The sequence below is a fragment of the Limosilactobacillus urinaemulieris genome (assembly GCF_932750685.1).
GTDB lineage: Bacteria > Bacillota > Bacilli > Lactobacillales > Lactobacillaceae > Limosilactobacillus > Limosilactobacillus urinaemulieris.
Window position 1 is genome coordinate 1 of the sequence record NZ_CAKOBX010000001.1, and the last position, 57671, is coordinate 57671.

Annotated in this window: 58 protein-coding genes, 1 rRNA gene and 1 other annotated feature (1 of these 60 running past the window's edge); of the genes, 3 read left to right on the forward strand and 56 right to left on the reverse strand. The window is 39.7% G+C overall.

Translation table 11 applies throughout. The features are described from left to right. Positions 1 to 300 (reverse strand): 16S ribosomal RNA (locus tag MR181_RS00005); the annotation flags it as partial. A 508-nt stretch (positions 301 to 808) separates the two neighbouring features. Here MR181_RS00005 and MR181_RS00010 point away from each other — a divergent pair. Beyond that, complete coding sequence (locus tag MR181_RS00010) at positions 809 to 1450, forward strand: VTT domain-containing protein (RefSeq protein WP_242333956.1); 642 nt, start codon at positions 809 to 811, stop codon at positions 1448 to 1450. Here MR181_RS00010 and MR181_RS00015 read toward each other — a convergent pair. The 17 genes from MR181_RS00015 to MR181_RS00095 all read right to left on the reverse strand — a co-directional run bounded on the left by MR181_RS00015 (position 1424) and on the right by MR181_RS00095 (position 14040). Next, positions 1424 to 2050, reverse strand: a complete 627-nt coding sequence (locus tag MR181_RS00015; protein ID WP_242333513.1) for a TIGR01906 family membrane protein — start codon at positions 2048 to 2050, stop codon at positions 1424 to 1426. The two genes, MR181_RS00010 and MR181_RS00015, sit on opposite strands and share 27 nt — an antisense overlap. Further along, on the reverse strand, positions 2047 to 2826 hold the full coding sequence (locus MR181_RS00020) for a TIGR01457 family HAD-type hydrolase (RefSeq protein ID WP_242333516.1): 780 nt from the start codon (positions 2824 to 2826) through the stop codon (positions 2047 to 2049). Before MR181_RS00020 ends, MR181_RS00015 begins: the two co-directional genes overlap by 4 nt. Then, positions 2816 to 3367: a YutD family protein gene (locus tag MR181_RS00025; RefSeq protein WP_191911296.1), complete on the reverse strand. Its 552-nt coding sequence runs from the start codon at positions 3365 to 3367 to the stop codon at positions 2816 to 2818. The genes MR181_RS00020 and MR181_RS00025 overlap by 11 nt, the downstream gene beginning before the upstream one ends. 57 nt (positions 3368 to 3424) lie before the next feature. Next, positions 3425 to 4036 (reverse strand): metallophosphoesterase, encoded by a 612-nt coding sequence (locus tag MR181_RS00030; protein ID WP_191911297.1) that lies wholly within the window; start codon positions 4034 to 4036, stop codon positions 3425 to 3427. A gap of 85 nt (positions 4037 to 4121) precedes the next feature. Beyond that, entirely contained in the window at positions 4122 to 5321 is a 1200-nt protein-coding gene (locus MR181_RS00035) for an acetate/propionate family kinase (protein ID WP_242333519.1), read from the reverse strand. 15 nt (positions 5322 to 5336) lie between these two features. Next, entirely contained in the window at positions 5337 to 6350 is a 1014-nt protein-coding gene (locus tag MR181_RS00040) for a class I SAM-dependent methyltransferase (protein WP_340139454.1), read from the reverse strand. Positions 6351 to 6639: 289 nt separating this feature from the next. After that, complete coding sequence (locus tag MR181_RS00045; RefSeq protein WP_242333522.1) at positions 6640 to 7110, reverse strand: prepilin-type N-terminal cleavage/methylation domain-containing protein; 471 nt, start codon at positions 7108 to 7110, stop codon at positions 6640 to 6642. Further along, a complete protein-coding gene (locus MR181_RS00050; protein WP_191911300.1) occupies positions 7107 to 7397 on the reverse strand; it encodes a type II secretion system protein in 291 nt (96 codons plus the stop codon). The genes MR181_RS00045 and MR181_RS00050 overlap by 4 nt, the downstream gene beginning before the upstream one ends. After that, positions 7384 to 7815, reverse strand: coding sequence for a type II secretion system protein (locus MR181_RS00055; protein ID WP_191911301.1), 432 nt, complete (start codon positions 7813 to 7815; stop codon positions 7384 to 7386). The genes MR181_RS00050 and MR181_RS00055 overlap by 14 nt, the downstream gene beginning before the upstream one ends. Next, positions 7812 to 8114, reverse strand: coding sequence for a competence type IV pilus major pilin ComGC (gene comGC, locus MR181_RS00060; protein ID WP_003717752.1), 303 nt, complete (start codon positions 8112 to 8114; stop codon positions 7812 to 7814). Before comGC ends, MR181_RS00055 begins: the two co-directional genes overlap by 4 nt. Further along, positions 8114 to 9124, reverse strand: a complete 1011-nt coding sequence (comGB, locus tag MR181_RS00065; protein ID WP_277956472.1) for a competence type IV pilus assembly protein ComGB — start codon at positions 9122 to 9124, stop codon at positions 8114 to 8116. The genes comGC and comGB overlap by 1 nt, the downstream gene beginning before the upstream one ends. Further along, positions 9102 to 10079, reverse strand: a complete 978-nt coding sequence (gene comGA, locus MR181_RS00070; RefSeq protein ID WP_242333528.1) for a competence type IV pilus ATPase ComGA — start codon at positions 10077 to 10079, stop codon at positions 9102 to 9104. The genes comGB and comGA overlap by 23 nt, the downstream gene beginning before the upstream one ends. Before the next feature lie 179 nt (positions 10080 to 10258). After that, on the reverse strand, positions 10259 to 10996 hold the full coding sequence (locus MR181_RS00075) for a YebC/PmpR family DNA-binding transcriptional regulator (protein WP_191337258.1): 738 nt from the start codon (positions 10994 to 10996) through the stop codon (positions 10259 to 10261). 72 nt (positions 10997 to 11068) lie between these two features. Beyond that, positions 11069 to 11905: a hypothetical protein gene (locus MR181_RS00080; protein WP_242333531.1), complete on the reverse strand. Its 837-nt coding sequence runs from the start codon at positions 11903 to 11905 to the stop codon at positions 11069 to 11071. 7 nt (positions 11906 to 11912) lie between these two features. Further along, a complete protein-coding gene (ccpA, locus tag MR181_RS00085; protein WP_191910832.1) occupies positions 11913 to 12920 on the reverse strand; it encodes a catabolite control protein A in 1008 nt (335 codons plus the stop codon). A gap of 233 nt (positions 12921 to 13153) precedes the next feature. Beyond that, entirely contained in the window at positions 13154 to 13609 is a 456-nt protein-coding gene (locus MR181_RS00090; RefSeq protein WP_191910833.1) for a hypothetical protein, read from the reverse strand. Continuing rightward, on the reverse strand, positions 13609 to 14040 hold the full coding sequence (locus MR181_RS00095) for a DUF948 domain-containing protein (protein WP_191910834.1): 432 nt from the start codon (positions 14038 to 14040) through the stop codon (positions 13609 to 13611). Before MR181_RS00095 ends, MR181_RS00090 begins: the two co-directional genes overlap by 1 nt. Positions 14041 to 14170: 130 nt before the next feature. Here MR181_RS00095 and MR181_RS00100 point away from each other — a divergent pair, with 130 nt between their 5' ends. Beyond that, entirely contained in the window at positions 14171 to 15040 is an 870-nt protein-coding gene (locus MR181_RS00100) for a mechanosensitive ion channel family protein (RefSeq protein WP_191910835.1), read from the forward strand. Positions 15041 to 15139: 99 nt separating this feature from the next. On the opposite strand, the gene cbpB is transcribed toward MR181_RS00100, so the two are convergent. From cbpB to murI, 4 genes are read right to left on the reverse strand one after another with little or no spacing between them, the layout of a single operon-like run. Then, entirely contained in the window at positions 15140 to 15607 is a 468-nt protein-coding gene (gene cbpB / locus MR181_RS00105; RefSeq protein ID WP_242333534.1) for a cyclic-di-AMP-binding protein CbpB, read from the reverse strand. A 31-nt stretch (positions 15608 to 15638) separates the two neighbouring features. Continuing rightward, a complete protein-coding gene (locus tag MR181_RS00110) occupies positions 15639 to 16160 on the reverse strand; it encodes a metallophosphoesterase (RefSeq protein WP_242333537.1) in 522 nt (173 codons plus the stop codon). Continuing rightward, positions 16160 to 16756, reverse strand: a complete 597-nt coding sequence (locus MR181_RS00115) for an XTP/dITP diphosphatase (RefSeq protein ID WP_242333540.1) — start codon at positions 16754 to 16756, stop codon at positions 16160 to 16162. Before MR181_RS00115 ends, MR181_RS00110 begins: the two co-directional genes overlap by 1 nt. Then, positions 16756 to 17556 carry a glutamate racemase gene (murI, locus tag MR181_RS00120; protein ID WP_242333544.1) on the reverse strand — a complete coding sequence of 267 codons (801 nt, stop codon included), beginning with the start codon at positions 17554 to 17556 and terminating at the stop codon, positions 16756 to 16758. The genes MR181_RS00115 and murI overlap by 1 nt, the downstream gene beginning before the upstream one ends. 143 nt (positions 17557 to 17699) lie before the next feature. On the opposite strand from murI, the gene MR181_RS00125 reads away from it, so the two are divergent. Further along, positions 17700 to 18212 carry a DUF2507 domain-containing protein gene (locus MR181_RS00125; RefSeq protein ID WP_242333547.1) on the forward strand — a complete coding sequence of 171 codons (513 nt, stop codon included), beginning with the start codon at positions 17700 to 17702 and terminating at the stop codon, positions 18210 to 18212. A gap of 150 nt (positions 18213 to 18362) precedes the next feature. On the opposite strand, the gene trxA is transcribed toward MR181_RS00125, so the two are convergent. The 34 genes from trxA to cydC all read right to left on the reverse strand — a co-directional run. After that, positions 18363 to 18680 (reverse strand): thioredoxin, encoded by a 318-nt coding sequence (gene trxA, locus MR181_RS00130; RefSeq protein ID WP_242333550.1) that lies wholly within the window; start codon positions 18678 to 18680, stop codon positions 18363 to 18365. 85 nt (positions 18681 to 18765) lie between these two features. Continuing rightward, positions 18766 to 21144, reverse strand: coding sequence for an endonuclease MutS2 (locus tag MR181_RS00135; RefSeq protein ID WP_242333553.1), 2379 nt, complete (start codon positions 21142 to 21144; stop codon positions 18766 to 18768). A gap of 13 nt (positions 21145 to 21157) precedes the next feature. Next, on the reverse strand, positions 21158 to 21685 hold the full coding sequence (locus MR181_RS00140) for a CvpA family protein (protein WP_242333555.1): 528 nt from the start codon (positions 21683 to 21685) through the stop codon (positions 21158 to 21160). A 198-nt stretch (positions 21686 to 21883) separates the two neighbouring features. Next, positions 21884 to 22183: a DUF1292 domain-containing protein gene (locus MR181_RS00145; protein ID WP_003717735.1), complete on the reverse strand. Its 300-nt coding sequence runs from the start codon at positions 22181 to 22183 to the stop codon at positions 21884 to 21886. 11 nt (positions 22184 to 22194) lie between these two features. Then, a complete protein-coding gene (ruvX, locus tag MR181_RS00150; RefSeq protein ID WP_242333558.1) occupies positions 22195 to 22638 on the reverse strand; it encodes a Holliday junction resolvase RuvX in 444 nt (147 codons plus the stop codon). Then, positions 22635 to 22880 carry an IreB family regulatory phosphoprotein gene (locus tag MR181_RS00155; RefSeq protein ID WP_102169422.1) on the reverse strand — a complete coding sequence of 82 codons (246 nt, stop codon included), beginning with the start codon at positions 22878 to 22880 and terminating at the stop codon, positions 22635 to 22637. Before MR181_RS00155 ends, ruvX begins: the two co-directional genes overlap by 4 nt. A 210-nt stretch (positions 22881 to 23090) precedes the next feature. After that, the gene (alaS, locus tag MR181_RS00160) at positions 23091 to 25745 is read right to left on the reverse strand and encodes an alanine--tRNA ligase (RefSeq protein WP_242333562.1); all 2655 of its coding nucleotides are present in this window, start codon (positions 25743 to 25745) and stop codon (positions 23091 to 23093) included. A gap of 258 nt (positions 25746 to 26003) precedes the next feature. Continuing rightward, positions 26004 to 27380, reverse strand: coding sequence for a DEAD/DEAH box helicase (locus MR181_RS00165; protein ID WP_191910845.1), 1377 nt, complete (start codon positions 27378 to 27380; stop codon positions 26004 to 26006). 16 nt (positions 27381 to 27396) lie between these two features. Then, the gene (locus tag MR181_RS00170) at positions 27397 to 28350 is read right to left on the reverse strand and encodes a DHH family phosphoesterase (protein ID WP_242333565.1); all 954 of its coding nucleotides are present in this window, start codon (positions 28348 to 28350) and stop codon (positions 27397 to 27399) included. Between the two features lie 247 nt (positions 28351 to 28597). Beyond that, positions 28598 to 29503 (reverse strand): phosphogluconate dehydrogenase (NAD(+)-dependent, decarboxylating), encoded by a 906-nt coding sequence (gnd, locus tag MR181_RS00175; RefSeq protein ID WP_191911715.1) that lies wholly within the window; start codon positions 29501 to 29503, stop codon positions 28598 to 28600. A 154-nt stretch (positions 29504 to 29657) separates the two neighbouring features. Then, positions 29658 to 30098, reverse strand: a complete 441-nt coding sequence (yajC, locus tag MR181_RS00180) for a preprotein translocase subunit YajC (protein ID WP_242333959.1) — start codon at positions 30096 to 30098, stop codon at positions 29658 to 29660. Between the two features lie 110 nt (positions 30099 to 30208). Beyond that, entirely contained in the window at positions 30209 to 31237 is a 1029-nt protein-coding gene (locus tag MR181_RS00185) for a tRNA-guanine transglycosylase (protein WP_242333568.1), read from the reverse strand. A 7-nt stretch (positions 31238 to 31244) separates the two neighbouring features. Next, entirely contained in the window at positions 31245 to 32261 is a 1017-nt protein-coding gene (gene ruvB / locus MR181_RS00190) for a Holliday junction branch migration DNA helicase RuvB (protein ID WP_242333571.1), read from the reverse strand. Positions 32262 to 32280: 19 nt separating this feature from the next. After that, positions 32281 to 32883, reverse strand: a complete 603-nt coding sequence (gene ruvA, locus MR181_RS00195) for a Holliday junction branch migration protein RuvA (protein WP_242333574.1) — start codon at positions 32881 to 32883, stop codon at positions 32281 to 32283. A 17-nt stretch (positions 32884 to 32900) separates the two neighbouring features. Then, positions 32901 to 34904, reverse strand: a complete 2004-nt coding sequence (gene mutL / locus MR181_RS00200; RefSeq protein WP_242333576.1) for a DNA mismatch repair endonuclease MutL — start codon at positions 34902 to 34904, stop codon at positions 32901 to 32903. 10 nt (positions 34905 to 34914) lie between these two features. After that, positions 34915 to 37548: a DNA mismatch repair protein MutS gene (mutS, locus tag MR181_RS00205; RefSeq protein WP_242333579.1), complete on the reverse strand. Its 2634-nt coding sequence runs from the start codon at positions 37546 to 37548 to the stop codon at positions 34915 to 34917. A gap of 184 nt (positions 37549 to 37732) precedes the next feature. Continuing rightward, positions 37733 to 39292 carry a ribonuclease Y gene (gene rny, locus MR181_RS00210; RefSeq protein WP_242333582.1) on the reverse strand — a complete coding sequence of 520 codons (1560 nt, stop codon included), beginning with the start codon at positions 39290 to 39292 and terminating at the stop codon, positions 37733 to 37735. Positions 39293 to 39495: 203 nt separating this feature from the next. Then, entirely contained in the window at positions 39496 to 40578 is a 1083-nt protein-coding gene (recA, locus tag MR181_RS00215; protein ID WP_191911721.1) for a recombinase RecA, read from the reverse strand. A gap of 88 nt (positions 40579 to 40666) precedes the next feature. Continuing rightward, positions 40667 to 41908: a competence/damage-inducible protein A gene (locus tag MR181_RS00220; RefSeq protein ID WP_242333585.1), complete on the reverse strand. Its 1242-nt coding sequence runs from the start codon at positions 41906 to 41908 to the stop codon at positions 40667 to 40669. A 195-nt stretch (positions 41909 to 42103) separates the two neighbouring features. Next, on the reverse strand, positions 42104 to 43462 hold the full coding sequence (locus tag MR181_RS00225; protein ID WP_242333588.1) for an MFS transporter: 1359 nt from the start codon (positions 43460 to 43462) through the stop codon (positions 42104 to 42106). Between the two features lie 178 nt (positions 43463 to 43640). Continuing rightward, positions 43641 to 44228, reverse strand: coding sequence for a CDP-diacylglycerol--glycerol-3-phosphate 3-phosphatidyltransferase (gene pgsA, locus MR181_RS00230; RefSeq protein WP_191911724.1), 588 nt, complete (start codon positions 44226 to 44228; stop codon positions 43641 to 43643). Positions 44229 to 44249: 21 nt separating this feature from the next. Continuing rightward, the gene (locus MR181_RS00235; protein WP_242333591.1) at positions 44250 to 45311 is read right to left on the reverse strand and encodes a helix-turn-helix domain-containing protein; all 1062 of its coding nucleotides are present in this window, start codon (positions 45309 to 45311) and stop codon (positions 44250 to 44252) included. 84 nt (positions 45312 to 45395) lie between these two features. Then, positions 45396 to 46694, reverse strand: coding sequence for an EF-P 5-aminopentanol modification-associated protein YfmH (yfmH, locus tag MR181_RS00240; protein ID WP_191911726.1), 1299 nt, complete (start codon positions 46692 to 46694; stop codon positions 45396 to 45398). A 6-nt stretch (positions 46695 to 46700) separates the two neighbouring features. Then, positions 46701 to 47954, reverse strand: coding sequence for an EF-P 5-aminopentanol modification-associated protein YfmF (gene yfmF, locus MR181_RS00245; RefSeq protein ID WP_242333593.1), 1254 nt, complete (start codon positions 47952 to 47954; stop codon positions 46701 to 46703). A gap of 192 nt (positions 47955 to 48146) precedes the next feature. Further along, a complete protein-coding gene (locus MR181_RS00250) occupies positions 48147 to 48989 on the reverse strand; it encodes an amino acid ABC transporter substrate-binding protein (protein WP_191911728.1) in 843 nt (280 codons plus the stop codon). An 18-nt stretch (positions 48990 to 49007) separates the two neighbouring features. Further along, positions 49008 to 49655, reverse strand: a complete 648-nt coding sequence (locus MR181_RS00255) for an amino acid ABC transporter ATP-binding protein (protein WP_191911729.1) — start codon at positions 49653 to 49655, stop codon at positions 49008 to 49010. 13 nt (positions 49656 to 49668) lie between these two features. Next, on the reverse strand, positions 49669 to 50316 hold the full coding sequence (locus MR181_RS00260) for an amino acid ABC transporter permease (protein ID WP_191911730.1): 648 nt from the start codon (positions 50314 to 50316) through the stop codon (positions 49669 to 49671). Between the two features lie 176 nt (positions 50317 to 50492). Then, positions 50493 to 50724: a binding site (T-box leader), on the reverse strand. 47 nt (positions 50725 to 50771) lie between these two features. Next, positions 50772 to 51308 (reverse strand): rod shape-determining protein MreD, encoded by a 537-nt coding sequence (mreD, locus tag MR181_RS00265; protein WP_191911731.1) that lies wholly within the window; start codon positions 51306 to 51308, stop codon positions 50772 to 50774. Positions 51309 to 51321: 13 nt separating this feature from the next. Further along, the gene (gene mreC / locus MR181_RS00270) at positions 51322 to 52170 is read right to left on the reverse strand and encodes a rod shape-determining protein MreC (RefSeq protein WP_191911732.1); all 849 of its coding nucleotides are present in this window, start codon (positions 52168 to 52170) and stop codon (positions 51322 to 51324) included. An 87-nt stretch (positions 52171 to 52257) separates the two neighbouring features. Next, positions 52258 to 53262, reverse strand: a complete 1005-nt coding sequence (locus MR181_RS00275) for a rod shape-determining protein (RefSeq protein ID WP_148444673.1) — start codon at positions 53260 to 53262, stop codon at positions 52258 to 52260. Positions 53263 to 53405: 143 nt separating this feature from the next. After that, on the reverse strand, positions 53406 to 54044 hold the full coding sequence (locus tag MR181_RS00280; protein ID WP_242333597.1) for a JAB domain-containing protein: 639 nt from the start codon (positions 54042 to 54044) through the stop codon (positions 53406 to 53408). 64 nt (positions 54045 to 54108) lie between these two features. After that, positions 54109 to 55419 carry a bifunctional folylpolyglutamate synthase/dihydrofolate synthase gene (locus MR181_RS00285; protein WP_242333600.1) on the reverse strand — a complete coding sequence of 437 codons (1311 nt, stop codon included), beginning with the start codon at positions 55417 to 55419 and terminating at the stop codon, positions 54109 to 54111. A gap of 201 nt (positions 55420 to 55620) precedes the next feature. Next, complete coding sequence (locus MR181_RS00290) at positions 55621 to 56838, reverse strand: NAD(P)/FAD-dependent oxidoreductase (RefSeq protein WP_191911736.1); 1218 nt, start codon at positions 56836 to 56838, stop codon at positions 55621 to 55623. A 62-nt stretch (positions 56839 to 56900) separates the two neighbouring features. Then, a protein-coding gene (gene cydC / locus MR181_RS00295) for a thiol reductant ABC exporter subunit CydC (protein WP_242333604.1) crosses the window boundary here: on the reverse strand, positions 56901 to 57671 show its 3' portion. 969 nt of this gene lie beyond the right edge of the window; only the last 771 of its 1740 coding nucleotides appear in the window; its start codon lies beyond the right edge, outside the window — the gene reads right to left on this strand; its stop codon occupies positions 56901 to 56903.

A 57671-nucleotide genomic window follows, 5' to 3' on the forward strand; every position in this document is an offset into this window, starting at 1 on the left:
GCCGTTACCTTACCAACTAGCTAATGCACCGCGGGCCCATCCTGAAGTGATAGCCGAAACCATCTTTGAAACGAAAACCATGTGGTTTTCGTTGTTATGCGGTATTAGCACCTGTTTCCAGATGTTATCCCCCGCTTCAGGGCAGGTTGCCCACGTGTTACTCACCCGTCCGCCGCTCACTGGGAATCCAACGTCAATTCAGTGCAAGCACGTCATATCAGTTGGGCCAGTGCGCTCGACTTGCATGTATTAGGCACACCGCCGGCGTTCATCCTGAGCCAGGATCAAACTCTCATATAAAATATAAGAACTTGAATAGCTCTAATTCAAATTAATTAAGCGAATTGACTTCGCAAATGTTTTGCTTCAAATCATTATGATTGAAGACCCTACACATTTGATTCGTCGAAACTTTGTTCAGTTTTCAAAGGTCTACCTTAGTCAGTGATAAGCGCTGACTAACAAATTTATTATATCAGATGCTGTCTTGAATGTCAACAACTATTTTTAACATTTTAATTAGCTGTTAATCTTTTTAACAAGCAGCTTTTATAATATATCATGTTGTCTCGTTTAAGTCAACAACTAATTTCAATCAATATTTGATAGAAATCATTGCCTCACAGACAACGTTAATTACTATACCTTGTTCTTAATACTATGTCAACAGAAATTCTAAAAAATGTTTTACTATCCCGTTTTAGTCATTATTAAGCTTTGGCAAAGCCTTTAAATTGCACTTCACAAAGTTAACGACGGTTGATAAACTTACTAGGTATTGTGAATTTTTAAAAGGAGCTAGTCAATGATTTCAACATTAATTGATTTTGTTTTACATATTGATACTCACCTTATTCAGATCGTAAATAATTTTGGTGATTCTACCTACCTGATTCTCTTTGCGATCATCTTTATTGAAACTGGTGCAGTGATTCTTCCATTTCTCCCTGGTGACTCACTACTATTTGCAGCAACTGCTCTAGCAGCTAACGCACAATATCACCTTAATATTTGGATATTTGTTTTTGTTTTCCTTGTTGCTTGTCTTCTTGGTGATTCACTAAACTTCTACATTGGTCACCGAATTGGTAAAGGACTGTCTAACCATTCATTGTTTGGGAAGTTAATCGATAAAGATAGTCTTACGAAAGCTGAACAGTTCTTTGAAAAGCACGGAGCTCCGGCAATTATTCTTGCCCGCTATATGCCAATAATTAGAACATTTGCTCCATTTGCAGCAGCTGGTTCTGGATTCCCTTATCGGAAATTTATTCGTTACAGCATCATTGGCTGTCTTTCATGGGTAACTGTTTGCTGTGCAGCTGGTTACTTTTTTGGCAATCTTCCATTCGTTCAGGAACACTTCTCGGTAATTATTATTGCCATCATTGTTGTTACACTAATACCAGCAGTGGTCAGCTACCTAAAATCTAAATTTACCGCTAAATAATTTTTGCCGATTATAAAATCGCAAACACCTAAGAAGCACAATAGTAATTGCCAACCAAATGCCAAATAGTTTCAAAAAGAAAATTGGCGGCATCCCAATAATGATTGGGTCAGTCTCCGGATTAAAGATCCACTTATTATCACTAAATAATAAGTGATGGAACAAAATAAACGTTCTTTCAAAGTCAATTGCCGTTAACCCGCTAATTATTAATAATCCAAGACATAGATAATCAATAAGCGAAACCAACATTATCAGCTGGCTTCGCTTTTTTTCATGTTTGATTTTGCTAATAACTATTCCCCAACTAGCAAGGCATAGTCCTTCATTAACTATCAAGAAGCACCGTACCATTGAAAAATGCTCGATTGCATTATTACTAATTGGTAAATAACGAAAGGTTAATTGATTAACTATTGGGAACTGGAGGTAGGTTAACAGACGACGATAATCACTTATAATTTCTCCCCAGGTTATCCCGTTAACGGTAAACGGATGCAATAAACTAATCGAAATGTTTGTCGTAATAATTACTGCAATAGAAGCCGCTGCAAGAAAGTATACTAAAACCTCCAGGAGGCTCTTAAAGCCTATTTTCATCGCTCGACCTGCCAATCATCCAAACTATCAACCTGATGAGTCGGTTGAATGACTTTCTTACTGACTTCTGATTTTGTAGATAATCCTGAATATACTAACAAACTATCAATTCCAAAATTAATTGCCGCTTTAATATCCGTATTGTAGTTATCGCCAACCATCACAACCTGCTCTTTATTAAGGCCACTTTTTTTCAGTGCCATCGCCATTATAATTTTTTCCGGTTTACCAATCATGATTGGTTGCTTCTGGGTTGCATATTCTACTAATTTCACTAAGGAACCTGCCCCAGGAACCATCCCTCGCTGATTTGGCAAATTACTATCCGAGTTGGTTCCAACAAACGTTGCTCCTGCCCGAATTAGTAAAACGGCAGTTGCCAGCTTGTCATAGGTTACCTTTGAGTCTAATCCCACAACTACATAGTCTGGTGATACATCCGTAATAGTAAAGTGACGATTAATGAGTGCATTTCGTAGGCCACTTTCACCAACTACGTAAACCCGACGTTTCTCTCCCGCAATTTGATCTAAATAATCAGCAGTCGCGAGAGCAGATGTATAAACGTTATTGCTGTTCACATGAATGCCGTGGTTAGTGGTTAAGTTATCAGCGACGAATTCTGGTGACCTCGTACTGTTATTGGTTACAAATAGAATTTGCTTCCCTGCCTCTTGAAGACGCTTAATAAATCTTGCCGCAGCCGGGATTCTCTTAGTCCCTTTATACATTGTCCCATCAAGATCGATAAAATATCCCTGATAATTATTTTTCATTTTGATTCCTCTTTACCCGTTGATGGATAATAAATTTTTGTTGGTGATTGCCCACTTTAACCCGTTTTGCTGATTGGTGACGACGCTTCCGTGGCTCTGGTTGATTAAGTTTCCGGCGTCGCTCCCTAATTGCCGGAGAATGTTCTCTTCGATGCCGCCGATTACGCCGTTTAGGCAGACGAACATCACAGTTCCGAACGATAAAGTATGGACAGCCAAAATTACAATCTTCGTACAAGTAGTCTTCAATCGTCTCAACCCCCTGCTCAGGTCGAAATAACGGGTTATCTGGATCATAAAAGCCCTTCAAGCGTAACTGATCGTACCCCCAATCACCAACAATATAGTCATACTTATTTAGAATATTACTAAAACGATTAGCTAATTGCTCGCCATCAAATCCTTCACGATAATTTTTCAATAATTTATATTGATGACCATTGAGGAGAAAATCATTTTCAGATTGTTCCTCGTAATGATATAAATCGACCCGTTGCTCTTCACGTTGATCGATATACTCCTGAATTTTTGCGCGATTCATTTTTTCACCTCACTTCATTCTAAACTTAAAATTACTAATTATCATAATACCACGTTCTTAACGACGCTTGGCAAAGTCATCAGTCTTGCCATTAATCAGCTTTTCAATTTGACTAAAGCTAAGCGGTGCGCCAAATGGTACCTTTTCTGGCAATAAATAATCAAATTCTGGTGAATCAATCCCAACATTAATGTTTTCCTTCGCTGGAACTGCATAATGATGAATATGACCATGAAGATTAATAATTTGTGGTGCTATTCCCAACATCAATGGGTAATGGGTCAGATAGTATTGGCGATGATCGTATTTCAATAATACGCCAACATCATGAAAAGCGAACTTGGGCTTCCCGTTAAAAGAGTAGTTGTTTTTAGCCAGGAATTTAAATAATCCTCTGCTATCATGATTTCCCTTGATTAATACCAAATGACCATTTAACGAGTCAAGAATTTGAAAAACCTTTTCATATGCTTTGACCTGAGGCTTAGCAAAATAAACCGCAATATCGCCAAGGTGATAAACAATATCGTTCTCACCAACTCGTTCATTCCAGTTTTTAATAATCGATTGATCCATTTGATCAACCGTCAGAAAAGGTCGTGGTGCGAAATCATCAATTCCTAATAAATGCTCATCTAAGAAGTGAGTATCAGCCGTAACAAATTGCATTCTCTTCACCCCTTATTCAAATTTAAATAAAAATAAACCGATAGTCGGGGTAACAGCTTCCCAAACTATCGGTTTTTATAATAAATTACTTGCTTTGCTTCTTCAAGCGTTCAATATCACGGACAATCATTAATTCTTCGTTAGTTGGAATTAGTAACGTCTTAATCTTGGCGTCCGGCGTCGAAAGATCCCGTTCAACACCATGACAATTATTCTTTTCCTGATCAATCTTGATTCCGAAGTATGCAAGCTTATCAGTAACCATCTTCCGAATTGGAACACTATTTTCACCAACACCGGCAGTGAAGACAATAGCATCTGCTCCACCCATTTCTGCAATGTAGGCACCGACATAACGAACAATCCGGTTTACATAAATATCAATGGTCAATTGAGCACGCTTATCACCCTTATCAGCTGCAGCAAGAATATCACGCATATCTGGAGAAATACCGGAAATTCCTTTAACCCCAGATTCATGGTTCAAAATATCAATCATTTCTGGTGCGGTCTTCCCCAACTTTTCTTGCATAAATTCAACCAAGGAAGGATCCACATCACCTGAACGGGTTGCCATTGTAATTCCCGCTAACGGTGAAAAGCCCATAGAAGTATCGTATGACTTGCCATCCTTAACAGCAGTAATTGAAGCACCTGCACCAATATGCATCGTAATCAACTTCAGATCCTCAAGTGGCTTGCCAAGCATTTCAGCAGCCCGTCCAGCAACGTAACGGTGACTAGTACCGTGAGCACCATACTTCCGTGCCCCATACTTTTCGTACCATTCATAAGGAACACTATAAAGAGCATTCTTCTTTGGCATATTTACGTGGAATGAAGTATCAAATACGGCAACTGCAAATGCATTTGGCAGTACCTTGCGAAATTCTTTAATTCCCACTAATTCAGCAGGATCATGTAATGGAGCATACTCAGCTAAGCTATCAATCTTGGCAATTACATCATCAGTGATTACTGCAGAATCTTTGAAGTATTCACCACCGGCAACAACCCGGTGACCAACAGCAGTAATCTCATCATAACTCTTAACAATCTTGAGACTGATCAATTGATCCAATAGATACTTGACAGCGGTACCGTGATCGGCAAAGGCTCGTTCTTCTTCATGCTTTTGACCATCACCATACTTAATTTTAGCATGTCCCATCTTTTCACCAATTCGTTCAATTGTTCCTTCAGAAACAACATTCTCACTTGGCATATCAAATAGCTTAAACTTTAGCGTTGAACTTCCGGCATTAACTGCAATTGTCTTTGACATATGATAACGTCCCCTTTATTTTTTAATATTTGTTGCAACCCAATCATTAATTTCCTGCATAAAACGAGCAAAGTTTTTTTGATCCTTAAATGACGGAAATTCACCAAGGAGAACTTTAGCGGCTTGTTTACCGTTTCCTCCATGACGCTGCAATAGTAAAATCGCCTTTTGTGCAGCTGGGTTAGCAAATAATTCACCTGGCAAATTGACGAATCCTTGAAGATAGGCAACTGAATGAATCCACTTAACAAATCCCTCCGTTTCCTTCGTTTGAAATAAACTACTTGGAACAAGAAAAACGCCAAAACTACCTGGTTTTAAATAATTCATCGATTGTTCAATTAACAGGTGGTGGATATACGAATGCCCATCTTTTGCACGTGTTTGATAGTCCTTAGTATTATTATCAAGCGGGTAATAACCTATTGGCAAATCACTAACTGCTAAATCACACTGTGGAATATCCAAGGCACCAACAGAATCTTGATGGAATAAATCCACATTAGCATGCTGCAACGCAACATTCACACTAGCAACACTAAGCATCGAATCATCATTGTCAATCCCAAAGCCTTTAATGTTATCATGTTCGTCTTTATCAAGCTGGTTAATGACAGTCGTTAATAAATTAGCTGTCCCAACTGCGGGATCAAAAATTGTTTCAAGCCTTGTGTTTTGAGTTACCTTTTCAATCAAGAATGCCATCAAAAGGCCAATCGTGTCTGGCGTCATTTGGTGGTTTGCTTGGATTGCATCTTTTCGAATAACTTTCAAAAAGCTTAACTGAATTAATTGACGAATTGCCTCTGCTTTAACATTTTTAAGATCTAGTTGCTGGTAGATCTTTTTCAGTTTCTCTTGAGTCTCTTTATCAGGAACGCCATCCTCTACCCGAACAGTATTGTCATCAATAATATTCTCCGCATTCTCTAGCATTGCGTCTAAATAGGAACAATTTAATGCAGACTGTAAAAGCATCGTTCCTTGATCAAATAACTTAAATAATTTTTGAACTGATTGCTGTGACAGTGCAGGTCACCTCCATTACATTACAATCATCTTTAAGTTTAACGATTCTGTCTATTAAATTCAAGGTAACGCTTTACTAACGAACATTATTTAACTATTTAACCTAAAATAGGCCTATTTGTTCCTGAAATTGTGAACTTTTTCCTTTGTATAATCATCTGCTCTACTTAAGTTTTCTCTAATTTGATACTGTAGTTTTAACATTAATTCACGATTAACTGTTAATTGCTGTTTTTGATACTGAAATTCAAACACTACCACTCCAGTTGAAAACATCAATAAAATTAGACTAATTAATATTGCATAACCCGCCCTCATTTTGACGGTTTGTTTTTTCATAGAATTTCACTACTCCTAATATTGTTTGTCCATTTTTGCGTTGTGCTTTTACTGCAACTCGTGAACCAGCTAACTCACTAAACATTACTGACCCCGGTTTTATATCATCGAAAAGGAGTAAATAGCCACCATGGTTTTCACGACTCAGGTATAACCGATCTGTTGCGTGTAATTCATAAGTTAATCCAGAATACCGGCTTGTTAACCATAATTTTTGTCGTTCAACTCGAGTAAGCATAAATTGATGATCAGCAGATTCCAACTCAGTTAAGCAAACATACCAGTCAAGAGGCTGAGCACTCGACTTAACAGTAGTCGATTTAATAACCCTTATCTGAAGTGAGACCAGGGTAGTAATCAGCGCCATAATAATCAATGCAATTAAGCATTCTAATAGAGTAAAGCCCTTTTCCCTTATCATTTTCTGACCTCTAGAATTGTTTGATCACCAAGAGATACTATTACCTTCTTTTCAGAAGCAACCGCACTAAGCTCATCACGTCTTATATAAGCCGGCCGGTGAGTTGTTATTAATTCATCAGTAGCCTCCTTCGCAATTCTATATGCTGCTAAATTAATGCATTGTTTTTTAGATTGGTACACCAGACACTGATGACAAATTAAGGTAAACGTAATCCCTAAGGAAACAATCATTAACGCAATTAAACTGTCTGCTAAGATAAATGCATGCTGCCTATTTTTCCTCAATCCGATACCCTCCCCAAGCCAACTGGATTCGCATTAAGTATGTCCGTCCATTAATTGATGATTGAAACTCCTGCGTTCGTGGCTTAGTATAGCCATTTTCGTGCATTTTAAAGTCAGCAAATTTTCTAACAAGGATGGTTTCCGGTATATCTAGCTTATCTTTAACCAGCTTTCGTTGTTCGCGCCAATCAAATTCTATTTGATAATTTACAGGGTCAAAAGTCACCATCGTTTCAGTATGTTTTGTTTTTGAGCGAACCTGAGCCGCTTGCCATGATTGACGAAAATCATTCCAAAATTCGTGTTCCGCTACAACTTGTCGACTACGCATTAAGTTAGGGAAAGAAAAGGTGATAATTACAACGGTTAATATCAAAACAATAATTGTTTCAAGCATGGTAAAAGCTTCTTTTTTCACCGCTTAATAACCTTTCCGTCCACAATTACAATGTGTTGCTCGTGAGCTTTCTTTACTTGGGCAGCTGTTAAGTATCTGGCATCTCTTAATTCTTCTAAACTGACATTCTCATTGCCCCCATCATTTGCGTACTCATCAACTTGGGTTTGCACAACTGAAACCATTGCATCGCGGTGAATCCTTTTTGCGCTTTTTCGCTGGGCCGTTAAATTAGGTAAAACGATCAAAATTAACAAACTAATAATAAAAAGGACAATTGACATTTCTAATAACGTAAATGCTTCTCGCTTTCGTAACATTAAATCACTCCCTGCATCGAATGATAGATCGGTAACAATAGTCGTAAATAAAGGCCAATAATGATTAACGCAATCACGCTAAAAATAATTGGCTGGATAAGTGCTAATAATCGCTCAATTCGGCTTGTTAAACGAGTAAACAAAATATTAGCTAAAGCCGTTAAATCACTACCTAGATCTGATAAAGTCGATCCTTTCGCCACAATTATTTTAAGTTCTTCTGGTAAGAATCGTGCACGCTTAAACGGTTCCGTTAATCCATGTCCCTGATTAACTGCAGTTTCCGTAAGATTTCCTAGTATTGATAAGAAGTTTTGCTCGGAACTTTCGCTAACAATTACACAAATTTCTTTAATCGTTAATCCATGACGAATCATCATTGCAAGATTAGTAACCACATAGTAGCTATAAAACAGTTGGTAGCATTTACCAATTACCGGTAATGAACATAATGTATTAATCCTTTGTAACTGGTCTAGTTTTAGCCACCGTAGTCCTACTAAGAAGCTTCCAGCTAATATTCCTCCGCTAAGGTAAGCAATTATTTCTAACAAATAATAATTAGCTCTGCTTTGTGGATTCCCTGTTCCCCATTGAGAGAGCTCGGGAAAAACAAATATTTTTAACGTCACCATTAAACTAACCAATAATCCCAATAAAATTAATGGGTATTGCAATAATGTCATTAACTTTTGTCGCTGCTTTTCTTGATGGAGCATTAACTTACCGATTTCCTGCAAACATTCTTCTAAACTTCCATGCTGTTCTGCAAAAAGTAACTGGTAATATAAATTTGTCTTTATATACGGTTTTAAGCACTCTGCAAACGCTTTTCCATCTTGCATTGCCAAACTAATTTCCTGAAAAAGGAATTGGTGTCTTTTTAAAATTACTCCAGAAAATTCAATCGCATGACGCAGGGAAAAACCGCTTTTTAATAAGTCAGCAACTAACAACAGCCACTCTGCTTGAGCATGAAAGTTAAATTTACCCGTTTTTGAGTTTCTCATAATTTGCCACTGTAATGCTCTCTTCTTCCCGTAATTTTTTAAGCTGTTGGCGCCAAGCACTGCTCATCCCCCGCATTCTTTGTTCTTCAATTACTGTTGATAATTCTTTTCCACTCAAGACATCAAATAAAACTGCATCTCCATCACGGAGAGGCAACAATCTCTGGTAACAAATTCCCGTTAATCCTTGGTGAAGGTAATATTTTTCAACTCCTAATTGTTGCATTCTAGCAACTACCCCATAAGCATTTGCCGCATGGACCGTTGCTAAGACGAGGTGTCCACTAAGTGCCGCTTGAATCGCTAATTTTGCCGTTTCCGGATCACGAATTTCACCAATAATAAAGTTATCCGGACGGTGCCGTAAACCAACCTTTAGCAACTCTCGATACCCCATTGCCGCCTTTTCATTGACCTGTAACTGCAAAAATGCTGCTTCCTCAATTTCTACGGGATCTTCAATCGTCATCACAAGCTCTTTCTTTGCAAGCTCCTTAGCTAACCGATACATTGTCGTTGTTTTCCCTGATCCCATTGGTCCTGCAAATAATATTAAGCCACGTGATTGGGTTAGTTTAGTGATCATGTTCCACTGCTCCGGTCGATTTATTCGATAATTAATATCTTTTAACGGATAAATAAAACGAATAACCATTGATTCTTGCGCTTGATAATTTCCGACGGTCGATAGACGCAGATCAATTGTTTCATTACAACTAACCTGCCATTTAAGTGCACCAATTTGAGGACGGCGATGTTCACTCATAATCATATTGCCGCGATATTTAAAGTAGGCTATCATCTGTTGTCCCTCAGCCGTCGTTAATTCTGCAATCACCCTTTTCTTACCTTGGACGCAAGTTAGAATCCGGTAGTGGTCCTGGTAAGGAAGAATGAAAAGATCAGAACTCCGGTTTTTAATCGCATTATTCACTAGTCTTTGAAATTTTTCCATTTGGTCACCTCCAATATAAAAGAACGGAATTTAATTCAAATTCTATTTTTTTAAAGAAAAAACGATCAAGATTGCTTCTTTCTCAATCTTGATCGTCGACTTTCACTTTCCAACTCATATTAAGTTAAAAATTATTTAAACTAATAAAGAGATTGGAAATACCAATCTCTTTATTATTACTATTCAGCATCTTCTGGTAGCTGACCGGCTTCATAGATATCCGCAACATCATCGTTAGCAGTCAACTCGTCAATAAGATGGTTATATTGCTTAACCTTATCTTCTGGAACTGCAGTCCGGTTTTGTGGAATCATGGTTACTTCAGCAGTATCCAGTTCGTAACCCTTTTCTTGTAAAGCATCACGAACACTAGTCATATTACTTGGATCAGTGAAGATTTGGAACTTTTCGTCGGTTGCCTTCATGTCATCTGCACCTGCATCAAGTGCATCCATTAACATATCATCTTCACTCTTATCAAGACCATCACGAAGGACTTCAATTAATCCTTTCCGGTCAAACATGTATGAAACTGAACCGCTAGCACCAAGCGAACCTCCCGCATGGGTAAATGCTGAACGTACCGCAGCAGCAGTCCGGTTCTTGTTATCAGTCAAAGCAGATACCATTACAGCAACACCACCTGGGGCGTAACCTTCATAGGTAACTTCTTCAAACTTTGCGCCACCGATACCAGAAGCCTTAGCAATTGCCCGATCAATGTTCTTCTTTGGCATGTTAGCGGCGTGTGCCTTATCAATTACCAAACGTAATTGAGCATTGTTCGCTGGATCAGGGTCACCTGCTTTAGCTGCTTGGTATAAGTCACGTGAAATCTTTTGGAAAATCTTACCACGCTTAGCATCTTGGGCGTTTTTCCGTCCCTGAATGTTATGCCATTTTGAATGTCCTGACATTACTGACTCCTCTTTTCTTAATTAATGTGATAAACAGGTAGATTTTAGCAGATCTCCTTCTGAAATTCAAGGTCACCGTCTTTTTAAGACTCCCCTAACTATTCGCCAACCAAATAAAACAATCGTGAATATTAGGAGGATTAACCAAGAACTGATTGCTTGGGAATGGAAATCCGTCCCTAACTGAGCTGTAAAGGAGCTAAAATCCGGATAGTTACTTCCAATCTGATTGACAATTTCTCCCAGACCAAGGATTAAAACATAAGTAATTAGTGAACTCCACAAGCCAACCCACGAAAATGATCGAATAAAGTACTTCCTTAAAACTGCAACTAGGATCATTAATCCTAAACCAATTGCGGAGATTAAGGCAATTACATGATCAACCGTTTTGGCAATTGAGATCATACTAGTAAATTGCTTAACCTGTGAAGTATTTAACTGACTATTAATCGCACTTGCAACTTCACCGCTAACACCAGAAGTCATTGAATTAGTAACCCCAGCAGATATTCCATACCTTGCAGCCATTTGTGAAGCTGAATTATCAACATTATTTATTACCGGTTGCAAGTTAAGGTTAATTTCTTTCCCAGAATAAACCTGATCAACAGCTTGAGTAACCAGTTTATTCGCCTCTTTATCAGATAAAGCTGTAGTTGATATTCCATACTGCGATAGGTTACTATTAACAGTTTCCATTAACGTTGACGATAAGTTCGAGCGAGAAATTTCGTGGTTAATGAATCGTGCATTCAGGAATGTTTGGTTTAAAATTAACGCGATCATTAATAAAACAACTAAAATTGTTCCCCAAACAATCACTAGCGGATGACGATGTGGCTGTTCCAAACCATTGTTTAGCGTTTTTGGTTGCTGTTTACGACGAATTGCACTTCGCGTTTCCACGATCTTATTAACCCCGTCGTGTGGATTGTCGTTCAATAATTCCGTGATCAAGAATTACATCGTCAGTGTCGCTAACCTCGCCATCCATCATCTTCGTTAAGAGTCGCATTGAAATTGCACCAATGTCGTAAAGGGGTTGTGTGATTGAGGTTAAGGTTGGCCGAGTAATCTTGGCATATGTTGTATCGTTCGAAGTAACAATTTCAAAGTCATCGGGAACATTAACACCATTATCAGTCAAGCCATTTAGGAGGCCAGCAGCTAGATCGTCATCACTAACGTAAGCAGCCTTAATCCCCTGTTCCATTAAGTGATCAGCTTGTTGATAGGCGCGATTATAATCACCATTTGTCTCGATCACGTATTTAGACTCAAATGGAATTCCATGTTCTGCCAATGCCTCTTTATATCCAGCTAACCGGTACTTAGAGTTAATTGAATAGTCAAGAGAACTAACAACAAAAGCAACTCGATCATCATTATGATCTAACAAGTAATTTGTTGCCTCCTTAGCAGCACTCTGATAGTCAATCCGAACTGTTGCAAGCTTATCATCGTTAACAATAGAGCCAGCAACAACTACCGGAGTATTGGAAGCTGCAAATTCTTGCTGTAACTCAGCTGACATATCATGACCCATAAAGATAATCCCATCAACTTGTTTTGCAAGTAGACCACGAGCAACCTTTAAAATCTTATCATCATTAAAGTCTGAATTAGTCAAGATAATATTGTACTTGTACATGGTTGCAATATCATCAATTCCTAAGGCAAGTTCGGCAAAGTATGGGTTAGTAACACTAGGAATGATTACCCCAACCGTTGTTGTCTTCTTTGAAGCTAATCCACGAGCAACCGCATTAGGCCGATAGTTTAACTTTTTAATAACATCAAGAACTTTTTGACGAGTTTCCGGTTTAACATTTGGGTTCCCATTTACTACCCGTGAAACGGTAGCCATTGAGACTCGTGCTTCTCGCGCTACAGTATAAATGGTAACTGCTTGTTTCTCCATATTGATAGCCCTTTCTTTACTGTTTTTATTTGTTTTCATATTTTTTCATAACCACATTAATATAGCAGATCAATATTCTTTTGGCAAACGTTATCATAAAAAAATTTAACTTTCAATTAGTTAATGATGCAGGATTATCAGATCTAAAAAGGCCAATAACATCACTTTTTGATATTATCAGTCTTAATCGTTTTTATTGTTGATTGATTCTTCGTTAAATTAAAAGTCACTGATTAGTCCTTATCAGTTTTACTTTCTTCAGCTGAATCACTCTTAGAATCTTGATTATCCGGTTTAGCTGATGCATTAGTTTGGTTTGTGGCATCAATGATGATATCAGGATCGCTGTTTTTAGCAAGTTGCTGCCGAATTTCTGCCGTTTCCTTATCGAAGTCATCATTAGTAAAGTGATCAACTACGTGATTTGCCTTACTTTTAACCTTATCTGCTGTCTTACTAAAACGACTACCTAAGTCATCTAACTTTTCACTTGCATCATGTTCGGCTAGCTTTTCATCAATAATGTCAAGAGCATTTAATGCATAGTCAGTGGAAGCATCAGCAACTTCATTTACATATGAATTAACATTTTTCTTAATATTATTTTTTTGCTTATCAGATAGACACTTCCATACAACATAAGTAGCGGCACCACCAAGGATGGTTCCTAACAATAAATTCTTACTCATTATTCATCCATCTCCTTTGCCTTTTTTGTTTGTCGGTGCTGACGTATTTTTCGCCATGCGCTCATGACAACAGCTTGTGTTGCCAATTTGGTAAATCCAGAAAATTTACTTTGGCGTTCTTCATGACGTTCAACAAAGTTATTAACCGCTTCGTTGACATTCGAAACACTCTGACCAACATCAGCAACTGCTTTAACTGCCGGATCAAGCTCAACAGATTTCTTATTCAAATCTTCCAACAAACTATTAGTATTTCCCAGCAGCTTTTCGGTTTCTTTGCTTAAAGTATCAACATCATCTGATAAGACTTTAACTGATTCATTAGTCTCCTTAAGAACCTTACTTACTCGACTAAGTGAAATACAAGCAAAAACAACCAAAATAACGAATGCAATTGCTGCAATAAGACCAGCTAATTCACCAATTGTCATTATTTATCCCCTTCCTATCAAGAAATCTCGATAATTCTACCCACATTAGTAGAATAGCATACCTAACTCCCATTCGACAATTGATCCAATGGCTTGTACAATAAAATAAGTATTTTTAAGGAGGAAAATAATGAATTCGGTGCTTAACAAGCAAGTCCAACAGGTTACTAAAGTTTTTACTGACTTATCATGGCATGAAATTTCACAACATTTTTTTAGTCGATTACTCTTAATCGTAGTTACTCTTTTACTCTTCTGCGTCCTTCTCTGGTTAGGACGGTTAATTATCGATCACTTATTCGTTGAATCAAACCACGTTAAATTTCTCCAATCAAGTAACCGGGTTGCTACTATCCATGCCCTTACCTTAAACATCTATCGCTATACGTGTTATTTTTTTCTACTCTACGCCATTCTATCAGAAATTGGTGTTCCAGTCGGGACATTAATTGCTGGAGCTGGGATCTTTAGTATTGCTTTAGGACTAGGTGCCCAAGGTTTTGTCAGTGATATGGTTACTGGCTTTTTCATCCTTTTAGAACAGCAGCTAGACGTCGGTGATGTTGTAAAGGTTGATTCAATCAAGGGAACAGTCACCGCACTTGGGCTCAGGACAACCCAAATTACAAGTAGTGATGGAACACTTAACTACATTCCCAATCGGAATATTACAACTGTGCAAAATTTTTCACGGAATAACATGGTCGCTAACGTTGATATTCGTATCTCTGCCAAGGCACCATTAGAAAAAATCGCTGAAATTATTAGTGCAGAAAATAAAAAGTTGGTGGCCACCATCCCTGAGCTCCGTTCTACACCAGTAATTGTTGGCCCCGTTAATGTCGGTGGTCAACTAGTCTTTCGTGTTACAATTACCACGCAAAATGGCGTTCAGGATAAAATTGCTAGCCGCTTCCTTTCAGACTACTTAAAGGCATTACGAAAAGATAAAATTCCGCTAGGCTGGGATAATGAGTCTAGTCCAAGTCAAAATAGTTAAAAAATTAAGTAACAGTAACGATGCAATACAAAACAAGCTTCAAAGGTCCGGATTTACCAACCTTTTGAAGCTTGTTTTCTCTTTTCATCCCGAATATTACTATTTTTTCGGTATAACTTTATAGTCTTTCCCGAATTCATGCAAAGTATAACTAACTGCTTTTAGTAATTCTCGCCGTGTCACAATCCCACAAAACTGGTCCTGACGATCGACAACCGCCAAGAATGACTGATCAATCATTAAACGAAGATTCTCTTCGACATCAAACGGATCCTGAATTACAGGCGTATTGGTTTGCATCACATCAGCAACCGTTAGTTCATTCAACTTATTAACGTTAATTTGCTCCGTTTCCAACAGCCGATCAGTAATCATTGCTAAAGAAAGCTGCCCACGATAATGATTTTCATTATCAACAACGATAATTTTAGCATACCGATCTTTCGTCAATACTAAGAATGCATGATCAAGACTGTTGTTAACATTCACCGTTGCTACTAAACTAGCAGGAATCATAAATTTTTTGCGGCGCTGAAGCAGTAATTTTTGGAGATGTTCTTCAATCATTAATTAGTCCACCCTTCATTTTTAATTAATTTTAAGAGCGATTAAATTCAAAATGTAGTTCAGAAATTGGTGAACAATTCCGGTTATAGTAATCAACAATAAATTGCTTCTTTGTAATCTCTACAAGTGCAAATGTTCCCCCAATTCGTGAGTATTCACCACGGGGAAGACTAATGCTCCCAGGATTGATAAAAAGGATCCCTGCATCCATTGAGACTGCTAATTGGTGAGTATGACCATAACAAACTACTTGCGCACCAAGTGATTGGGCTTTAAGCATTAATGGTGTTAATGAATAATTAACCTGATCATGATCACCATGAACAACTAGGAATTTAGTGTCCTCAACCGTCAAAGTTAGCTGCGGAGGGTAATTTAAGCCCCAATCATTATTTCCCTTAACCGCCTGAAAATGAGTCATCTCGACAGAATCATTTGGCAATTCTGAATCACCACAATGGATCAAAACATCGACCTGCGTAGCGAACTCATCCTGAATCTCCTTCAAGATTTTTTGGTCGCCATGATTATCGCTAACAATTAATGCCTTCATTATTTATTCCACCATTCTGCAAAATGTTGAAGAAATTCTTCTAGTGCTTGCCCACGATGACTAATTGAATTTTTTTGTTCAGCAGTTAATTCTGCCATCGAGCAGTCAAATTTTTCGACATAGAATAATGGATCATACCCAAAGCCATTTTTGCCACGAGGACTTGTTAATATTCGCCCATCAACTCGACCATTAGCAACTAACTTAGCACCATCTGGTTTTAAAGCAACAATCGTAGTATGGAAATGAGCTGTCCGCTTCATAGTAGGTACTCCTGCTAATTCACAAAGCAACTTTTTATTATTTGCTTGATCATCATGATCACCAGCATAACGTGCTGAATGAACTCCTGGAGCACCATTCAGCGCATCAACCACTAATCCGGAATCATCTGCCATTACAGGAACGTTCAACTTTGCCATTACGGTTTGTGCCTTAATTGTGGCATTTTCTAAAAAGGTTGCCCCATTCTCATTGATCTTAATCGGTACCGAAAAATCAGCCAGTGTCTTCACATCAATATTATAGGGAGCAAACATTTCACGATATTCACGTGCTTTCCCTTGGTTTTTAGTTGCGATTACTAGAGAATCCATTAATTTGCTCCTTCTAAATCCAAATTATTACAACTATCATAATGACCATGTAACCACTTATCTGCACCAGCAATTAAATCATTGCGGTCACCAGTAGAATAGAGCTGATAACTAGCGGGATGCTGTGCTAATAGGTGTTCAGTGGTCAATAATTTTTTGACTTGGTTAACCGTTTCTAGTGCTGGATCGATTAACTTTACTTTGTTCCCCATCTTTTGCCTAATCTCATTGGCAAGAAACGGGAAATGAGTACACCCTAAGATTAACGCATCCACTGGTTCCTGATCAAAGGATGCTAATTGTTGATCTACTATTTGCTGTGCTTCTCTGGTTCCAGTCTTACCATGCTCAACAATCGCTACTAACGGTTGGGTTGCCTTACTAATCACTTTAACTTGAGAATCAAGCTTTTGTAATTCACGCACATAGGCACCATCCTTAGTAGTCGACTCAGTTGCGATAACGCCAATTCGTCTTGAATTACTTTCAATTGCAGCGGTCGCCCCAGGGTTAATTACACCAATAACTGGAATTGGCAGTTCCTTTTGGACGGTTGATAAAGCAGCTGCCGTAGCGGTATTACAGGCAATTACCATTAATTTTACCGGCTGTGCTGCTAAAAAACGGCCAATTCTTAAAACTAGTTGGCGGACAAGTTCTTGTGATTTAGTACCGTAAGGGAAATGCCCCTCATCCCCAACAAAAATAACAGATTCATTGGGAAGTTCTCGTTGAATGACCCGGACAACGGAAAGCCCCCCTAAGCCTGAATCCATTACCCCGATTGGTCGATTATCCATTTTATGCACCTCATTCTTTAGAAATCCTTGAAACTATATTATTTAATTTTCTCAAATCTTTTGCAAGTTTTCGAGTAAAATCACCGTCTTTTCCTTAATTATTCAGTATAATAGTATTGATTCTTCAAAAGGAGTATTAATCAATGAGCCAAAAGTTATATGATTCACTGCTAAATAGTCACAGGGGACTAATGAACGGAAGTCTTCGCGATGTTATTCTCCCCGCAATTCTTGGTAAAGAAACCGATGAAATGCTTTACTGGATTGGAAAAGATGTCGCCAGACAATTTCCCGTTGGCTCGCTTGAGGATCTGCAACTAATCACCAGACAATTGGGATTCGGTGAACTATCACTGCAAAAGAAAACCACTACTAGTCAACAATGGAAACTAAGCGGTCCCATTGTTCAAGAACGGATCAAGCAAAATGGCGAACAAACATCCTTTGGTCTTGAAATTGGATTCATCGCCCAAGAAATTGAGTTTCAACTAATGACCGTTGCTGAAGCTGAACTTAGTGAGCGAAAAAAGGACTGTATCTTCATCGAGGTTAAAAATGATCCGCAAAATAAAGCTGATAGTGAACAAACGGAGTTAATAACGTTCCTTGATCTTCATAACCGTCGATCCGCAAATGACAAGAAGCAGGATAATTAAGAGCTAACAAAAAACCGGCTGAGAAAAAGCAAAATGTTTTTCTCAGCCGGTTTTCGTTAGCTATGTCCCCTGATTTACTAAACCTCACCATAAAGGTTCGAATAGCCCAGTTTAGATCGTAACCAGCGACTTCTTTAATCAATGCTTAGCTTAAGCATTCTCATATTGTTCAAGCAATTGCTTCAATTGTTCCTTTGAGTGATAACCCACTACTTTATCCACTACCTTACCATCCTTCTTAATCAGTAAGGTTGGGATACTCATGATTTGAAACTCTTGAGGTACCTGACGGTTTTGGTCAACATCCATCTTTGTAAAGTGAACATTTGGCATTTCTTCTGATAAGTTTTCAATTACTGGTGACTGCATCCGACAAGGGCCACACCAAGTTGCCCAAAAATCAGTTAAACTTACACCAGTAGAAGTATCTTGTTCAAAGGTTTGATCCGTTGTTACTTTAACAGTCATATTAAATTCCTCCTCGATTGATTTACCCATAGTGTATCAAAGTCTGCCAATCTTGTCAGATAATATGCTTACTTTTTAGAAGTATTTATAAATTAACGATTGTTGCTCCATCACCGCCGTTATTTGGTGCTGCATAATCAAACGATTTTACTCGCGGATTAGACCGAAGATATTCCTGGGTTCCCTTTCGTAAAGCACCAGTTCCCTTACCGTGAATGATTGTTACACTCGAAAGGTTATTCAGTAATGCGTGATCGATAAAGGCGGATAATTCGCTCATTGCCTGCTCATAACGATGACCGCGAAGATCTAACCGCGCACTAGTTTGTCGAGTTTGGGTTGTTCTAACTCCAGAACTGACCTTTTCCTTTGCACGTTCTTCTTTTCGTAACTGCTTATGACTGATTTTTTCAAGATCATTCTCATCAATTTCCATCCGGAGAATTCCAATTTGAACTTCCCACTTATGCTTACCACGTTTCGACAGTAATTCTCCCTGTTGACCATAGGATTTAACAAGAACCGCATCCCCAACGTGAAGGTCGTGCTTCTCTTTTGCCCTGCGTAAAACTGTATTCCTCTTCAAACGCGGATCTTCACGGTGGAGGGCATTCAACGCTCCTTGTGCATCAATTAATTCATTTTCCTTAACGTTTCCGCCTTGACTAATTTCTAACTGACGCAGGTGATGAATAATCCTGTCAGCCTTCTTCTTAGCCATTGACACTTCATGGTTAGCTTCATTCCGTGCTTTCGCCAATAGCGAATCTCGTTGTTCATTAAACCGATCTAACTTATTTGTTAAATCAGCTTGCTTTTCGCGGTTAGCAACTAATAATTTCTCTAACCGTTCCTTTTCTTCACGAGCAGCTTTCCGTTGTTCAACTAACTCCCCAATCATTTGGTTAAGATCCTGACTGTCCTCACTCACTAGGGACTTAGATTCCTCAATAACGATCTGATTAATTCCTAGCCGCTGAGCAATTTCAATTCCGTTTGAACGCCCAGGAATTCCTAAAAGAAGGTGATAGGTTGGCTTAAGAGTTTCCTGATCAAATTCCATACTAGCATTAACCGTTCCTGGACGATCATAGCCATAAACCTTTAACTCTGGATAGTGAGTAGTGATCACCACGGTACTGCCCTTACTTGCAATGTAGTCAAGAATTGACATTGCGAGAGCGGCACCTTCTTTAGGATCAGTTCCGGCACCTAATTCATCAAGAAGAACTAAGCTTCGACTAGTAATTCTTTCAAGTATTGATTTCACATTCTCCATATGACCGGAAAAAGTACTCAGATTTTGTTCAAGCGATTGCTCATCACCGATATCTGCATAAATATTATCAAAGACCGCAATCGTACTTCCTTCCTGAGCTGGAATAAATAACCCCGCCTGCCCCATCATTTGAATTAAGCCAAAAGTTTTAAGGGTAATCGTCTTCCCACCAGTGTTTGGTCCGGTAATCACAATTGACTGGTATTCGTCCCCAATTTTAATATCATTAGCAACAACCTTTTGTGGATCAATTAAGGGATGCCGCGCCTGACGAATAATCACCTTATTATCAGTACTGAGTAATGGCAAACTATCCTTATGATCGCGGGCAAAACGAGCTTTAGCATTGATAAAGTCGAGGTGTCCCAAAATCTTTGCATTCGCAGCAATTTCGCTTCGGTATGGGGAAATAAGAGCTGATAACTCTGCTAACACTTCTAAAATAGCCTGTTTTTCCTCTATTTGAGCCTGACGCAGACGGTTATTGTACTCAACAACTGCAGCCGGTTCAATATACAATGTTTGTCCACTAGCACTCTGGTCATGAACAACACCGCCAAACTTGTTCCTGTAACGTGCTAATACCGGGACAACATATCGATCATTACGGACAGTTACAATCGCATCACTCAAGTACTTGGCATTTTTTCCCTGAGTAAATCGCTCCATCCGCTGATGAATCTCTGCTTCAGTCTTGCTAATTAATTGCCGAATTCCATGAAGTTTGGTTGAGGCTTCGTCTGTAACCCGACCATCAGGATCGATTGATTGAATTAACCGTTTAGTAATTGTTGGAATTGTTATTAGTTGTTGAACAGATTCATTAATTACTCGTAATTCAATTTTTTGCTGTTCCTTAAATTCAGTAAAAAAGTTTTTGACACTCATACTAGTCTGAAGAACCTTAGTAATTTGCGCAAGCTCGGTTCCGTTTAAATTAGCATTGATTCGTAATCGTTTTAACTGAGGCTGAATATTCTTTAATTTTGGAATAGGAATGCCCCCTGTTAACCGTAAAATATCAGCGCCATCGGTTGTTTCATCTAACCAATATTGAATTTGATCATGGTCAGCTGATGGTGTTAATGTTGATAACTCGCGTTTACCAGCAGCTGAGACCAGATAACGTCCTAGTTCATGCTTAACCTGATCAAATTCCATTGTTGAAATTGTTTTTTGATCCACTTTTCTTTCCTTTCTAACCTAAAAAATTAATAAGCGTCTGCGTCAAAAATGGTGTCTCCTTAATTATTAGTTGAGCAATTTCCGAATTAGCTAACTGAACTTGCCACCAACCAACAGGACACAATTGGAAGACCATTAGTAAGACAAAGATAATTACATAACAAATAATAAAATCTAATATTGCACCAATCCAGCGATCAATGGTTCCTAAAATCGGTAATTTTGCGAACCATTTTAGCCGTCGTAACAAGAGACGAATAACTATCATCAAAATAACAAAGCAGCTAGTAAAAGCGATTCCCCGATAAAAGAATTGGCTCAGGTTTAAACTCGCAAGGGCTTCTCCCGAAATTGTCGTTCCATGATTAATTTCAGGAAAAAAGTTCGTCAACCAGTCCCCAATTACTGGTGCTAAAAATTTAGCACCAAAGTAACTAATAACGAATGTTAGTCCCGTAATAATCATTGATAATAAGCCATTCCGATAGCCACGAATAACGCTAACTATTAGTAGTAATAAAATAATTGTTGAAAGAACCAATCGTCAATCCCCCATCAAAAGCAAAAAGAGCCCAAGCACTATATGATACCTCTTCTATTCCAGAGATAAAAAACGAAGCCATGAACAGTGACTGTCACGCTTCTACTTCTTCCTCTCTTAGCAAGGTCAATGTTTAGTATATTTAAGATCGAAAAAAGACTAGGTTACTACCCAGCCTTTTATAGAATACAGTTAGCTTTAAGCCTTAAAGTTTCCATCATTATCCAAGAAGGTATTTAAAACTTCTTCAACCATATCCCATTCTTTATCATCTTCAATCGGTACCAAGTCTTCACCATCACCATCTTGGTTATCAGCAATAATATAGGCTTGAATATCTACTGAATCGTCATTTTCTTGTTCAGCTGGATAAATAAAAATATATGATTTTCCCCAATCATCTGAATCAAACGTAAATAACTCTTTAAAAAGCTGTTCATTACCGTTCTCATCAACTAGGGTGATCATTTGGTCATCTGTATTTTGTTGCTTACTCATTAATTTTTACCTCATTTCAATACTTGGACAAGTTTGCCGTGACGATCTAAGTAACTTTGCAAAATAAAGGTGGCAGCGACCTCATCAATTACCTTCTTCTGCTTAGCCCGCGAAATATCAGCCTCTTCAACCAACATCCGGTGAGCTTCTACAGTTGTTAACCGTTCATCCTGAAAATCAACCGGAATCGACGGGAAGCGCTTCTTAAGCAATTCGCCATAATAATGTGATGCCTCGACACGGGGGCCCTCCGTATTATTCATATTTTTCGGCAATCCAACAACAAATCCTGCAATTTGCTTTTGCTTAACGATTTCAGCAACCCGATCAATTCCGAAGATTTCTTCATCCTCATTAATAGGGATAATTTCAACTGCCTGAGCGGTCCAGCCGAGAGGATCGCTAACCGCAATTCCAACAGTTTTTGAACCAACATCTAATCCTAATAACCTCATTTGGTTTCCCCATTGTTTTTAAGATATGACCGCACTAACTCCTCAATAATTTCATCACGTTCATGCTGACGAATAAGGTTCCGCGCATCATTTAACCGTGGAATATAAGCCGGATCACCTGAAAGAAGGTACCCAACAATTTGGTTAATGGGATTATACCCCTTTTCTTCTAGTGCTTCATAAACAGTTTTTAATGTTTGTTTGATATCTTCTTGACCATTTTGACCAAAATCAAAAAACATCGTCTTATCATTATTCCCTGACACACTTGTCACCTCCAGTGACTATTCATAGTTCAATTTTACTATAATCATTGGTAAATCACAATTCACTCGCTTGAAAAATAAAGGGAGCAACCACCCAAAGTCATAAATGACTTCTTAATGGTCGCTCTCTTCTAAAGTTAACCACCGTTCATTAACAAGGAATTAGTGAAGGCTTCAGTTATTTATTTAATTATTCAAGTAATCAGCTGCTTGCTTAAGAGCATCTTGGATTCCTTCTGGCTTCTTCCCACCTGCTTGTGCAAGGTTTGGTCGTCCACCACCGCCCCCGTTAATGGCAGGAGCAATTGCCTTAATTAAATCACCGGCCTTTAAGCCATCCTTAACCTTGTCATCACTAACAGCAACTAATAAATTAGCTTTACCATCATTAGCGGTTCCCAAAACAAGAACGTCTGACAGGCTCTTTGCTCGCCAACTATCAGCTAATTGACGAAGTTGACCCATCCCTGCTACCTGAACTTCAGCAGCAATTAAACTACCATTAGCCGTCTTCTGAACATTTTCAAAGACATTGTTAGCTTGTTGGGCAGCAATTTTAGCTTGAAGTGCAGTGCTTTGCTTTTGTGATTCCTTAAGGTCACTTTGTAAAGCTTCAACTTGGTGAGGAACTTCCTTAATTTGGGCAACCTTCAAATCAGTAGCCACTTTATTAAGAAGATCATCCCGATCTTGAAGGAAGTTAAAGGCATCACTTGAAGTTACCGCCTCAATTCGCCGTACTCCAGCACCAACTCCTCCTTCAGAAACGATCTTAAAAAGACCAAGTTCGTTTGTATTCTTAACGTGGTCACCACCACAGAATTCAGTGTTGTAATCACCAATCTTAACAACCCGAACCTTATCGCCATACTTATCAGAGAAGAGGGCGATCGCTCCCATTTCCTTAGCGGAATCAATATCGGTTTCAACAGTCTTAACCGGAATTTCCTTCCAAATTTGTTCATTAACCATTTGTTCAACTGCCTTTAAATCCTTAGCAGTAACTTGGCCAAAGTGGTTAAAGTCAAAACGAAGGTAATGCTCTTCAACTAGTGAACCGGCTTGTTGAGTATGACCACCAAGAACATTCCGCAATGCTTGATCAAGCAGGTGCGTAGCAGTATGGTTCTTTTCAATCTTTAAATGACGAATCCGGTCAACAACTAATTTGTAACGGGCACCCTTTTTCAATGAGGCATTTAATTCAACGCGGTGAAGATTTTGTTGGTTAGGAGCATGTTGAACATCAACAACCCGACCAACCTTCTTTCCGTAATTATCAATAATGTCACCAGTATCAGCAACTTGGCCACCCATCTCAGCATAGAACGGGGTTACATCAAAGATAACTTCAATATTCTCATCACCAGGTTGGGCATCATCAGCCTGTTCGCCATCATGAGCCAAACCAATTACCTTAGCATCGTCAACAGTTAAGTCGGTGTAACCAACATAACGACTAGCCTCTTTGAAGTCTGTCCAGAGATCTGTTTGAACACCCATTCCGTTATCCATATCACGAGCGTTCCGTGCCCGATTCTGCTGTTCAGTCATTGCAGCTTGGAATCCATCTTCATCAACCATCAAGCCCTCATCACTGGCATATTCCTTAGTAAGTTCAATTGGGAAGCCATAGGTATCATAAAGTTTGAAGGCGGTTCGTCCGTCAATTTCATTGCTGCCATCCTTCTTAGCATTTGCAATCACGTTGTTTAAAAGGTTTAGACCGCCATTTAACGTTGCGCTGAAACGATCCTCTTCAGACTTGATTACTGATGCAATGTAGTCAGCATTTTCTAATACATCTGGATAGTAATCTTCCATAATCTTACCAACAGTTGGAACCATTTTAGCAAGGAATGGTTCGTCAATTCCCAGCTTCTTTCCGGCAACAACTGCTCGCCGAAGAAGCCGACGAATAACATAGCCTCGACCAACATTCGAAGGAAGTGCACCATCACCGATAGCAAAGGTAATGGTCCGAATATGATCAGCAATGATCTTGAATTGAATATCATCTTCCTTGCTTTCGCCATACTTTTTACTACCACTAAACTCTTCGGTTTGCTTGATCAATGGCATAAAGAGGTCGGTTTCAAAGTTAGTTGGCGCATTTTCAAAAATCGAAACAACCCGTTCAAGTCCCATCCCGGTATCGATGTTCTTGTGCGGAAGTGGTTCATAGGTATCTTCAGGAGTGTGGTTAAACTGACTGAACACGATGTTCCAAATTTCAAGGTATCGTTCATTTTCGCCACCTGGATAATTTTCCGGATCGTCGTCGGCCAAATTATTAAATTCTTGACCACGATCATAGAAGATTTCGGTATCTGGACCAGAAGGACCCTGACCAATATCCCAGAAGTTGTCCTCATCAGGAATAAGGTGATCCTTTGCAACACCAACTTCACGCCACTTATTATAAGCATCATGATCCTTTGGGTAGTATGTAATATAAAGCCGTTCTGGGTCAAAGCCAAACCAGTCATCACTTGTTAGTAATTCCCAGGCCCACGGAATAACTTCATTCTTGAAATAATCACCAACTGAAAAGTTACCAAGCATTTCAAACATCGTATGGTGCCGAGCGGTCTTCCCAACGTTTTCAATATCATTAGTCCGAATACTCTTTTGTGAACTAGTCATTCGTGGATTTTCAGGAACAACCTTACCATCAAAGTACTTCTTCATCGTCGCAACGCCAGAGTTAATCCATAATAAGGTTGGATCATTAACTGGCACAAGGGAAGCACTTGGCATAATCTTATGACCATGTTCTTCAAAGAACTTCAAGTACATCCGTCGTACTTGGGCACTGTTCAGCTTTTTTAACTGCTTCATAATATCTCCCTTTCAAAAAACAAAATCCATCCCTGCTTTCAGAGACGCCGAACAGACGCGGTACCACTCTGATTGCAACGATGGATTTCGTTAACCTCTTATTTCTTACCTAAAAGTAAGTTTAATATTAAATTTTTTGAATGGGTAGCATTAACCAAAGCCGCATCAACTGTCACACTACCCCAGCTGTCTCTGGAATGCAAGCTTTGGCCAATATGTCCCAGACGAGTCATATTATAACGAATAATAATCACAAAATCAACGACTATTTCGTTCACGACGGTGTTGACGTTGCCGTGCTCGTTTAGCTTTCCGAATTTTATGTCTTAATTCTTGTTTTTTCTTTTGCTGCTCATCCTCACGAATTGCCCGCTTAATTCGTTTTTTATAACCTGGCTTAACCTTCTTCTTGGTCTTCTTCACAAAGCCCTTCATTGAAGGATCAAGTTTTGCCTGGCGACGACTATAATTTTGACGACGATTACGATCATGAGTTGTAACAATTCGACCATGACGAATTTCTTTTGGTACAAACTTAATTCCACGTTCTTCCAGTTTAGCAATTAAACCATCTTCAGAAGGAGCATAAAGGGTAATTGCAGTTCCCGGCATCCCATTTCGGCCAGTCCGACCAACACGGTGAATAAAGTATTCCAAATCACTTGGAATATCATCGTTAATTACCAAAGAAACCCCATCAATATCAATTCCTCGTGCTGCTAAATCTGTCGCAACAACATATTGAAAGTCAAGATCACGAATCTGCCGCATCGTTCTCTTCCGCCGGCGAGCTTCTAGGCCACCATGAATTAAGGCAACCTTTAATCCCTGCTCACCTAAATAAGCGGCCAGTTCAATCGCCCGCTCTTTAGTATTCGCAAAAACCAATGCTAAGTAAGGCTCCCCCATTGTCAGCAATTGGTATATTAGCTGGTTTTTATCCCGGCCCTTAGTCGACATTAACCAGTTTTTAACGTCAGGATTAATTACGGTCTCCGTTGGAATCTCCTCCATTACCGGATTTTCCATATATTTTTTCAAAAATGGTCGCAATTTTTGCGGGATCGTAGCAGAAAAGACCATCATTTGTAGGTTGTCAGGGAAATGACTCGCAATTTGATCAACTTGATCCAGGAATCCCATATCAAGCGTCATGTCTGCTTCATCGACAACAAACTTAGTTGCGGTATGGATATCAAGTGCTTGACTCTTGATCAAGTCTAATACTCGTCCTGGGGTTCCGATTACTAATTGTGGTTGCTGACGCTTTAGTTGCTCGACCTGGTGTTGCTTATCGGTTCCACCAACATAGTTATGAATTGTTACTGGTGTAGGCAAGTGCTTGTTTAATTGCTTTGCGGCTGCGTATATCTGGTAGGCAAGTTCACGACTTGGGGTAGTAATTACCGCCTGAACCTCTTGTTTAGCAGGATCTAATTGGGCAAAAATCGGCAATAAAAAGGCATGTGTTTTTCCACTACCAGTTGCTGACTGCCCAACAACACTTTTACCTTTTAGGATTAACGGGATCACCTTTCCCTGAACCGGAGTCGGCTGGTGAAAGTTAATCTCTTTAATCGCGTCTAAAAGGTATGGTTGTAAATCAAAATCGGCAAATGTTTTTGTTTGACCCATTATTGGCCTCCCTTCGTTACTTTTGGTATTCACTTACTAATGTATCTAATTCTTTTATCACTTGACTAATCTCGGCACGATCTGCCGCCTTAGCACCACTTGCTAGTGGATGTCCACCACCATCATGATTCTTAGCAAGCTCATTAATTACTGGTCCCTTTGAACGTAAACGGATCCGGAAATGGCCATCCTCTTGCTCTACGAATATTGCCCATGCTAAAACATTTTGAATTCGTCCAGGAAGTGAAACGACAGCTGAAGTTCCAGCTTCAGTAAGACCAAACTTAGTCAAAGTATCATTATCTAAAACAATATAAGCCGCTCCGCTCTCATTAATCGTTAAGTTTTCATAAACATAGGCTGATAAGCGTGCCACTGGTTCTGAAATTTCGTTTTCTCGCTGACTAATTGCTGACGCATCAGCACCAGCAGCCATCAACGCACCCGCTACTAACATTGTCCGTGGAGTTGTGGCAGGATATAGGAACCGTCCCGTATCCCCAATAATTCCCGCATAAAGTGCTGAAGCAGCCTTTTTAGGCATCTTTAATTCCTTTGCAAAGTGTTGGTAGAAAGAATAAATCATTTCCGAACAACTCGATGCTTCTGGTTCAACCCACATTAAGTCACCATATGGTTCGTCATTTGGATGGTGATCAATTTTAACTAACTCATCACCGTTATCAAAGCGGCGATCATCAATTCGGGGAGCATTCGCTGTATCAGTAACAATTACTAAGGCGCCATCAAAAGTTTGCCCGTCAATTTCGTCCATTTGTCCAATCCAGTCTAAGCCGGGAATGTCTTTCCCCACAGCATAAATTTGCTTATAGGGAAATGATGCTTTAAGGATCTCTGCCAAACCGATCTGCGACCCAATAGCATCCGGATCCGGCCGTTGATGACGATGAATAATAATCTTATTATACTTTTTAATTTGTTCAAGAATTGCTTCTAATTGATCAGCCATGTCGTATCTCCGTTTCTAAAATTAATACTCTTTAAAATTATAGCACTGCTAACCAGTTTGATTAAAACATTAATTTTACCGATAAATTAATTAAATGTCTAGGCCACCATTCCAAACCCGATAAAGCAAAATAAATGGGTCAAAACACTCACCGCGTGAATGCCTGACCCATTTATAGTTAGGAAATTTATATAAAGGTATATTTTAAACTTTGTACTAGTTTCCTACTCTTATTATTAATTAAGGTTTACTTAGCCTTGTCCATTGCGTGGCCACCGAAACCATTCCGTAATGCAGAAACAACCTTACCATCAAAGCTGTCATCTTGCATTGAACGGAACCGTTGGCTTAATGCTTCGTAGATAACTGGAGTTGGAACTTGCTTGTCCATAGCATCCATCAAAGTCCAGTGAGCTTCACCAGAACTGTGCATCCGACCAGCAATCTTATCAAGGTGAGGATCCTTTTCGAAGGCTTCTTGAGCCAATTCCATCAGCCATGAACGGATAACAGAACCATGATTCCACATCTTAGCAACAGCTGCGTTGTCGTAGTCAAAGTCAGAAGCTTCAAGAACTTCGAAACCTTCACCCATAGCTTCCATCATACCGTATTCGATTGCGTTGTGAACCATCTTAAGGTAGTGACCAGAACCAGCCTTACCGGTGTAAAGGTAACCATCCTTTTCAGCGATACCATCGTAAAGTGGAGCAAGACGTTCGTCAAAGACCTTCTTGTCATCCCCACCGATCATGAAGTTACCATCCTTGAGGGCACCCTTCCAACCACCGGAGGAACCGCAGTCGAAGTAGTGAATACCCTTTTCGGTAAACATACGGTTGTGGCCCATAGAATCTTTCCAGAAAGTATTACCACCATCAATAACAACATCATCAGCATCAAGCAATTCAGCTAACTTTTCCATGGTGCTGTCAGTTGGCTTTCCAGCTGGAACCATTACCCATACAGTACGTGGCTTATCAAGCTTAGAAACCATGTCTTCAAGACTGCTTGACTTAGTTGCACCATAAGATGCAGCTTCATCAACAAGGTCTTGATCCAAATCAAAGGCAACAACATCGTTACCATTGTTCATCATGTTTTGAGCAAGGTGAATACCCATCTTACCTAAACCAATCAATCCAATTTGCATTCTAAATTCCCTCCTGTTTTACAGTCGTGATGAGCGAAAATGCGAACACTCAACAATAATAATGACAATCGCTTATTGTCATTATGAAATTGCAAACTAAAAGGCTTGCAATAACATTCTTTAAAAGTTTCCCACGTTTCGCTATACGTGTCAATTACTTTTCGTCATTATTGTCATCTGATGCTGGAGCTTCAGATTTAGCTGAATCAGAAGCAGCTAGTTCTTCCTTAGTATCAGAACTAGTTTCTTCCTTTTCAGCAGCTTCTTCGGCTGGCTTATCTTCAGCCTTAGTTTCTGCGGTATCCGCTGGTTTAACAACCCGCGCAATTGCTACCATATCAAAAGTTAAGTAAATTCCTTCACAGTCCAAAGTAACTGTCCGGTCTTCACGGTTAATTGAATCAATTTTCCCGTGCATCCGACCAATTGTGACAACTTCATCACCCTTGTGCAACTGACTCATCATGTCTTGATGTTGCTTCCGTTGCTTTTGTTGTGGGCGAATCATAAAGAAATACATTAAAGCAATCATTAGAATGATTAAAATCATTCCAGAATAACTACTAGCACTGCTTGATGCAGCGCCAAGGTTCATAAATTGTAACCCGTTCACTGAATATCCATCCCTTCAAAATTCTTCAAGTTTAACTGTAACAAAAAACACGGTAAAAAGCTACTCACTACTAGGTAGAATAGTGATCAAAATCAATTAATTTTAGAACTAAGGTTAGCCACAAACTGGTTTAGCCAGAAGAGATTATGTTCCAAGATTAAACTGGTGTATTGTGGCGAATTTATTCTAGCAAGGTAATGGAGATAGGCGCGTGAATAGTGACTGGTACATACAGGACACTGACATTCTGAATCAATAGTTTCCCAGTCATCACTAAAGGACTCCCTAGTAAAATCAAGACGCTTTCCCTTATTCACCAATGCATTGCCCATTACTGCTTCGTGAACAGCAACATCAGAGTAAACTACATCAATCCCTGAACGAATTACCGTTCTCAATTGTTCAAAATTAGCCGTTGTCTTCGTTACCCGAAGACTTTCAAACGGTAGTAACTTTATTATTGCTGCAAGGTTACGCTTAATTTCAGCAAGTGAATCAACCTGGTCAGTTTGCGTAACAAAATAGCCAAACGGTCGCTGCCCCGTTACAAAATCAATGCTTTGGCGATGAAGTTTTTTTAATCCTCCGCCAGTAATTGGGAACAATGTGTCTTGATTAGTTGCATACCAATGTCCCATTAATTCTACTGCAGCAGCTAAATCATCAACCGGAGCATAGTAATTTACGTCACGGTATAACTGCTCGGTTATATCTGCTCCCGATTGTTCTTGAAGCTGGATTGCCTTCTTCGGTGATAAGCTAATCAACTGTCCCTGATTGGGCAGTCGAAAATTAACCCCATTAGTCTTATATCCTCGTGGTTTAGCAAGCTTACCAATTTCAGCAGCACCGGAAGTTGTAAAAAATATTCCTTGCCAACCGAGCACCCGGTGTAAATCAGGCAAATCTGCAAGATCCTTTTTTCTCAGTTTCTCTGCAAGAATTACCGGATCGTAATATAACGCCCGAGTGTTAGTGGTGCGAACTTGCCCTGGTCTTAAGTATTGAATTACATCTGCTGAATGAACAAGTAGTGGTGTCCTCAATTCTAACCCATTAACCACAAGCTTCCCGGTTCGCAATCCTTCTTTAATCCGATTAATTTCAAAATACTTATTCATAGCAACCTCACTTTGCCGGGTACTCTAAACCTAAATGCTTATAGCCGGCTGCCGTAACCATTCTTCCTCGTGCCGTTCGTGTTAAATAACCAATTTGAAGAAGGTATGGTTCATACATCTCTTCAATTGTTGACTTCTCTTCACCAATGTTAGCTGCGATTGTTTTTAACCCTACTGGACCACCATGATAGTAGTTAATCATTGTTAAAAGGAGCTTACGGTCAATCTCGTCAAGGCCCTGGTCATCAATTTGAAGCAACTTCAATGCCTGGCGAACACTCACTAAATCAATCGAGCCCTTTCCAGCAACCTGAGCAAAATCACGAACCCGCTTCAATAAGCGATTAGCAATTCGTGGCGTTCCTCGTGAACGTAAGGCTAATTCATGCGCTCCCTCATCTTCAATCTTGGTTTGAAAAATACCGGCTGAACGAAAAATAATCCTTGTCAACTCATCTTGGTTATAGTAACTCATGTGCTCCACAATGCCGAAACGATCTCGTAACGGGGCAGATAGCATTCCAGCACGAGTTGTTGCACCGATTAAAGTAAAAGGTGGGAGTGGAAAATGAACAGGGTGGGCTGTCGGTCCTTCACCAATTACAATATCAATATAGTAATCTTCCATTGCGGAATACAGCATTTCCTCAACTACTTTCGGCAAGCGATGAATTTCATCAATAAACAAGACATCTCCTGGCTTCAATTCATTCAGCAGGGCTACAAGGTCTCCTGGCTTTTCAATTGCCGGGCCACTCGTTGTTTTGATATTCACTCCCAGTTCATTGGTAATTACCATTGCGAGAGTAGTCTTCCCCAAACCAGGAGGGCCGTATAGAAGAACATGATCTAATGCTTCTTCTCGTTCTTTTGCGGCCTTAATATAGATATTTAATTCATGCTTGATCTTAGTTTGACCAATATAATCAGCTAGGCTTTGGGGACGAAGAGTTAGTTCAAATGCCGACTCTGCCTTTCCCGTTGTCTCGCCAGAAACTAGTTCATGTTCATCCTGATCTGCCATCCTCTCTAACCCCCTTCCTCTAGTTTAGTAGTCTTAAAGCATGGCGCAGATATTCCTCTGTAGAGGTTCCTGCTTCCTTTTCCAGTTCTTTTTTAATTCGCTTAACTTCCCGTTCTTTATAACCTAAAGCAGTCAGTGCTTCTAGGGCATCCTGTAAAGCCTCATTAACATCTTCACTCTCTGGTAATAGTGGTTTTAACAAGTTTGTTTCACTTGGCGCCAAACGTTCAATCTTATCCTTAAGATCTAAGCAAATCTGTGAAGCGGTTTTCTTACCAATTCCCGGAAACCTCGTCAGGTATTTAACATCATCATTGGCGATTGCATTGATTAACCCTTCATGATCTGGATTGGCTAAAATTGCCAAAGCACTTTTGGGACCAATTCCAGAAACATTGATCAACTGCATAAACAACTGCTTCTCATCTTCATCACTAAAGCCAAATAACGAAATATCATCATCACGAACGGCTTGATAAACATAAACGGTTACTTTTTGTTGCTTGTCAATATGATAACGATAAGGGTTGGCAACTAATAGTCGGTAACCGATACCGTTTACTTCAACCACAATGTAACGCGGTTCGACTACTGTAACTAGCCCGGTTAGGTATTCATACATTCTCTTGTACTCCTCTTTTAAAATTCGTGTTCATCAAAATCTTGAGCAAATGGGATATGCGAATCTTGAATCCGTTTAAACATTTTCTCTAAGTCACGGTCGTTAAAGTGAACCGTTACTGGCCTACCGTGCGGACAATTAAAGGGGTTTTCACATTGTGGCAATCGCTGTAAAAGCGCCTTAGCCTCACGATCATCAAGGTGGTGATTAGCTTTAATCGCCCGTTTACAACTCATCATAATTGCGGTCCGCTGACGAAAATCATGAACTGAAATTTTCCCATCATTAATCAGCCATTCAATCATTTCCTTAGCAGTTGCTTCTTCCTGCCCTTCTGTAAACCAAGTTGGGTGAGAACGTAAAATAAAACTATTCGGACCAAAAGATTCTAAGTGAAGGCCGACTGCCTCAAGGGTATCCAAGTGTTGAGTAATCGTCATCGTATCAACCGTTGAATAATTTAAGACTAATGGTACTAAAAAGGTTTGCTGATCATCGCTTACTTGGCCAATCTCTTTACGAAACTTTTCGTAATTAATTCGTTCCTGAGCTGCATGCTGATCAACAATATACAATCCATCCCCCGCCTGTGCTAAGAGAAAAGTTCCCTGCAACTGACCAATATACTGTAAATCAGGAAACCGTTTTTGTGATTGATCACTTTTATCTCGCACATCTAGTTCAATGCTTTCCGCCCGGGTAGATTTCTGGGGAGCCTGCTCATCCGGGCTGCCAAACGGGTAAACAATCCCCTCGTCATGATAACGTTGGTCAAACCTTTGCATCCGCGAGCTTGCCAGTTCGTCTTTCTTATGGATAACAACTGGTTCATGGACAATGCTATCGGCTGCATCAACATCCGCTGGCCCCCCATTTGTAATTACACTTGCAGAAGACGAAACGGTTGAAGAATGAGCAAAACTAGTCGATGGGGTTTCATACTGTTTAGCAGCCTCATTCAGTTGTCGTTCCAAATCATCCACATCGGGTTCGGCAGGAATGAATTGTTTAGCGTCTACATCAGGGATTAAGTTTTCTGTTGATATCCGTTGACGAATAACCTTGGCAATTAACCCTGCCAGTTGCGGCTCTTTGCTCAACCGGACCTCACGTTTGGCTGGATGCACATTGACATCAACCAATACGGGATCGAGCTGAATATTAAGGACGGCAATCGGATAACGGCCGACCATCAATTTTGATTCGTAGCCATTAATAATTGCTTTCGTTAATTCAAAATTGCGAATATAGCGATGATTAATCGTAATCGTAATGTATTGCCGTGATGCTCGCGTAAGTTCAGGTAAGGAAACTAAGCCACTAATCTTAAAGTCATTATCCTCTCCCGCAAAGGGAAGCATTTTCTTGCCAACCTGAATCCCGTAAATTGCGGCAACAACCTGTTGTAAATTATCGTTTCCTGCTGTTCGGAATAGCTCCTTATTATTATGCGTCAGGCTAAACGCTACTTGTGGATTAGCCAGAGCCAAGCGATTCACAATATCAGTAATTCGTGCCAATTCAGTTTGGGGTGATTTCAAATATTTTAACCGTGCTGGCGTATTAAAGAAAAGCTCACGAACTACCACATCGGTTCCTTGACGTGCTGGCCCTGGCTTTAAGTCAACTAATTCACCACCATGAATATGGATTAAGGAACCGGTCGTACTACCTGGTGTCGCTGTTGTTAAAGTAACATCAGCTACCGAGGCGATACTTGGCAATGCTTCGCCCCGGAATCCCATTGTCCGGACCTTAAAAAGATCGCGGCGAGTTGTAATTTTGCTGGTAGCATGGCGCTTAAATGCAATTTCAACATCGTCATCTGCAATTCCAGAACCATCATCAATCACTCTGATACTATCCAGGCCAGAATTTTCCACGATAATGTCAATTCGCTTACTATTGGCATCTAACGAATTTTCGACCAACTCCTTAACAATCGATGCCGGCCGTTCAATTACTTCCCCAGCGGCAATTTGATCCGCTAATACATTAGTTAATTCATGGATCTTTCCCATTTATGCCACCTTACTTTAACTTTTGCTGCCATTGATAAATTTGGTTCATAACGTCCATCGGTGTCATCCCCATCAAGTTGAGGTTCTTTAACTGCTTAATAATTTTTGCAGCTGCCGGATCCTTTGCTTTTGGCGCAGGAGATCCAAATAATTCCAGTTGCCCATTTGGATCAACCAGTGGCGGTTGAGGAACATCATGAGTAGTTCTTTCTTTAACTTTACTTGTCTCGGGTTGCTGCTTAGTGGAGACAGGAATCGTTGGCAGCTTCACATCCTTTTTTTCTAAAGAGCTAAGAATGTGATCAGCACGCTTAAGGAGATCTGCAGGCATACCAGCCAATTTAGCAACGTGAATCCCGTACGACTTATCTGCTGGTCCGGCACTCACCTTATGCAAGAAAACTAATTCACCATTTTTTTCGGTTGCACCAACATGGACATTCTTTAACCTAGACAAAGTCGTTTCAAGAGCAGTTAGCTCATGGTAGTGAGTCGAAAAGAGCGTTTTAGCCCGTAAATGTTCGTGAATGTATTCAATAATCGCTTGAGCTAGTGCCATCCCATCATAGGTAGCAGTTCCCCGACCAATTTCATCAAATAAGATTAAACTGCGATCAGTGGCGTGCATTAAAGCATTATTAGCCTCCATCATTTCAACCATGAAGGTACTTTCACCAGAAATTAAGTCATCCGCTGCCCCAATCCGGGTAAAGATTTGGTCAAAAATCGGTAATTCTGCCCGTTCTGCCGGAACAAAGCATCCCATTTGAGCCATCACCGCTGTCAATGCTAATTGCCGCATATAGGTACTCTTACCAGACATGTTTGGTCCAGTAATCAAAAGAATATCCGTTGATTCATCCATCATAACATCATTAGGAACGTATTCCTGATGCCCCATAAACTTTTCAACAACGGGGTGCCGACCATCCTTGATTTTCAATACGTGTCCCGTGTTCATTTGCGGACGAACAAAATGATAATCCTCACTGACAACCGCGAAGCTTTGGAGAACATCTAATTCCGACAATGCTTGAGCCAAACTTTGTAACCGTTTAATCTGGCCCTTCACTTTCTCCCGAATTTTAACAAAGACATCATATTCAAGTGCGGTTGATTTTTCTTGCGCCCCTAAAATTAATGCTTCTTTTTCCTTTAATTCAGGCGTTGAGAACCGTTCCGCGTTTACCAGTGTTTGCTTCCGTTCATAGCGATCACGAGGAATTTTACTAAGGTTAACCTTTGTTACTTCGATATAGTAACCAAAAACATGGTTATAGCCGATCTTGAGGTTATTAATTCCCGTTACTTCACGTTCGTGCTTTTGCAGATCTGCAATCCATTGCTTACCGTTATTCATCGCGTCACGGTACTCATCAAGCTGCTTATCATAACCATCCTTAATTACCCCGCCGTCAGTCACGCTAATTGGTGGATCTTCAACAATTGATTTTTCAATCAAGGATGCCACATCGCTTAACGGATCAAGCTGCTTTTCTAAGTCCGCAAACGCCGGTGCATCAAGTGTCTCTAAGGTGTACTTAATTTTTGGTACTTGGAGCAATGAAGTCTTTAACTGAATTAGGTCCCGGCCATTAACACTTCCGTATGCCACTCGGCCAGCAAGACGCTCTAAGTCATAAACCTTAATCAATTCTTGCTGAATATTATTTCGCTCAAAATAGTGTTCAAGGAGCTCTTGAACCTTATCCTGACGAGCACCAATTTGTTTTGGGTCAATTAATGGTCGATCTAGCCACCGTTTTAATAGTCGACTTCCCATTGCCGTTTTTGTTTCGTCAAGTAACCAGGCTAACGTTCCCTGTCGTTTACCGCTCCGCATATTGGTCATTAATTCAAGATTAGTTTTTGAATAGTGGTCAATCTTCATAAAAGAACTGGGCCGGTAGGAAATTGCTTTTTGCAAATGCGCTAGTGAGCGTTTTTGCGTTGTTAGCAGGTATGAAACCAGAAGTGAAACAACAGCTTGCTGCCCCTCGTCAGTTAAATCTTGAGTTAAGTAACTCACTTCTGCTTCATTCACAATTTCAGGCTGGTGTGATTGTAAAATATTTCTTTTAGTCAACTGCTGCTTAAAATCATCTTCAACTGAATCATCAAGGACAACTTCCCGACTCTGCAGGTTAATTAACTCGTTAATCGTCTCGTCCTCACTTGCAAAATCAGTTGTTTTTAACTCCCCAGTTGATAAATCAGTATAAGCCAGATAATAATGACCATTTTGACGAATGATTCCTGCCAAGTAGTTATTATTTTTAGCTTGATCACCATTCAAGTCCATTTGAGTTCCTGGAGTAATTAACCGGGTAACCGCCCGTTTAACCATCCCCTTTGCCTTCTTGGGATCCTCCATTTGCTCACAAATTGCAACCTTATATCCTTTATCAATTAATACATCAATATAGCTATTTACGGCTCGATGAGGAACACCACACATTGGAATTGGGTTCTTAGCACTATGATTTCTTGTTGTTAGCGTTAACTCAAGCAATTGAGCACCCTTAATGGCATCGTCGTTAAAGAGCTCGTAAAAGTCCCCTAACCGGTAAAATAAAAATGCATCTGGGTATTGATCCTTGACCTGTTGGTACTGTTCCATCATTGGCGTTGTTTTCTTTGCCACCTAATTTCACCCCATAAATTTTCTCTCTATATAACTTAAAACGTTTTTTTACCGTATCTTTACTTTATTTATTATATTTTTTGCGTAATTCAAGTGCAAGAAAGAGGATGGCAAAATAAAGAAAGAGGCCAGGAAGTAACCTAGTCTCTTCACCATATTAAAGCATTTTCCCCTAACATGTCATTTACTTTGCATAGTCGATCGCACGAGTTTCACGAATAACAGTTACCTTGATATGTCCAGGGTATTCAAGCTCCTGTTCAATCTCCTGTTTAATATCATGAGACAAAGCAATTGCTTGAAGATCCGAAATTTTCTTTGGTTTGACTATTACCCGCAGTTCACGACCTGCCTGAATTGCGTAACTATGATCGACACCATTATGGTCATTTGCAATACTTTCTAGTTTCTTTAAGCGTTGAATATATTGTTCAAGCGATTCACTTCGTGCACCAGGACGTGCACCAGAAATAGCATCAGCAGCCTGAACAAGCGCAGCAATCACTGATTTTGCTGGAACATCGCCGTGGTGTGAAGCAATCGTGTTAATTACTACTTTGTTTTCCTTATACTTAGTAGTTAATTCAACACCTAGTTCAACATGCGAACCATCAACTTCGTGGTCAATTGCCTTTCCAATATCATGAAGAAGACCTGCCCGCTTGGCAAGCGTCACATCTTCTCCCAACTCTGCTGCCATTATTCCAGCAAGCTTAGCAACTTCAACCGAATGATCAAGAACGTTTTGACCATAACTTGTCCGGTACTTCATTCGTCCAATTGTCTTAATCAAGTCCGGGTGCATTGAATGAATTCCGAGATCAAAAAGAGCTTGTTCTCCAGTTTCTCGAAGGTTAGCATCCATTTCTTGGCGCGCTTTATCAACAGCTTCTTCAATTCTTGCCGGATGAATCCGGCCATCCTGAATCAACTTTTCCAAAGCAATCTTAGCAATTTCACGCCGAACCGGATCAAATCCGCTTAACACAACAGCTTCAGGAGTATCATCAATAATCAAATCAATTCCTGTCAGAGTTTCTAGGGTCCGAATATTTCGTCCTTCTCGACCAATAATTCTCCCCTTCATGTCATCGTTTGGTAAGTTAACAACAGAAACTGTTGCTTCAGAAACAACATCCGCTGCACTTCGTTGAATTGCTTCAACAATCAACTTCTTTGCCGTCTTATCAGCAACTAATTCAGCGTTTTGCTCACTATCACGAATCATAATTGCCCGCTCAGTCTTTAGTTCTTCCTTAACCTGAGCTAAGACCTGTGCTTTTGCTTCATCGTGAGACAGTTGAGCAACTTTTTCCAATTCTTGTTGTCGCTGTTCAATTAATGAATCTGCCTTTTCTTGAGATACTTTTAACTGGTTAGTTTGTTGTTCAAGTTGGTGTTCCCGTTTACCAACAGCACCTTCTCGCTTTTCAAGAGCATCATCTTTACGATCTAATGAGGTTTCCCGTTGTAAGAGACGATCTTCTTGCTTTTGAACCTCATTCCGTCGTTGTTTCAGTTCTTGTTCAACACTTTCTCGGTAACGATGGCTTTCTTCCTTGGCTTCTAAAATAGCCTCTTTTTTCGCCGTCGCTGCATCTTGTTTTGCAGTGGAAAGAATTTGCTCTGCACTTTGATTAGCAGCTTTAAGTTGCTTTTCAACAGAAACTTTATGAATTGCATATCCAATAATAATACCGATAACCATAGCAAGCGCGGCGAAAACTAAGCCGAAAGCTTCCATCATTTCACCTCCGCTTTCACTATTTTTATTATTGGTTCAATTAATTAGTTTAATTTAACCGTATGATAAATTAAATACCACACAAATTAAATTTTAAGCTTGCCGTTAATTGGTGTCAACCATTCTTTCAATAATTAAAGAAGGCCGGGAAAAACAAAATGCTTTCCCCGGTCTTTATCTATTACCAGTAGTTATTAAAATTGTTACTTTTTGCTTGCTTCTTCAATTGTTTCTTGCTTAGCCTCGGAACTAGTACTTTGCTTCTCATTCTGGGCCTTATTTGCGGTATCCTTTAATGGTTCCATTCCATTGGCTTCACGAACCTTATTCATCAGCTCAGTCATACTATCAGGATGTTCAGCCAACCACTTCTTGGCATTTTCACGTCCTTGACCGATCCGTTCATCGCCATATGAGTACCACGCACCAGACTTCTTAACGAGGTCTTGCTCGACAGCCATGTCAAGAAGCTCACCGGTCTTGGAAATTCCTTCACCATACATAATGTCAACTTCAGCACGCTTAAATGGTGGAGCAACCTTATTCTTAACGATTTTAATTTTAGTCCGGTTACCAATAACATTAGTCCCGTTTTTAATCTGCTCAGACCGCCGAATTTCCATTCGAATTGTTGAGTAGAACTTTAATGCTCGCCCACCAGTAGTAGTTTCTGGGTTACCGAACATCACACCAACTTTCTCACGAATTTGGTTGATAAAAATGGCAATCGTCTTTGTCTTATTAATTTCCCCAGAAAGCTTCCGCAATGCTTGTGACATTAACCGTGCCTGAAGACCAACGTGGGCGTCCCCCATCTCACCTTCAATTTCGGCACGCGGAACAAGCGCAGCCACTGAGTCAACAACTACCAAGTCAACTGCTCCACTAGAAATTAATGCATCCGCAATTTCTAGCCCTTCTTCACCAGTATCTGGTTGGGAAAGAAGTAAGTCATCGACATTTACACCTAATGCCTCTGCATATTGAGGATCAAGGGCGTTTTCAGCGTCAATATAGGCAGCAGTCCCGCCTTGACGCTGTACTTCAGCAACCGCTTGTAAAGCAACTGTCGTCTTACCTGAACTTTCAGGACCATAGATTTCAACAATTCGCCCCCGAGGGTAGCCACCCACACCAAGGGCCTTGTCAATTGCTAATGAACCACTTGAAACTGTAGCAATCTTCATATCGGCTGCGTCTCCCATCCGCATGATGGAACCCTTACCGAAATTCTTTTCAATTTTACGAATTGCGACATCAAGTGCTGCTTTTCGTTGATCAGCCAAAATAATTCCTCCTTTGAAACGGGATATCCGTTAATAATCATAACAGTTTTGGACAAAAAAACAAGAATTTTAGCAAACAATCGTTCGGTTATTTTTTTAATTCTTGTAAAAGCATCTGTAAACCATATTGGACGCTCAATAACCGAATTTCTTGTCGTCCCAAATATCCGGCCAGTCGCAACTGCTTAGAGATAGTAGGTTGCCCTTTACGCGCCAGTCCAATCCACACCGTTCCAGCTGGTTGTCCTTCTAATTCATCAGGTCCGGCTACCCCTGTAAAGCCGATCCCAAAGTCAGCATCGAGTTTCTTTCGTGAGTTATCTGCCATTGCCTGAGCAGTCGCGCTACTTACAACCCCGTTTTGTTTAATTAGTGAAGCTGGAATACCAAGTAAGTTAATTTTTGCTTCAGCAGCATAGGTAACAAAGCCACCATTAAAGATCGCTGAAGCTCCAGGTACAGAACAAACCGTACTTTGAAAGAGTCCGCCAGTTAAGCTTTCAGCTCCCGTAATTGTTAACCCTTGTTGCTTAAGGAGACCAACAACTTCATTAGCTAAATTAAAGTCGTTCCCCATTCCCAGATAGTATTGTTGCTCTTTTTTCAGAATTGCCTTAGTTACTTGGTCAAAGATTGCCTTAATATCCGCTTGTACATTTGCAATTATCGTCAACCGCAACTCAATATTAGTTGGTTTGACGTAGGAAGTAATAGCAACATTAGGATAGTCATCCATTATCGGCTTTAACTCGCTCATTAAGGTTGATTCGGGACGACCAAGGAAATGGAGTGCTCGTGTTTTAATTGTTTTTTGAATACTAAACTCTTTGATAATTCGCGGAAGCACCCCCTGCTCCACCATTGTCTGAAATTCGGCAGGTGGTCCAGGAAGAATTACCACTCGGTGCTTTTTCGCTTTAAACCAACTTCCTAAGGCGAGTCCCCGTGAATTTGGAATCAGCTCACCAATATATTGTGCCTGTCGCTTATTTTCAGGCTGAACCGGAATTTGCCGCTGTGCAAAGATCCTCAAAAGATGGTGCCAGGTTTGATCATCGGTCTTTACCAGTGCTCCAACACCACGGGCAACCGCTGACAAAGTAACATCATCTGCTGTTGGTCCTAAACCGCCACAAACAAAAGTAATCTCTGCGCGATCTTGTGCATTCCGCACACAGTCAATAATGGCGATCGGATCATCTCCGACTGTCACTTGTGATGCTACCGTAATGCCTAACGAATTGAGCTTTTTTGCTAAAAATGCCGAATTAGTATTCACAATTTCACCACGCTGAAGTTCATCACCAACCGAAATAATTTCTGCATTCATGTTTTTTGCCTCCAACTATCAATAACGTAAAATTACTTTAATTTTATTTTTTATGGAAAATAATTTTGATTGCCCTAGATAAATGATATAACTAATTTCTAAGAGATATAAGTCTTAAGCAAAAAAGCTCTAGTATCCAGATAAACTGGAACTAGAGTTTTTCAGTTACGAATGTTCTTAAAAATAGCTTAGTGCTTATTCCTTAATATTTTCCTCTTTAGCAAGCTTAGCCACACGGTTTTCGTTAAACATAATATAGATTAACAACAAGAGGGCAAGCGTTGCGGCTGAATAGAGGACAATGTTACTTGCTAACCAACCATACTTGGATACTAAGACCCCAATTAAGGCAGTTGCTAAGGTTTCACCAAAAATGTACTGGAAGAAGCCCATGAATCCTGTTGATGATCCAACAGCAAACTTCGGAACAGCTTCATTAACCATTAAACCAACCAATGTTAATGGTGCATAAATTAAGGTTCCCATAATGAAAAGGACAGTAACAATTAAGGCATGACTTGTACTAAAGAAGTAAGTAGTCAGGCAAATGAAAAGTAAGATAACGCAAGCGATACAAACAATTGCCCGCCGATCTTTCAAGAAGTCAGAAATGGCACCCATGATAATAACACCAGGAACAGCTGCTAATTCAAAGATCCCAACTAACCACTTAGCAAATGATGGACTAAACCCCTTAGATTGAACAAGGAAACTAGGAATCCAACTCATAACCCCGTAACGAACCAGGTAAAGAGACATTGAAGTTAACGTGATCGCCCAAACTACCTTATTAGTTAAAATGTACTTTACAAAGATTTGTGGCAAGGTTAAATTTGTCAATTCTGATGAAGAAGCCTTACCGTTTTCAAGGACAACTTCATCACCAGTATATTGAGAAATGCTTGGCAAACCTACAGTTGTTGGCCGATCAGCACCACAAATCAATACGAAGGCAGCAATAATCAGTGAAACAACTGATGCCGTGTAGAACACAGCTGGGATTGAGCCAGAAAACATGAAAGTTGCTAATTGGACAACGGCAACACAGACAAAGGCACCAGCGTTGTGGGCAGAGGACCAAATGGAGTAAATAGCTCCACGGTGCTTCTTCCCCCACCAAAGTTGAACAATCCGTTGACATGCAGCGGCACCCATCCCTTGAGCAACTGACATTACAAGCATTAAGAACATCATTACATAGAGGTTCCTTGTAGCCCCTAACCCGAAGTTCAAAATTGCTGAAATAATCAATCCAGTTGCCAGGTAGTGGTTTGGATTACTCTTATCACTGAGTGCTCCCATGAATAGCTTAGAAATACCATAACCAATACCAAAACATGAAAGAACCATCCCGATATCAGCTGTGGTAAATCCATATTGCTTCATAATGTCGTTCTGTTCGGTTGTAAAAATAAGACGAATAACATAATAGCCAATGTAACCAATACAGATTGACAATAAAACACCAACTTGACGCCACTTATAAACGGTTGAAATTTTATCCTTCGGAACCTTAGTTTTAGCATCAGGAGCTGGTTTTAAAAATGAAAGCATAACTACATCTCCTTAATATGAAATCCCTTTCAAGAAAAAGGTACAGGCCGATTTTAACATATTTCAAAATATAAATGAACATTTTTTTCAAAAATATCAATAACTGGTTTTATCAAAACAAAAACGACTTCACTCAAAGCTAAGCAAAGTCGCCGTTTCGGATATATAAAACTAATAGTTATTTAAAGCCGTCTGAAAAGACATCTCGTCCCTGAATAAAGTAGTCAACCCCAGAATAAATGGTAAAGAATAGGCAAATATATAGCATAATTTGACCAAATGGAATTCCCCAAATTGCAAAAATCACGTTATTAAGAAGTAAAAAGATAATTGCAATAAACTGAGTAGTTGTTTTAATTTTCCCTGGCATTTTAGCGGCCAGAACAACACCGTCTTGCTCTACTAATAAGAGGCGCAACCCGGTAACTGATAATTCTCGCCAGATAATAATTGATGTTACCCAGGCAGGAACAATCTGATTACCAGTCAAAACAATAAATGCCGTCATTACCAGTAATTTATCTGCTAGCGGATCAGTAAACTTCCCAAAATTAGTTACCAAGTGATGTTTCCGTGCAATTCGACCGTCTAAATTATCAGTCAATGTTGCTGCGATAAACAAAATTGCAGCAATGAATTGTGAAACAGGAATCGTTGCTCCCCAGAAGCTGACTGCTCCCCACGATTGTAATGGCAGAACCATTAATAGCAAGAAAAAGGGAATAATGATTAACCGCACAACGGTTAGTTTATTAGGTAAATTCAAATTGCTTCCTCCTCATAACCATTAGCGTGATTGCGTTTGGTTAGTTTGTGACTGTTGTGTTTGCGTCCGGTTCTGACCTTGATTTGTAGTAGTCCTGGGCGCATTAGTTGTCGTTTGATTGGTTTGGTTTGTTCTCGTCGTCTGCGTAGTAGTCTGCTGACCGCTAGTGGTTCGACTAGAAGAACCGCTGCTTGACACGGATGAACTTGATGAGTTACCAAAGTGAATCGTTACTGTTCGAGTATTATTGTAGCGACCATTATCCGTAAAGTTAATCTTCTTGTTACCAAGTCTTAAGGTAGTAGCTGAAGCATTACCAACCGTAATAACAACGGTATTAGTAGTTCGCTTAATAGTTACATCAGCCGTTGAATTAGCGTCCATTGTCCGACTTAAAGCACTAGTGCCATCGGTAGTAACACTGTTCCATGCCCGACCACTTGTCTTGATTTGTAACTTAGCATCCTTCTTTAATGAAGCGGCATTGTAAGTAACGCTATTATTATTCCGGCTAGCTTCTGTTAATTTAATAGCTGTACTCTTCTTCGTCTTAGTGGAGCTCTTCTTTACAGAACTGCTACTCTTCTTTCGGCTTTCACCTGAAACCGAAACGGAGCTATTATCAATCTTGGTTGAAGAATCCTGGTGGCCACGAACAATCGCAGTTACCCAAATTGCAGCTAAAACAATCACGATTACACACGCAATAATAATAGTTGGCATGTATTGGCGAACTTTACTAACTCCTTGACTAACGGTTTTCCGCCGATTTGCCCGTGTTTCAACTGCCTGACTAATATGATCGGAATATTCCTCTGTCTTCGCCTTAGGTAATTGTTCGTTAAACTCTTTTAATAACTCATTGCCATCAAGGCCCACCGTATCTGCATACTGCTTAATAAATGCCCGAACGTAAAAGTCGCCTGGCAACTCATCAAATTTTTCGTCCTCAATTGCAATTAAGTATCGTTTCTGAATCTTCGTTAACTGTTGTAAATCATCTAACGTATAGCCCTTAGCTTGTCGAGCATCGCGTAGCTTCTTTCCAATTTGGATTTGTTGTTCATTATCGTTTTCACTCATTGTGATATCTCCATCTCTGAATTTTAATCCTACCTGCTAATTATAGCATGGCATCCCGCTATTAATTATTAAGAAAGTCTTGAATTAACGGTGCTGGGGAATGATTTGGAATACAGAAATTCCCTGTGAAACAATGAAGCGCTTGGCAACATCATAAAGGTCATTCAAATCAATTGATCGTAATTCCCTAATCTCATCCATCAGGTTAGCACCATCAAAGAAACTTCCTCCATAATGGTTTGCAACAGCCTCTGGTGAATCCAATAAGCCAGTTAAACGGCCAATCTCCGCATTCTTGATTTCATTAAAGCGTGTTCTCGCGGCATCAATTTGCTGATCCGCACTTTCTAAAATAGCAATCACTTCGTCCGCAAATCGTTCCATTTGATCGGTGTCAGAACTGAAATATGCAAAGTAAAAATCCCGTTGCATTTCTAAATTATAAGCAAATGAATCGTCAAGAACCTCATTGTTGTATAACCGTAAATAATTGTCCGAAGTATCATCAAAAAGAACATCAAGTAACAAATCAATTGCTAATTTATAATGTAATCGTTCTCGACCACTTTCAGGCATCTCAATTCCGCGCAACCCAACAATGACTTTTGGTCTAGCCACATCCATCGTTAGGGACCGAAACGGAATAACATCGTGAGCAGATGGATCATTAAGGTTAAATACCCGCTCTGGTGTTATTGCAGGTAAGAATTGCCGACGACTTTGATTATCAGTTACCCACTCAACAGCCTCATCTGGATCCAACTTTCCTGCCAATACTAGGTTCATATTACTTGGTTGATAGAAGGTCCGATAAGTTTCCATTAAGTACTCGGGAGTAATTTTACTAATACTATCAACAGTTCCTGCAATATCAATGTGCATGGGATCATTAGGATAAAGGTTACCTAAGATTCCAAGATATAACCGCCAGGAAGCGTCATCCTCATACATTTTTATCTCTTGACCAATAATTCCCTGTTCTTTCTTTACCGTTTGTTCTGTAAAGTACGGTTCCTGGACAAAATCGAGCAGGACATTCAGACTTTCCCGAACATGATCGGTAGTGGAAAAGAGGTAACTAGTTTGAGTGAAGCTCGTAAAGGCGTTTGAATCAGCGCCAAGTTTCCCAAATAAGTCAAAGGCATCATGATCAGCCTTTTCAAACATTTTATGTTCTAAGAAATGCGCGATCCCGTCTGGAACCTGAATTGCGTCTTTTTTGCCGTACGGAACAAAATGATTATCAATTGAGCCAAAATTAGTAGTAAAAATTGCATAAGTTTTATGATAACCACTCATTGGAATCATCTGCAAAGATAAGCCGGTTGCTAGCTGTTGCCGGTAAACCGGTTGGTTGAATTCGTCATAAACTTCTTTATTCATATAGTTTTATTTTTCACCACTCAATAAATAACTTGCCTGTAGCTTGATCATTGATGCAACTTTCATCACATCATTCTTTGTCACCCGGTTGATTTGATTTGCAAAGTCTGTTTGTTCCCCTAATGAAAGTAATTGGTTAACCAAGTGATGTTCTAAAATGTTATTTGCAAGATCAAAACCAGCATAATGCTGATTAACTAATGCATCCTGAACTTCACGCATTAAGTCTCCAGTAAAGTTTCCGGTTTGGAGTTCGGTTACCTGTTCCTGGATCATTGTTAAAGCGGTCTGGTAATCAGTTGACTGGATCCCGGTCTGCACGTTAACTAATCCAGAGAATGGTGCCAGGCGACTTGAAGCGTAATATGCTAATCCTGCCTTTTCACGAACATTAGTAAATAGTTTTGAATAAGGTGTCCCACCAAAGAGACCATTGAAAACGAGAGCAGCCGGATACAGCGGATCACGGTAATAAATCGGCAGGTGATAACCAAGGTCTAGTTTAGCCTGACTAACATGTTGCTGCTCTTCTTGACTAACTATATCTTCATGAACTTGTTGAAAGTAGAATGGTTGGTCGGGAAGTTGTGGATTTCGGTCAGCAAATGGTAATTGATAAATTGCTGAATACACGTTTTCAGGATCAACATTTCCCAAAACAAAAATATCAATTTTATCCTGATTAATCATCTTTTCATATGTTTGAACAAGACTTGCTGGCGTACAGTAATCAAGATCCATAATTTTACCAAAGCTTGGCGTCCTCATCACAGAATCAGGAGAATAATAAAGCTTTAATAATTGCTGATTAGCATAAAATTGTTTGTCATCATATAGCGCCTTAATTGAACTAGCAAGGTTATTTACCTGCAGACGAAATGTTGGGCTATCAAATTCACCATCATCAATTAATGGGTGGAATAGTACCTGATTAATTAACTCAGTTACCTGTGCAAATAAATTATTCTGTGCCAACTGATTATTAATAAAACTTGATCGCAGTCGAACGGTATGCAACTGGCCTACCCGACCAACACCAAGCGAAACAAATGCTCCATACAATTTTGCCATCTGACGTGCAAGCGCTGTTTGTGTCGGATAAAGATGAGTACTTGTTTCTAATAGGTTAGCAAGGAGGTTCCTTGCTGTGGCATTCGTAGTTGTCTGTGGTGTCGCAAAGTCAATCAAGATATGGGTCATCTTAAACTGCTTTGTCGGAATAACATGCAAATCGACACCCTTAGCAAGACGATAATCCACTGATATATCTCCCTTCCCCAATGCAATTAAAATTATAGATCGAACTAAATCATACTGAATAATAATACTTTATCAGGCTCTAAATTACAAACTTTGCCGATAATTTAATTTTAAAAAAGATGTGGTCCCTAGCATTTAATCGTTAAATACCAAAGACCACTTTTATGGTTTAAATATGTCACAGATAATTTTTTAATCCGCACCAAGGTAGTTACTATTAGTGCCAAACCACTTCTGGTTAATTTTTCTTAACTCACCATTCTTCTGTAACTTACCCAGTCCAGCATTAATTTTGTGGCGCAGAGTCTTGTCACCCTTCCGCATTCCCACGGCATAATACTCAACAGGAAGTTCTTTACTAGAATAGGTCCTGTATGACGCACTATTTTTTTGGTGTTTAATATAATAATCGGCATATACCTGATCCATCAAAATTCCCTGAATCCGGTTTGCATTTAAGTCAATAAATGCGTCCGGGAAAGTATCATAGAGGACTGGTTTCTGGTTTTTAATTAAGTCCTTAAGAACCTTAGGCCGCTCGTCCAATGCGGTAAGTCCAGTTGAACCATTCTGAACCCCTAATGATTTTCCCTTCATATCAGCAAAGTTTAAAATATTAGACGCCTTTTTGGTAACAAGAATCTGTTCGTTCTTCAAATATGGCCGACTGAAAGCAACTTTTTTCCGTCGACTAGGGTTAATTGAATACCCATTCCAGAGCAAATCAATTGTCCCATTTTTCAATTCCGTTTCCTTCATTGACCAATCAATTGGTTGAAAATCAGCCTTAATCCCGTACTGCTTAAAAACGGCCCGTGCCAAGTCAACATCATACCCAACTAACTTTCCGTTTTTTTGCCGAAAACCCATCGGAACAAAGCTATCATCTAGACCGATAACAACCCGCTTTCTGCGTTCAATTCGGTTCCAGGTATCTTGAGTATCCGCACGTTGGGTAACACTCTCACAACCACTAAGAATAATGACGGGCGTAATTAAAGCTAGAAGCACCAGCCAATATTTAATTTTACGCATCGCAAGCACCTCTCATTCTTAGTCTCGACTTTGATCAAGCGGATTAACCTTCAGTAAATCGTCAGCAATTTCTTCAGCAAAGTCCAAATCGTGAGTAACTACTAACTGGGTTACTCCACCCTTCTTTAACGAAAGAATAATGTTAGCAACATCTTGACGAAGGTTCGGGTCAAGAGCTGACGTTGGTTCATCATAACAAAGAATTTTAGGCTTCATTGCTAAGGCTCGCGCAATTGCTACCCGTTGCTTTTGTCCACCAGATAATTGCCAAGGATAAAGGTTTCCTTTTGTTGACAACCCTAATTCAGCTAATAACCCCTGAGCTTTTTTTACTGCCTCATCTTTTGATTGTTTAAGTACCATCGTTGGCGCAAGGGTAATATTCTCCATTACTGAAAGGTTCGGGAAAAGGTTAAAATCTTGAAAGACAACCCCAATTACCCGATCTGAAGCACCTGTTCCTTGAGGATCGAATGGTTTGCCATCCATCAAGAATTCACCACTATCAGGAGTATCTAAGCCAGTAATGCAACGCAGCAAAGTCGTTTTCCCAGCACCAGAAGGACCAACAATACAAAGAATCTCATCGTCCTTAACGGTAAGGTTAACATTATCAAGAATTACCCGATCGCCGAAGCTTTTCTTTAAATTTTTAACTTCTAACATTGACTACTCCTCCTTACTTAAAATATGAGTACCGCTTTTCGACTTGCCGTAATACCAACGTACAAATTCCAACAAGAATTAGGTAAATTAAACCAACTAGGAGCAACGGGACAAGAGTAACATCCCGTGAAGTTGCCACATTCCCCGCACGTAAGAGGTCACCAAGACCGATAACATAAACTAAGGAAGAATCTTTTACCAGGTTAATGACTTCATTTCCAATTGATGGGATAACGATTTTAACAACTTGGGGAATAATAATCTTCCGGACGGTTTGCCAGTAATTTAACCGTAACACTTTGGCAGCTTCATACTGACCAACGCTAACAGATTGAAAACCACCACGGAATATTTCCGCAAAGTAAGCAGCGTAATTAAGAATAAATGCAACTAAAGCCGCATCGTATCGTTGAAAAACAACCCCAATAATTGGCAGCCCATAAAAGACAAAAATTAATTGCAGAAGTAACGGTGTTCCCCGCATTAGCCAAACATAAATTTCTAAAACCCATTTAAGTGGCTTAACCTTTGATGTTAGCCCCAAACTTACAATGATTCCTAAGGGGATTGAAATAATTAGTGTCCAAAAAAAGATTTGTAGCGTTAATCCAGCCCCTTGAATAAGTGAAGGCAAGATTTGTGAAACATAATTGAGTGACATTTTAAAACCTCCTTGAATTGCGAAAAACGTTAACCAAAAAAATCCTCTTAAACTAGCATTAGTTTAAGAGGACGAACAAGTCGTGGTCCCACCTCATTTTATAATTACCTCACAGTAATTACCTCGTGAGTCTAATTATTCGGAAAGAGAAAAACGCCCTCATAGTCAAATATGACTATGAGGGCGTTTTACGCGGTTCCACCTCATGTTGTTACTTTCTCACAAAAGCAACCTCAGTAAGTTCATTAATTAAACTCCGCGCTGTAACGGGCTTCCCCGGATCCACCTACTTACTTCAACGGATCAACTTGCAGATGTGATTCAAGAACACTAACCCATTCACATCCCACCACCGTGAACTCTCTAAAGGATAAGTTAATTCTTTACTAGTCTGTTCTTCGTTTTTTGATATTGTCATGTATCCTACACTTGATAATTCACTTTGTCAATCCTTTTTAAGATCTTTTTTCTGTTAAAGCCCAAGTATAAATTGCCTGAATTGGCCAATAAAGGATTACAAAGTAAACCAAATTAAGCGCTAAGGTTGGTGCAAGGGTGTACACAAGGTAGTCACCAATATTCATATGCGTGATCCCTACTAACGAATATGCCCAGTACGTTAACGTTACAAAGGCGACAATATCAATAAAGAATATCATAATAATCGTTAAAAATGACTGGCTAAAATATCTCGAGAGAACTTTAGTAAGTTCAACGATTAACGGAAAAAGGAAAATATCTAATCCTAAAATTCCCGTAAAGTAGACATCAAATATGATCCCCGCAAGTGCAGCAAAAGGAATTAACGGAATTTCAATATCTTCTTCAAAATAATACGAGAGAACCAACCAAAGCAGCACCAACTCACTCATCATTGAATATGGATAGCTAAAAAACAACTTTGCCCAGACGTTACTTAGTGAACCATCTAAGAACAATGATATAAACAATCCTAACGGAAAAATGTATCTTAATCTCGATAATCTATACATTCAACCACCTCGATTAAGCCGGTTCGGCAACGGTCACAATATTAACGTCATTCATATCAGCAGCGGGCTTAATATATACCTTTTGGGCTAATCCGTAGTCGTCTTTCCCTACACGAGTTACGCGACCAACATAAAGGCCCTTCGGTGTTACTCCACCCATACCACTCGTCATTACCTTAGTTCCCTTCTTCAACTTAGCCTTAGAACTAACTTGTCCCATAATTAGCTCATCAGTTGAAGCATCGTAACCGGTAATAATTCCGTTAACGGTTCGGCCATTAGTTCCATCAATCGTTACGGCAAACCGATTGGCAGATTCACCAGTATTGCTTAATAGTTCAACCTTACTATTAGTCTTGTTAACCTCACTAATTCGGCCAATCAAACCACTACCACTCATTACTGGCATATTTTTCTTAATTCCATTAGATTGTCCCTTATTAATTACCAATTGTTTCTGCCATGATGATGGTGTTCTCATCATTACAGAAGCCGTAATTGTATTGTAATCAGTCAAAGACTTATTAAGCTTTAATTCTTGCTTTAGTTCTTTATTTTCCTTTGCTAAGGTCTGATCACGGACCTTTGTTTGTGCTAATTCAGTTACCTGTTGCTTTAATTCCCGGTTTTCAGAATATGTATTCATCAATTGCCCTACAGAACTAAAACCACTCTGAACGGCATTTACCGGAATAGCAACGACTCTATCTACAAAGCCAACGATATCATTACCAAATTGTTGGATCAATGGGGGCGTATTCCGACGATTGCGCATTGAGACAGAACCGGCCATTAAACCGAAACACGCAATTAAAATTAGCACAAGAATAACAAGCCGTCGATTGGAAAAAAACTTGCGCATTTTATTCCTCCAGCATTTCTTTACTAGCTAATAAGAAAGGACTGGACAAAACAAATCGTTTTGCGACCAGCCCCATCCCGTTACTTATTACTTTTTCTTCATTACATCGATACTCTTTAATGATTCACCTGTCCCAGTTGCAACACAGTCAAGCGGATCATTTGCAATAAATACGGGAACCTTAGTAGCATCGGCAATTACGTCAGGTAAGTGCTTTAATAACGCACCACCACCGGTGAGGACGATTCCGTGATCAATCACATCAGCAGCTATTTCTGGAGATGTTTCTTCTAGAGTCCCTTTAATTGCATCAATGATTGAGTCAACAACATCCTGCAAAGCAACGGAAACATCTTTTGCAGAAACTTCCATTGTCTTTGGTAATCCGGTAACAAGATCCCGTCCCCGAACTTCTGTTGAACCCATTTCAGCAGCTGCATCTGTAGAAGCAGAACCAATATCCCATTTAATCTTTTCGGCAGTTCGTTCACCAATCAGCAGGTTCATGTTTTGACGAACATATTGTGCAATTGCATCATTCATTTCATCCCCAGCCATCCGAATTGAACGACTAGAAACAATGCCACCTAATGAAATAGTAGCAACATCGGTAGTTCCACCACCAATATCAACAACCATGCTTCCTGTTGGATCCATAACTGGAAGACCAGCACCAATAGCAGCTGCAAATGGTTCTTCAATAACGTAAGCATCACGTGCTCCTGCAACACGAGTAGCGTCAATCACAGCCCGCTTTTCAACCTCAGTAATTCCGCTTGGAACACATACCATTACGTATGGCTTACCATTAGAGTTACCAAGAGCCTTTTCAATGTAATACTTCATCATGGCAACAGTCGTATCATAATCAGCAATAACCCCATCCTTCATTGGCCGAATAGCTGTAATACTACCTGGGGTTCGACCGATCATATCTCGAGCATCTTTACCTACAGAGATAACTTCATTGGTTTTAGTATTACGAGCAACAACTGATGGTTCGCGTAATACAATTCCTTTGCCTTCAACATACACAATCGTGTTTGCCGTTCCGAGGTCGATGCCAATATTTTTGGTTCCGATTCCTAGCAATCTGCTTCTTCCCTTCATTTTAGTAAATTATTTTTTAATCTAATATCGAGCATATTATACCATAGCAAAAAGCCATATACGAACCTTAATATACACAATAAATCGCCATAAATGGCTTATTCTTTGATAAATTAACGTTTTCTTTAACTTTTTTCTTCCTCGTTTTTGTGAAATGCCTGGTTTTCACGCCAACTATAATAACTACTCCGACCGACAATAAGAAAATCAAGGAACGTTATTCCTAAGATCCGACTGCCTTTTTCTAACCGTTTAATCATCGCAATATCAGCTGAGGACGGTTCAACATTCCCAGAGGGATGGTTATGAACAACTGCAATTCCATTTACAGATTGTAACAATGCCCGGCGGAAAACTCGGTCAGGGTAAACACTACATTCACTCAACCCGCCGACAAACATTTTTTTAATATCAATAATATCATTATGAACATCCGTGCCTACCAAATAGAGACTTTCCTGATTTTCCCCGCTTAACCGATCCATCATCTCAGTACTTAATAATTGGCTAGAATAAGCGTGACCAAGCAATGGTGCCTGACTCCGCACTACCATTATTCCAAGCTCAATTGCTGCAAGAAGGATCTCCATTCGTTCATCTTCTTCAAGCAGTTCGTCTTTTTCAGCGTTCGTCATATTTTTGATTGAAATTGGTGTTGGGTACTGACTAATAAACTGCCGAAATAGCACATTTGCTTCTTCACTACCATCAATTAAAATTCTGCCAACGAGCTGTAAGTATTGGGTTGATTCTGGTGTAAACATAAATAAAAACTCCTTTTTTCCGTTCTATATATCCATAACGAAATAAAAGGAGTTTTGCATTATTTTATTTTAAATTTTTTCTAACTTCAGAAACAAAATAGAGCGAGCCAGTAATGATCATTACATCATCCGCTGTTAATCCTTGAGATAATTTAACGAATCCAGTTTGCCAATTTTCCGCAACTTGAATTGGGTGCTTCGTCTTAAATTCACCAATTGTGGTAGTTAGATTAGCACTTGGTCGTTTAGGTCCAGGGCCGGCAAAATTAGTAACCATCAAATGTACATTCCCCAAACTAGCCAACTCACCAAGCATTAGCTCATATTGTTTATCAGCTAAAATAGCAACAAGGACGTATACTTCACGATCGCTAAAATCATCGCGAATTGTTTTAACTAATGCCTGCATTCCTGGAAGGTTATGCGCCCCATCCAATAATACTAGCGGCTCATCAATCACGGTTTCCATCCGACCAGGCCACTGGGTCATTGCCAACCCCTTCTTTAAGTCGGCAATAATTACCGGAATCCCAAGTTTCGTTAGAACTATTTGTAGCGTTGTAATTGCAATTGCAGCATTCTCAACTTGATAGTCACCAGCTAGTCCGAGAGTACTTCGAAAATGGTGCAATTGACCGCCATCATATATAATCTCTGCTTTAATGGCATTTTGATTAATTTTTTGTGCTGAAAAGTCCTTACCTAGTTCATAAACTTTAGCATTTTTTTCGGTTGCTTCTTTCATAATTACTTGAAGTGCCGATGGAGGAAGCTGACCGATAACCACGGGAACTCCCCTCTTAATAATTCCGGCCTTTTGATGAGCAATTTTAGCTAAAGTATCACCAAGATATTTCATGTGATCCCAACTTACAGTGGTGATCACACTTACAAGCGGCGTAATGACGTTTGTTGAATCATATAGACCGCCAATACCGACCTCGAGAAGAACCAAATCCGGTTGCTTTTCCGCAAAATAGCAAAACATAATTGCGGTATCAATCTCAAACTCAGTTGGCCCACCGGTTGGTAATTCCTGATCTAACTGCTGGACAACCGGTTCCACTTTACGGGCTAATCTTGTTAAATCCTCATCGCTAATTGGTTGAGCATTCAGTGCTATTCGTTCGTTAAAGCGAGTAATAAAGGGAGAAGTAAAACTCCCAACATTTAACCCTGCCGCCATTAACATCGATCTTAACATTGCAACGGTTGAACCCTTACCATTCGTTCCCGTAACATGGACATACTTCAATCCCTTCTGCGGGTTTCCCAATCTCTCAAGGAACAGTCTCATCCGGTCTAACGTTGGAATCTTTTTGAATTTTGTCCGTCCATGAATAAAATTCAGCGCTTCAGCATATGATTCAATCATTTCCTATCCTTTCTACTTAATTAGCTTAAATCCCTTAGCAACTTAATACCACATCTTAACATAATTTAATCAGCAAGTAAGCCTCAGTGCTCTGAAGTAAACCCCCATAGTTGAACAAAAAATTCCAACTATGGGGGTTTACGATGACTAATTTTAGGTTTGAAAACGAACTAGCAAGCTAGTTCCGTCTAACACCCTATTCTAGTGATACAAATCAAAGCGTCCCTTAGCAAGGAGTTCCTTCAATCCTCCCACTTCTAAGAGTGAACGGTTAGCAATCATTTTCTTCATAAACGAACCAATGTATCCCTTAACTTCATGGCCCATCGCAACACCAAAGGCACGCGTATTACCGACTGAAGCAACGGTACCAAGTGACTTGTATGAGTATGGTTCGCTTAGCCGTTCGCCTTTTCTTACCCGATCGGCAATATCATCAGCAACATAATCAGCCATTGAAAGTGCCAATTGAGCTGTGGTTGGGTAAGGACGAGGTGAACCCGGAGCCATAACCGCTGCCACATCTCCAATAATGTAAAGATCCTCATGATCTGGATCATTTAAGTGATCAGTAACAACAACCCGGCCACGGCGTTCATTAAAGCCAGACTCAGCCATTACTGGACTTCCACTAACACCGGTTGTCCAAATGATCGTACCAGCAGTCATTGATTCATCACCATTGCCACGACCATGCTGATAAATTACAGTACTTGGCTTAATCCGCGAAATCAAGCAGCTTGTGTAAAGGTGAACCCCAAGCTTCTTTACCAAGTTAACACCGTAATTAGCAAGATCCTGGTTAAACATTGGTAAAAGACGTTCTGAAGCTTCAATCAATGAGATTTGGATATCTTCAGGCTTTACTCCAGCAATTTGGGCATAGCGTGGACGAGCATCAACTAGTGCACCCGCTAATTCAATTCCAGTAAATCCGGCACCACAAACGATAATCTTCAAGTCATCAGGATTCTTGGTAATCTTGTAATCCTTCATCTTATCAATAATGTGACTGTGAATTTCAAGAGCTTCCTTGACATTAGTCATTTGGAGCGCATTTTCCTTTGCCCCTTCAATGCCGAACGTTTCAGAAGTAAACCCAAGACTAACAACACAGTAATCGTAATCAAGCGGTTGTTCACGGTGAGCCAGTTCAACGGTTTTGTCGTCAGCATTAATCTTAACAACTTCATCCTGAATAAAGGTTGTTACCTTAGAATTAATCAAGTCACTAACTTGATATGAAATCTTTGCGGGTGGTAAATTCCCCGCAGCTACTTCATGGAGGTCAGTTGCTTCGTAGTGATAGGTATTTCGATCAACTAAGACAATTCGTCCCTCACCCTTCAGCTTCTTTTGAAGGAGGACAACAGTTTTTAGGCCCGCGTATCCCGCACCTAGTACAACAATCTTCTTCATAAATAATTCATCCCCTATTTAATTAATAGTATAAAACATTCTTCATCAAGAATGCTTCTTTTTTACAGACCTTGATCTGCTTTTTTGAGTTTTCGGTAATGAGGGTTATTTTCCCATAACTCTTGTGGTGTCCCACTCATTGTTATTTTACCATTTTCAAGGAAGATCACGCGATTCATTGCATCAATTCCTTGTAAATGGTGCGTAATCCATATAAGCGTCTTCCCAGCTAATTCATTCATAAAAGTATCAATAACCTGCTGTTCAGTTAGTGGATCAAGACCAACCGTTGGCTCATCTAAAATAACAATTGGAACATCCTTTAATAGGATCCGAGCTAAAGACAGCCGGTGCCGTTCACCACCAGAAAAGATCAGTCCAGCCTCACCGATTTTTGTGTTGAGACCATCCGGTAATTGACGAATTTTTTCTTCCAGACCAACTCGTTTCAGAACGCTCCAAACATCTTTTTCTGTTGCATCCTCATTTCCTAAACGAATATTATTCAAAACGGTCGTGTTAAATAAATATGGCGACTGGTGAACAACGCCAATATAGTTAGCAATTTGATCGCCAAATTTATCTGTTGGCTCGCCATTAATCGTTATCTGTCCTTCAGTAGGTTGCAAATCACCACGAATTAGACTAGCTAACGTACTTTTCCCGGTTCCGCTACGCCCAAGGATCGCTAACTTCTCTCCAGGCTTAATTTGCAAATTCAAGTGTTGCAAAATTTGCTTTGTATTCGGCGAATACCGAAAGCTAAGATTATCAATATCAATCTGGTATGGTGCTTTAATTTGAGGAATCACTTGCTTTTCCTTACTAGGTTC

Bases quoted from the DNA above. Each gene is read 5' to 3' on its own strand.
- MR181_RS00015 (WP_242333513.1), bottom strand. From the start codon at position 2,050: ATGAAAATAGGCTTTAAGAGCCTCCTGGAGGTTTTAGTATACTTTCTT.
- MR181_RS00020 (WP_242333516.1), bottom strand. From the start codon at position 2,826: ATGAAAAATAATTATCAGGGATATTTTATCGATCTTGATGGGACAATG.
- MR181_RS00025 (WP_191911296.1), bottom strand. From the start codon at position 3,367: ATGAATCGCGCAAAAATTCAGGAGTATATCGATCAACGTGAAGAGCAA.
- MR181_RS00030 (WP_191911297.1), bottom strand. From the start codon at position 4,036: ATGCAATTTGTTACGGCTGATACTCACTTCTTAGATGAGCATTTATTA.
- MR181_RS00035 (WP_242333519.1), bottom strand. From the start codon at position 5,321: ATGTCAAAGACAATTGCAGTTAATGCCGGAAGTTCAACGCTAAAGTTT.
- MR181_RS00045 (WP_242333522.1), bottom strand. From the start codon at position 7,110: ATGATAAGGGAAAAGGGCTTTACTCTATTAGAATGCTTAATTGCATTG.
- comGC (WP_003717752.1), bottom strand. From the start codon at position 8,114: ATGTTACGAAAGCGAGAAGCATTTACGTTATTAGAAATGTCAATTGTC.
- comGB (WP_277956472.1), bottom strand. From the start codon at position 9,124: ATGAGAAACTCAAAAACGGGTAAATTTAACTTTCATGCTCAAGCAGAG.
- comGA (WP_242333528.1), bottom strand. From the start codon at position 10,079: ATGGAAAAATTTCAAAGACTAGTGAATAATGCGATTAAAAACCGGAGT.
- MR181_RS00075 (WP_191337258.1), bottom strand. From the start codon at position 10,996: ATGTCAGGACATTCAAAATGGCATAACATTCAGGGACGGAAAAACGCC.
- ccpA (WP_191910832.1), bottom strand. From the start codon at position 12,920: ATGGAGAAACAAGCAGTTACCATTTATACTGTAGCGCGAGAAGCACGA.
- MR181_RS00090 (WP_191910833.1), bottom strand. From the start codon at position 13,609: ATGAGTAAGAATTTATTGTTAGGAACCATCCTTGGTGGTGCCGCTACT.
- MR181_RS00095 (WP_191910834.1), bottom strand. From the start codon at position 14,040: ATGACAATTGGTGAATTAGCTGGTCTTATTGCAGCAATTGCATTCGTT.
- MR181_RS00100 (WP_191910835.1), top strand. From the start codon at position 14,171: ATGAATTCGGTGCTTAACAAGCAAGTCCAACAGGTTACTAAAGTTTTT.
- cbpB (WP_242333534.1), bottom strand. From the start codon at position 15,607: ATGATTGAAGAACATCTCCAAAAATTACTGCTTCAGCGCCGCAAAAAA.
- MR181_RS00110 (WP_242333537.1), bottom strand. From the start codon at position 16,160: ATGAAGGCATTAATTGTTAGCGATAATCATGGCGACCAAAAAATCTTG.
- MR181_RS00115 (WP_242333540.1), bottom strand. From the start codon at position 16,756: ATGGATTCTCTAGTAATCGCAACTAAAAACCAAGGGAAAGCACGTGAA.
- murI (WP_242333544.1), bottom strand. From the start codon at position 17,556: ATGGATAATCGACCAATCGGGGTAATGGATTCAGGCTTAGGGGGGCTT.
- MR181_RS00125 (WP_242333547.1), top strand. From the start codon at position 17,700: ATGAGCCAAAAGTTATATGATTCACTGCTAAATAGTCACAGGGGACTA.
- trxA (WP_242333550.1), bottom strand. From the start codon at position 18,680: ATGACTGTTAAAGTAACAACGGATCAAACCTTTGAACAAGATACTTCT.
- MR181_RS00145 (WP_003717735.1), bottom strand. From the start codon at position 22,183: ATGAGTAAGCAACAAAATACAGATGACCAAATGATCACCCTAGTTGAT.
- ruvX (WP_242333558.1), bottom strand. From the start codon at position 22,638: ATGAGGTTATTAGGATTAGATGTTGGTTCAAAAACTGTTGGAATTGCG.
- MR181_RS00155 (WP_102169422.1), bottom strand. From the start codon at position 22,880: ATGTTTTTTGATTTTGGTCAAAATGGTCAAGAAGATATCAAACAAACA.
- alaS (WP_242333562.1), bottom strand. From the start codon at position 25,745: ATGAAGCAGTTAAAAAAGCTGAACAGTGCCCAAGTACGACGGATGTAC.
- MR181_RS00165 (WP_191910845.1), bottom strand. From the start codon at position 27,380: ATGGGTCAAACAAAAACATTTGCCGATTTTGATTTACAACCATACCTT.
- MR181_RS00170 (WP_242333565.1), bottom strand. From the start codon at position 28,350: ATGGCTGATCAATTAGAAGCAATTCTTGAACAAATTAAAAAGTATAAT.
- gnd (WP_191911715.1), bottom strand. From the start codon at position 29,503: ATGCAAATTGGATTGATTGGTTTAGGTAAGATGGGTATTCACCTTGCT.
- yajC (WP_242333959.1), bottom strand. From the start codon at position 30,098: ATGAACCTTGGCGCTGCATCAAGCAGTGCTAGTAGTTATTCTGGAATG.
- MR181_RS00185 (WP_242333568.1), bottom strand. From the start codon at position 31,237: ATGAATAAGTATTTTGAAATTAATCGGATTAAAGAAGGATTGCGAACC.
- ruvB (WP_242333571.1), bottom strand. From the start codon at position 32,261: ATGGCAGATCAGGATGAACATGAACTAGTTTCTGGCGAGACAACGGGA.
- ruvA (WP_242333574.1), bottom strand. From the start codon at position 32,883: ATGTATGAATACCTAACCGGGCTAGTTACAGTAGTCGAACCGCGTTAC.
- mutL (WP_242333576.1), bottom strand. From the start codon at position 34,904: ATGGGAAAGATCCATGAATTAACTAATGTATTAGCGGATCAAATTGCC.
- rny (WP_242333582.1), bottom strand. From the start codon at position 39,292: ATGGAAGCTTTCGGCTTAGTTTTCGCCGCGCTTGCTATGGTTATCGGT.
- MR181_RS00220 (WP_242333585.1), bottom strand. From the start codon at position 41,908: ATGAATGCAGAAATTATTTCGGTTGGTGATGAACTTCAGCGTGGTGAA.
- MR181_RS00225 (WP_242333588.1), bottom strand. From the start codon at position 43,462: ATGCTTTCATTTTTAAAACCAGCTCCTGATGCTAAAACTAAGGTTCCG.
- MR181_RS00235 (WP_242333591.1), bottom strand. From the start codon at position 45,311: ATGAGTGAAAACGATAATGAACAACAAATCCAAATTGGAAAGAAGCTA.
- yfmH (WP_191911726.1), bottom strand. From the start codon at position 46,694: ATGAATAAAGAAGTTTATGACGAATTCAACCAACCGGTTTACCGGCAA.
- MR181_RS00250 (WP_191911728.1), bottom strand. From the start codon at position 48,989: ATGCGTAAAATTAAATATTGGCTGGTGCTTCTAGCTTTAATTACGCCC.
- MR181_RS00255 (WP_191911729.1), bottom strand. From the start codon at position 49,655: ATGTTAGAAGTTAAAAATTTAAAGAAAAGCTTCGGCGATCGGGTAATT.
- MR181_RS00260 (WP_191911730.1), bottom strand. From the start codon at position 50,316: ATGTCACTCAATTATGTTTCACAAATCTTGCCTTCACTTATTCAAGGG.
- mreD (WP_191911731.1), bottom strand. From the start codon at position 51,308: ATGTATAGATTATCGAGATTAAGATACATTTTTCCGTTAGGATTGTTT.
- mreC (WP_191911732.1), bottom strand. From the start codon at position 52,170: ATGCGCAAGTTTTTTTCCAATCGACGGCTTGTTATTCTTGTGCTAATT.
- MR181_RS00280 (WP_242333597.1), bottom strand. From the start codon at position 54,044: ATGTTTACACCAGAATCAACCCAATACTTACAGCTCGTTGGCAGAATT.
- MR181_RS00285 (WP_242333600.1), bottom strand. From the start codon at position 55,419: ATGATTGAATCATATGCTGAAGCGCTGAATTTTATTCATGGACGGACA.
- MR181_RS00290 (WP_191911736.1), bottom strand. From the start codon at position 56,838: ATGAAGAAGATTGTTGTACTAGGTGCGGGATACGCGGGCCTAAAAACT.